Source organism: Streptomyces sp. 7R007 (genome assembly GCF_054850255.1).
In genome coordinates, this window is sequence record NZ_JBTWMV010000002.1 from 113,266 (window position 1) to 170,936 (window position 57,671).

The 57,671-nt window shown below is 73.8% G+C and carries 38 protein-coding genes and 1 riboswitch (2 of these 39 only partly in view); of the genes, 21 read left to right on the forward strand and 17 right to left on the reverse strand.

The genetic code is table 11. From position 1 onward, the window contains the following. The 5 genes from fxsT to ACYF6T_RS03880 all read left to right on the forward strand — a co-directional run. On the forward strand, positions 1–133 hold the 3' portion of the coding sequence (gene fxsT, locus ACYF6T_RS03860; RefSeq protein WP_461693385.1) for an FxSxx-COOH system tetratricopeptide repeat protein. Its footprint begins 2,606 nt before the window's first position; 133 of the gene's 2,739 nt are visible here — the last part of the coding sequence; its start codon lies beyond the left edge, outside the window; its stop codon occupies positions 131–133. Then, positions 133–3,573 carry a P-loop NTPase fold protein gene (locus ACYF6T_RS03865; protein WP_461693387.1) on the forward strand — a complete coding sequence of 1,147 codons (3,441 nt, stop codon included), beginning with the start codon at positions 133–135 and terminating at the stop codon, positions 3,571–3,573. Before fxsT ends, ACYF6T_RS03865 begins: the two co-directional genes overlap by 1 nt. Positions 3,574–3,657: 84 nt before the next feature. Then, positions 3,658–5,208 carry an MFS transporter gene (locus ACYF6T_RS03870; protein ID WP_461693389.1) on the forward strand — a complete coding sequence of 517 codons (1,551 nt, stop codon included), beginning with the start codon at positions 3,658–3,660 and terminating at the stop codon, positions 5,206–5,208. Between the two features lie 65 nt (positions 5,209–5,273). Then, positions 5,274–5,858 (forward strand): TetR/AcrR family transcriptional regulator, encoded by a 585-nt coding sequence (locus ACYF6T_RS03875; protein WP_461693390.1) that lies wholly within the window; start codon positions 5,274–5,276, stop codon positions 5,856–5,858. 4 nt (positions 5,859–5,862) lie between these two features. Next, positions 5,863–7,038, forward strand: a complete 1,176-nt coding sequence (locus ACYF6T_RS03880; protein ID WP_461693391.1) for a GDSL-type esterase/lipase family protein — start codon at positions 5,863–5,865, stop codon at positions 7,036–7,038. On the opposite strand, the gene ACYF6T_RS03885 is transcribed toward ACYF6T_RS03880, so the two are convergent. From ACYF6T_RS03885 to ACYF6T_RS03895, 3 genes are all read right to left on the reverse strand, one after another. Then, the gene (locus ACYF6T_RS03885; RefSeq protein ID WP_461693393.1) at positions 7,029–7,853 is read right to left on the reverse strand and encodes a helix-turn-helix transcriptional regulator; all 825 of its coding nucleotides are present in this window, start codon (positions 7,851–7,853) and stop codon (positions 7,029–7,031) included. The two genes, ACYF6T_RS03880 and ACYF6T_RS03885, sit on opposite strands and share 10 nt — an antisense overlap. A 155-nt stretch (positions 7,854–8,008) precedes the next feature. Further along, positions 8,009–10,069, reverse strand: coding sequence for an NlpC/P60 family protein (locus tag ACYF6T_RS03890; protein WP_461693394.1), 2,061 nt, complete (start codon positions 10,067–10,069; stop codon positions 8,009–8,011). A gap of 8 nt (positions 10,070–10,077) precedes the next feature. Then, a riboswitch (cyclic di-AMP (ydaO/yuaA leader) is annotated at positions 10,078–10,251 on the reverse strand. Positions 10,252–10,419: 168 nt separating this feature from the next. After that, positions 10,420–10,809 (reverse strand): DUF5997 family protein, encoded by a 390-nt coding sequence (locus tag ACYF6T_RS03895; protein ID WP_461693395.1) that lies wholly within the window; start codon positions 10,807–10,809, stop codon positions 10,420–10,422. A 59-nt stretch (positions 10,810–10,868) separates the two neighbouring features. Here ACYF6T_RS03895 and ACYF6T_RS03900 point away from each other — a divergent pair, with 59 nt between their 5' ends. Further along, entirely contained in the window at positions 10,869–11,630 is a 762-nt protein-coding gene (locus ACYF6T_RS03900; RefSeq protein ID WP_461693396.1) for a LysR family substrate-binding domain-containing protein, read from the forward strand. A gap of 122 nt (positions 11,631–11,752) precedes the next feature. Here the strand turns inward: ACYF6T_RS03900 and ACYF6T_RS03905 are convergent, their stop codons facing one another. Beyond that, the gene (locus ACYF6T_RS03905) at positions 11,753–12,823 is read right to left on the reverse strand and encodes a PucR family transcriptional regulator (protein ID WP_461693397.1); all 1,071 of its coding nucleotides are present in this window, start codon (positions 12,821–12,823) and stop codon (positions 11,753–11,755) included. A 249-nt stretch (positions 12,824–13,072) separates the two neighbouring features. On the opposite strand from ACYF6T_RS03905, the gene ACYF6T_RS03910 reads away from it, so the two are divergent. From ACYF6T_RS03910 to ACYF6T_RS03930, 5 genes are all read left to right on the forward strand, one after another. Then, positions 13,073–13,687 carry a hypothetical protein gene (locus tag ACYF6T_RS03910; RefSeq protein WP_461693398.1) on the forward strand — a complete coding sequence of 205 codons (615 nt, stop codon included), beginning with the start codon at positions 13,073–13,075 and terminating at the stop codon, positions 13,685–13,687. Between the two features lie 63 nt (positions 13,688–13,750). Next, the gene (locus ACYF6T_RS03915; protein ID WP_461693400.1) at positions 13,751–15,862 is read left to right on the forward strand and encodes a flotillin family protein; all 2,112 of its coding nucleotides are present in this window, start codon (positions 13,751–13,753) and stop codon (positions 15,860–15,862) included. Between the two features lie 77 nt (positions 15,863–15,939). Next, positions 15,940–20,739 carry a DNA repair ATPase gene (locus ACYF6T_RS03920; RefSeq protein ID WP_461693401.1) on the forward strand — a complete coding sequence of 1,600 codons (4,800 nt, stop codon included), beginning with the start codon at positions 15,940–15,942 and terminating at the stop codon, positions 20,737–20,739. A 69-nt stretch (positions 20,740–20,808) separates the two neighbouring features. Further along, positions 20,809–21,273, forward strand: coding sequence for a CBS domain-containing protein (locus tag ACYF6T_RS03925; RefSeq protein WP_461693402.1), 465 nt, complete (start codon positions 20,809–20,811; stop codon positions 21,271–21,273). Positions 21,274–21,441: 168 nt separating this feature from the next. Further along, entirely contained in the window at positions 21,442–22,740 is a 1,299-nt protein-coding gene (locus tag ACYF6T_RS03930; RefSeq protein WP_461693403.1) for an ArsB/NhaD family transporter, read from the forward strand. A gap of 16 nt (positions 22,741–22,756) precedes the next feature. On the opposite strand, the gene glnA is transcribed toward ACYF6T_RS03930, so the two are convergent. Then, positions 22,757–24,166 (reverse strand): type I glutamate--ammonia ligase, encoded by a 1,410-nt coding sequence (gene glnA / locus ACYF6T_RS03935; RefSeq protein WP_461693405.1) that lies wholly within the window; start codon positions 24,164–24,166, stop codon positions 22,757–22,759. A gap of 142 nt (positions 24,167–24,308) precedes the next feature. Here glnA and ACYF6T_RS03940 point away from each other — a divergent pair, with 142 nt between their 5' ends. Together ACYF6T_RS03940 and ACYF6T_RS03945 are read left to right on the forward strand one after the other, a co-directional pair. Next, complete coding sequence (locus ACYF6T_RS03940) at positions 24,309–26,909, forward strand: ATP-binding protein (protein ID WP_461693406.1); 2,601 nt, start codon at positions 24,309–24,311, stop codon at positions 26,907–26,909. Positions 26,910–27,014: 105 nt separating this feature from the next. Beyond that, entirely contained in the window at positions 27,015–28,406 is a 1,392-nt protein-coding gene (locus tag ACYF6T_RS03945) for an FAD-binding oxidoreductase (protein WP_461693407.1), read from the forward strand. Positions 28,407–28,416: 10 nt separating this feature from the next. Here ACYF6T_RS03945 and ACYF6T_RS03950 read toward each other — a convergent pair whose 3' ends face one another. Beyond that, entirely contained in the window at positions 28,417–31,512 is a 3,096-nt protein-coding gene (locus ACYF6T_RS03950) for an acetyl-CoA carboxylase family protein (RefSeq protein ID WP_461693409.1), read from the reverse strand. 73 nt (positions 31,513–31,585) lie between these two features. Continuing rightward, the gene (locus tag ACYF6T_RS03955) at positions 31,586–32,062 is read right to left on the reverse strand and encodes an Lrp/AsnC family transcriptional regulator (protein ID WP_461693410.1); all 477 of its coding nucleotides are present in this window, start codon (positions 32,060–32,062) and stop codon (positions 31,586–31,588) included. A 225-nt stretch (positions 32,063–32,287) separates the two neighbouring features. Here ACYF6T_RS03955 and ACYF6T_RS03960 point away from each other — a divergent pair, with 225 nt between their 5' ends. Together ACYF6T_RS03960 and ACYF6T_RS03965 are read left to right on the forward strand one after the other, a co-directional pair. Then, positions 32,288–33,778, forward strand: a complete 1,491-nt coding sequence (locus ACYF6T_RS03960; protein ID WP_461693412.1) for an FUSC family protein — start codon at positions 32,288–32,290, stop codon at positions 33,776–33,778. A 91-nt stretch (positions 33,779–33,869) separates the two neighbouring features. Further along, complete coding sequence (locus ACYF6T_RS03965; protein WP_461693413.1) at positions 33,870–34,904, forward strand: lactonase family protein; 1,035 nt, start codon at positions 33,870–33,872, stop codon at positions 34,902–34,904. 175 nt (positions 34,905–35,079) lie between these two features. Here the strand turns inward: ACYF6T_RS03965 and ACYF6T_RS03970 are convergent, their stop codons facing one another. The 4 genes from ACYF6T_RS03970 to ACYF6T_RS03985 all read right to left on the reverse strand — a co-directional run bounded on the left by ACYF6T_RS03970 (position 35,080) and on the right by ACYF6T_RS03985 (position 38,984). Beyond that, positions 35,080–36,003, reverse strand: coding sequence for a sirohydrochlorin chelatase (locus ACYF6T_RS03970; RefSeq protein ID WP_461693414.1), 924 nt, complete (start codon positions 36,001–36,003; stop codon positions 35,080–35,082). Positions 36,004–36,146: 143 nt separating this feature from the next. Beyond that, positions 36,147–37,151: an N-acetylglucosamine kinase gene (locus ACYF6T_RS03975; protein ID WP_461693416.1), complete on the reverse strand. Its 1,005-nt coding sequence runs from the start codon at positions 37,149–37,151 to the stop codon at positions 36,147–36,149. Beyond that, positions 37,148–37,825, reverse strand: coding sequence for a uracil-DNA glycosylase (locus ACYF6T_RS03980; RefSeq protein WP_461693418.1), 678 nt, complete (start codon positions 37,823–37,825; stop codon positions 37,148–37,150). The genes ACYF6T_RS03975 and ACYF6T_RS03980 overlap by 4 nt, the downstream gene beginning before the upstream one ends. A gap of 73 nt (positions 37,826–37,898) precedes the next feature. Continuing rightward, positions 37,899–38,984 carry a WD40/YVTN/BNR-like repeat-containing protein gene (locus tag ACYF6T_RS03985; protein ID WP_461693420.1) on the reverse strand — a complete coding sequence of 362 codons (1,086 nt, stop codon included), beginning with the start codon at positions 38,982–38,984 and terminating at the stop codon, positions 37,899–37,901. 290 nt (positions 38,985–39,274) lie between these two features. Here ACYF6T_RS03985 and ACYF6T_RS03990 point away from each other — a divergent pair, with 290 nt between their 5' ends. After that, a complete protein-coding gene (locus ACYF6T_RS03990) occupies positions 39,275–39,859 on the forward strand; it encodes an Rv1733c family protein (protein WP_461693422.1) in 585 nt (194 codons plus the stop codon). A gap of 110 nt (positions 39,860–39,969) precedes the next feature. On the opposite strand, the gene ACYF6T_RS03995 is transcribed toward ACYF6T_RS03990, so the two are convergent. Together ACYF6T_RS03995 and ACYF6T_RS04000 are read right to left on the reverse strand one after the other, a co-directional pair. Beyond that, a complete protein-coding gene (locus tag ACYF6T_RS03995) occupies positions 39,970–41,985 on the reverse strand; it encodes a HEAT repeat domain-containing protein (RefSeq protein ID WP_461693424.1) in 2,016 nt (671 codons plus the stop codon). 106 nt (positions 41,986–42,091) lie between these two features. Next, a complete protein-coding gene (locus ACYF6T_RS04000; RefSeq protein ID WP_461693426.1) occupies positions 42,092–43,753 on the reverse strand; it encodes an acyl-CoA dehydrogenase family protein in 1,662 nt (553 codons plus the stop codon). Positions 43,754–43,824: 71 nt separating this feature from the next. Between ACYF6T_RS04000 and ACYF6T_RS04005 the strand changes: the two genes are divergently transcribed. Further along, positions 43,825–44,568 (forward strand): PaaX family transcriptional regulator C-terminal domain-containing protein, encoded by a 744-nt coding sequence (locus ACYF6T_RS04005; protein ID WP_461693712.1) that lies wholly within the window; start codon positions 43,825–43,827, stop codon positions 44,566–44,568. Between the two features lie 64 nt (positions 44,569–44,632). On the opposite strand, the gene ACYF6T_RS04010 is transcribed toward ACYF6T_RS04005, so the two are convergent. Together ACYF6T_RS04010 and ACYF6T_RS04015 are read right to left on the reverse strand one after the other, a co-directional pair. Further along, positions 44,633–45,436, reverse strand: a complete 804-nt coding sequence (locus ACYF6T_RS04010; RefSeq protein WP_461693427.1) for a pectate lyase — start codon at positions 45,434–45,436, stop codon at positions 44,633–44,635. A 32-nt stretch (positions 45,437–45,468) separates the two neighbouring features. Beyond that, entirely contained in the window at positions 45,469–46,449 is a 981-nt protein-coding gene (locus tag ACYF6T_RS04015; protein ID WP_461693428.1) for a pectate lyase family protein, read from the reverse strand. Positions 46,450–46,768: 319 nt separating this feature from the next. On the opposite strand from ACYF6T_RS04015, the gene ACYF6T_RS04020 reads away from it, so the two are divergent. From ACYF6T_RS04020 to ACYF6T_RS04035, 4 genes are all read left to right on the forward strand, one after another. Beyond that, positions 46,769–48,082 carry an extracellular catalytic domain type 1 short-chain-length polyhydroxyalkanoate depolymerase gene (locus ACYF6T_RS04020; RefSeq protein WP_461693430.1) on the forward strand — a complete coding sequence of 438 codons (1,314 nt, stop codon included), beginning with the start codon at positions 46,769–46,771 and terminating at the stop codon, positions 48,080–48,082. 63 nt (positions 48,083–48,145) lie between these two features. Beyond that, a complete protein-coding gene (locus tag ACYF6T_RS04025; RefSeq protein WP_461693431.1) occupies positions 48,146–49,327 on the forward strand; it encodes a hypothetical protein in 1,182 nt (393 codons plus the stop codon). A gap of 8 nt (positions 49,328–49,335) precedes the next feature. After that, the gene (locus ACYF6T_RS04030; RefSeq protein ID WP_461693433.1) at positions 49,336–53,655 is read left to right on the forward strand and encodes an HAD-IC family P-type ATPase; all 4,320 of its coding nucleotides are present in this window, start codon (positions 49,336–49,338) and stop codon (positions 53,653–53,655) included. Positions 53,656–53,945: 290 nt separating this feature from the next. Further along, positions 53,946–55,391: a peptidoglycan-binding protein gene (locus ACYF6T_RS04035; protein WP_461693435.1), complete on the forward strand. Its 1,446-nt coding sequence runs from the start codon at positions 53,946–53,948 to the stop codon at positions 55,389–55,391. On the opposite strand, the gene ACYF6T_RS04040 is transcribed toward ACYF6T_RS04035, so the two are convergent. Both ACYF6T_RS04040 and ACYF6T_RS04045 read right to left on the reverse strand, forming a co-directional pair. After that, positions 55,361–56,740 (reverse strand): nucleobase:cation symporter-2 family protein, encoded by a 1,380-nt coding sequence (locus ACYF6T_RS04040; protein WP_461693436.1) that lies wholly within the window; start codon positions 56,738–56,740, stop codon positions 55,361–55,363. The genes ACYF6T_RS04035 and ACYF6T_RS04040 overlap by 31 nt on opposite strands. Positions 56,741–56,866: 126 nt before the next feature. Further along, a protein-coding gene (locus ACYF6T_RS04045; protein ID WP_461693438.1) for an FAD-dependent oxidoreductase crosses the window boundary here: on the reverse strand, positions 56,867–57,671 show its 3' portion. The gene runs 536 nt beyond the window's last position; only the last 805 of its 1,341 coding nucleotides appear in the window; the start codon falls outside the window, past its right edge — the gene reads right to left on this strand; its stop codon occupies positions 56,867–56,869.

Below are 57,671 nucleotides of genomic sequence, written 5' to 3' on the forward strand. Positions count from 1 at the left end.
CGCGAGCGGAGACCGACTGGGCGCGCAGGAACTCCGTGAGGCAGCGCTGCGGAAGTGGCGGACGCTGCAGGGGCCCGACAGCCCCGACGTGCGCGCACTCGAACGGATACGACTCGGCGGGGAGACGGCCTGATGGCGGAGAACCGGGGCGCCACCCGTGCCGCCCGGATCGTGGCCTTCGCCGGGCAACTGGACAAGGCCTACGAGAGCGTCGGGCGCCCGGACCTGGAGGTGCTGGCGTCGATCGCCGAGGAGCAGGGCAGCGTCCCGCTGGTGCCGGCCACGGTGCAGGAGATGCTGCGGGGAGCGTCGGCACCCTCCTGGGAGTTCGTCGTCACCTTCGTCAGCGCCTGCGAGAGCTACGCCGTCGGCCAGGGCATCGACCCGTCGACACGGCCGTTGTCGTTGGTCTGGTGGCGGGAACAGTGGGACGACCTGCTCACGGCGCTGTCGTCCACGGCGCCCGCTGCGGGAACGGCGCGGGAGGGGTCCGAGCCGTCTCGCCCCGTGTCGACGCTGCCGCCGTTGCCTCCGCACTTCTCCGGCCGACGCGAGGAACTGGCCCGGCTCGACTCCCTGATCGCGGACGCCGGATCCCCTCCGTGGCTGATCGAGATCACCGGCGAGGCCGCAACGGGCAAGTCGACGCTGGCCGCCGCGTGGGCACACCGGATCGCCTCGCGGTTCCCGGACGGACAGCACTATGTCTCCATCCGGTCGACGGGCGACGAGGAAGCGCTCGGTCAGCGGTTCGACACCCTCCTGCGGCACCTCGGCGTGCCGGTGGCAGACCTGCCCGCGACGACCGCCGACCGGCTCGCGCTGCTGCGCTCCCGGCTGGCACGGCAGCGGCTCCTGCTCGTCCTCGACGACGTGCCGGACGCAGCCGTGATCGAGGCGCTGCGGCCCGAGTCGGTGCCGTCACGCTCGCTGCTCGTCGTGACCTCGCGCGGCGGTCTCCTCGGTGCATCCGACCGTGGCCACACGGAGTCCGTCCGCCTCGGGCCCCTGACGGAGTCCGACGCGTGGCAACTGCTCAGGGCGCTGGCTCCTGCGGACAGACTCGGCGCCGCTGCCGCGCTCCGCGACACGCCTGGCGGCTTGTTCGGCAATCCGCTGACGCTGCGACTCCTGGCGGGCTTGCTCGAACGTGTTCCCGCCTCCGTATTGGCGGAGGCGTTCGACCGTCTTGGCTCCGACCAGAGTCTGAGCATCCACGCGTTCGTCCGCCTCACCTACGAAGCTCTCAGCAATCCGGCGGCCGCTGTACTGCGCCGGCTGTCACTGGTGGACGAGTACGAGGAGATCCCGCCCCAACTCGTCGGCTTCCTCGCGGGAGACATGGCGCCCGACGCGGTCTCGGCGGCTCTGGACGAGTTGACGTCGGCCGGCCTGATCGTCGTGTCGCCGGAGGGCGAGGCCATTCGGCTCATCCATGCGGCAGTGCGCGAGTTCGCCCAGGAACGGATCGGGGAGCAGGACTCGCGGGAGGAGGCGATCGCCGTACGTGATCGCGCCCGCCGCTTCTTCCTGCTGTCCCGTGGCTACCGGCCTCAGCCTGAACATTCCATCGCCCGCGACGCGTACACGCTGGAAGACCGCCTCTCGTACTCCCACTACGCCGCCGCCATCGCCGAGTTCATCCGGCACCGGCAGACGCTGCCACCGCTGACCATCGGGCTGAAGGCCCCTTGGGGAGCCGGGAAGACCTCCCTGATGCGAATGATCCAGAACATCCTCGACCCCCGCAGCGACGAGGAACCGTGCGGCATCAGACTTGACCGGGGATCGTCCGACCGCCGGGTGACCAACCGTGAGATCCTGCGCGAGGCCGGCGCCGCCACGGTGGACGAACCCGTCCGGCTGCGGGCGCACCTTGACGAGGGGGCGCCCCTGCACGAGGCGGAGTGGCGGCCCACCGTGTGGTTCAACCCGTGGATGTACCAGAACGGCGAGCAGATCTGGGCGGGACTGGCCCACGAGATCATCACGCAGGTGACCGAACGGCTGCCCCTCGCGGACCGGGAGCGGTTCTGGCTGAAGCTCAACCTCGCCCGCGTCGACCACAGCGTCATCCGCCGGCGCTGGTACCGCCTGCTCGCCGAACGGGTACTGCCCTTCGTCCTGTTCTGGTTGCTGACCATCGTCGTGACCCTGGTCGGGCTGGTTTTCGCACAACTGGTGGGCCCCGGGCGGCAGGCCATCCGCGACATCTCGGCGGCAGCCCTCGGGGGCGGCACCGTGACGCTGCTCGCGGCGGGTGTCCGGCAGGGGTTCGTCTTTCTCGGCAAGACGGCCACGGGTCCGCTCTCCGCGTTGGTCAACCGGTCGGACGTGCTCGGGTCGGGGCAGCGGTTCCTCGGCGCCGAGCTCAAGAAGGGCTTCGACCAGCTCGTACCCGATCCCGGCTATGCCGGTCGCCTCGGATTTCTGCACCTCGTGCAGACCGACATGAAACGGGTGCTCGATCTCATCGCCACCCCTCGGCGCCCCCTGGTCGTCTTCGTCGACGACCTCGACCGCTGCTCGCCGAGCGCGGTCACCCAGGTCATCGAGGCCATCAACCTCTTCCTCGCCGGAGAGTTCCCGCACTGCGTCTTCGTGCTCGGCATGGAGCCGGGCACCGTGGCGGCCCATGTCGAAGTCGCCTACCAGGACCTGGTCAAGGCCCAGCGTGACGGCCGGCTGGCGGGCGACTGGTCCACCCTGGGCTGGCGCTTCCTTGAGAAGATCGTCCAGTTGCCGCTGAGCATCCCGCCGCCCAGGGACGCCGGTGAACTCGCCGGGTACCTGCGCTCCCTGGTCGCACCGGACTCCCCACCGGCCCCCGGCGTGCCACACACCGGTGCCGGCCCGCGGGCGCGGGACGTACGAGACACCACGGACAGGGCAGGATCGCCCGCGCCGGCGGTGTCCCGCACCGCCCCGTCCGCCGGTCGCGGGGTCCCGCGCTGGACGCTGGACAGGCCCGATCCGGCCGACGTCGACGCCGTCGAGCGCAGTCTTCGCGCGCGCCGTCCGACGCCGGACACTCTGCGGACGATGGCGCTCGCGGCACAGTCCGAGGTGCTGGGAGTCCCGGAGCCACTGGGACCCGCGGCCCTCGCCGCCGCCGACCGCGTGATCGCCGATCTCTACAGCGACGTCGACGCCCACGCCGCGCTCGCCGACCTGCTGCCCGTCCTCGACTCCCGCAACCCGCGTGAGATCAAGCGTTTCGTCAACCTCTACCGCTTCTACAGCTTCATAGCCGAACGTCAGCGGCTGCTCGGCGCGCCCATGCCGGAGCAGGAGCAGATCGCCAAGCTGGCGGCGTTCGCGATCCGCTGGCCGCACGTCATCAGCATGCTCGGTGCCGCGGACACGGACGAGGTGCTCGGCGGCCTGGAACGGGCGGCACGCGACACGGCTCCCGAGCGGTGGACCACCGAACTGCACCGGACGTTCCCGGTGTTCCTCCCCGGCCCGGACGGCGCGCCGACCGGGACACCGGCGCCCGGCTGGGGAGACGATCTGCGCGCCTTCCTCCGTGAAGGCGTCGAGATGGCAGCGGTGGCCTCGCGGTTCCTGTAGTGCCCCGGGCCGAGTGGTGAGGGCTTCCGGGCGGGCGTAGCGTCGGACACTGGACGCCGACGTCCACCGAGAGTGCGACACGCCATGAGCAGCCCGCAGCCGACCCCCTCAGCACCGAGCGCCACCCGGGAGACCGGCGGTGGCGGCAGCGGTCTGGCGCTCGTCGTCATCGCCTCCTGCCAGCTGATGGTGGTCCTGGACATCACCATCGTGAACATCGCGCTGCCGCACATCCAGCAGGCCCTGGACTTCTCCACCACCAGCCTGTCCTGGGTGGTCAACGCCTACACGCTCACCTTCGGCGGGCTGCTGCTGCTCGGCGGGCGGACCGGGGACATCCTCGGCAGGCGCCGGATGTTCGTCCTCGGGGTGCTGCTGTTCGCCCTCGCCTCACTGCTGGGCGGGCTCGCCCAGAACTCCGGGCAGCTGCTCGCCGCGCGGGCCCTCCAAGGCGTGGGCGGCGCCATCGCCTCGCCCACCGCGCTGTCCCTGATCAGCACCACCTTCCGCGAGGGCCCGGAACGCAACCGGGCCTTCGGCGTGTTCGCCGCCGTCTCCTCCGGCGGCGGCGCCATCGGCCTGCTCGCCGGCGGAATGATCGTCGAGTGGCTGAACTGGCGCTGGGTCCTCTTCGTCAACGTGCCGATCGGCCTGCTCATCGCCCTCGCCGCGCCCCGCGTCATCAGGGAGTCCGAGCGCCACCCGGGCAGCTTCGACCTCGCCGGCGCGCTCACCTCCACCGTCGGCATGGTGCTGCTGGTGTACGGCTTCATCAGAGCCGCGCAGGAGGGCTGGCGGGACCCGCTGACGCTGGCCGCGTTCGCCGGCGCCGTCGTCGTGCTCGCGGTGTTCGTCCTGGTCGAGCGGGGCTCCCGACAGCCGATCACGCCGCTGCACATGTTCGCCGACCGCAACCGCGCCGGCACCTACGGCATCATGCTGAGCCTCGCCGCAGCCATCTTCGGCATGTTCTTCTTCCTCACGCTCTTCGTGCAGGACGTGCTGGACTTCAGCCCGCTGCGCGCCGGGCTCGCCTTCCTTCCGGTCAGCGCGGTCATCGCCGTCGGCGCGGGGCTGGCCTCGCGGTTCCTGCCCCGGTTCGGGCCCAAACCGTTCATGGTGGTGGGCGCCGTCCTCGCGGCGGGCGGCCTCGCCTGGCTGACCCTGATCGACGTCGACTCCACCTACGCGGGCGGCATCCTCGGCCCGATGCTCGTCTTCAGCCTGGGCATGGGCATGGAGTTCGTGTCGCTGACCCTGATGGCGCTCTCCGACGTCTCCGCCGAGGAGACCGGCGCCGCATCCGGACTGCTCAACGCCACGCAGCAGGTCGGCGGTTCGCTCGGGCTGTCCATCCTGGTCACGATGTTCGGCACGGCCAGCGGCAACGAGGCCCGCAAGCAGGTGCGGCGCTTCCTCGCGCAGGCCACCCCGGCCGAGCGGCTGCGCTTCCGGCACACCGGGCAACTGCCGCGGCCCTGGTCCGACGAGGTCCTCACCGCCGGGATCCAGGCCGCGTTCGTCATGGCGGCCGTCTTCACCGTGGTCGCCGCGCTGATCGCCGTCATCGCCATCCAGGTCCGCCCGTCCGACCTGGAGCGGCTTCAGGGAGGGATGGGGCCCGGTTCCACATGACTCCGCGGACGACCTAAAGGACGTGGTATCTTGCCTAAAGGTTTTAGGCAAGGTGGAGGGTCTTCATGGTGCGGGCGGGGTTGAGCGCGGAGCGGCTGACGCTGGCCGGAGCCGAGCTCGCGGACGAGGTCGGCTTCGACCAGGTGACCGTGTCAGCGCTGGCCCGGCGGTTCGACGTCAAGGTGGCGAGCCTGTACTCGCACGTCAGGAACTCCCACGACCTCCGGACCCGGATTGCCCTGCTCGCCCTGGAGGAGATGGCCGACCGCGCCGCCGACGCCCTCGCCGGGCGCTCCGGCAAGGACGCCCTCACCGCCCTCGCCGACGTCTACCGCGACTACGCCCGGCAGCACCCCGGCCGCTATGCCGCCGCCCAGCTCCGGCTGGACCCGGAGACGGCCGCCGCGAGCGCCGGCGTACGGCACGCCCGGATGACCCGCGCCCTGCTGCGCGGCTACGACCTCACCGAGCCCGACCAGACCCACGCCGTCCGCCTCCTGGGCAGCGTCTTCCACGGCTACGTCAGCCTCGAACTCGGCGGCGCCTTCAGCCACAGCGCCCCCGACACCCAGGAGACCTGGACCCGCGTCCTGGACGCCCTCGACGCGCTGCTGCGCAACTGGCCCCCGGCCACCACGACCACGGACTGAGAGCATGCACACCGACCACGACTGGATCACCACCCCCCTCACGGCCGACCTCCTGCGCGGCGCCCTCGACCTGGAGCGCACCGAGCTCGGCGTGCTCCCGCACCGGCTGCCGGCCCGGGCCCGCGCCCAGAACACCGACCCGCAGCTGGCCATGGCCGAGTCCCAGCCTTCCGGCGTACGCCTGCTCTTCCGCACCCGTGCCACCGCCGTCGAACTCGACACCCTGCCCACCAAGCGCGTCTACGTCGGCGCCCCGCCGCGCCCCGACGGCGTCTACGAACTCCTCGTCGACGGCCGCCCGGCGGGCAGCGCCACCGCGACCGGCGGCCGCACCCTGACCATCGACATGACCGCCGGCACCTTCGAGCAGGAGACCGGCCGGCCGGACACCCTCTCCTTCACCGGCCTGCCGGACCGCGACAAGGACGTCGAGATCTGGCTGCCGCACAACGAGACCGCCGAACTCGTCGCCCTGCGCAGCAACGCGCCCCTGGCGCCCGTGCCGGACCGGGGCCGCCGGGTGTGGCTGCACCACGGCAGCTCCATCAGCCACGGCTCCGACGCGGCGAGCCCCACCACCACCTGGCCCGCCCTCGCCGCCTCCCTGGGCGACGTGGACCTGGTCAACCTCGGCCTGGGCGGCGGCGCCCTGCTCGATCCGTTCACCGCACGCGCCCTGCGGGACACCCCGGCCGACCTGATCAGCGTCAAGCTCGGCATCAACCTGGTCAACGCCGACCTGATGCGCCTGCGCGCCTTCACCCCCGCCGTCCACGGCTTCCTCGACACCATCCGCGAGGGCCATCCCACGGCGCCGCTGCTCGTCGTCTCGCCCATCCTGTGCCCCATCCACGAGGACACGCCCGGCCCCAGCGCCCCGGACTTCGCCAACCTGTCCGACGGGCAGCTGCGGTTTGTGGCCATGGGCGATCCGGCGGAGACCGCGAGCGGGAAGCTGACGCTGCGCGTCATCCGGGACGAGCTGGCCCGGATCGTACGGCAGCGCGCGGAGGAGGACCCGAACCTGCACTACCTCGACGGCCGTGAGCTCTACGGCGAGTCCGACGCCGCCGGCCACCCGCTGCCCGACCAGCTCCACCCCGACGCGGCCACCCACCGCCTGATGGGCGAACGCTTCGCCGACCTGGCCTTCAAGACGGGCGCGTTCGCTCAACCGTGAAGTGAAGGCGTCGGAACCAGGCCCAGTTGCTGGGCGCGCAGCACCGTGCTGATGCGGTCGCGTGTGCCGAGCTTGCGGTAGATGTTCTCGACGTGCTTGTGCACCGTACGGTCGGAGATGCCCAGACGGCGGCCGATCGCGCCCGCGGTCAGCGCGTCCGCCAGCAGGAGCAGCACCGTCGTCTCGCGCGGGGTGAGCGGACAGGAGGCGGCGGCGTCCGGGTCGGCGGACCGCTGCAGGCGGAGCAGGAGCCGGCGTTGCTGCTCGACGGCGGCGAGCAGGGACTGCGCCCGCTCGGCCGCGCGGACGTGGTCGTCGGTGAAGTCCGCACCGGCCCGGTAGACCATGCACCCGAGGACCGGAGCCGTCGGCTCGGGCAGCGGGACCGCGAGGACGTGGTCCAGGTCCATGGCGTCGCCGATCAGCCGGGCCGTCGGACTGCCCCGCCAGGAGCGCCCCGCCACCCGTCCGGCCGTGACCGGGGACCGGTCGGAGCCGCTCGCGTAGTGACCGGCGAACGGGTATCCCGACCGCAGCAGACCCAGCTCCTGCGCACCGAGCCGCTCGAACGCGCCGGCGACCCCGGGCGAGGCGCCCACCGTGCCGGTGCGCTCGCTCCAGTCGTCCAGCTTGTAGACCAGGCTCTCCCCGCCGCACGCCTCGGGCAGCACGGCCGCCACCAGCGGCCACAGCCGTTCGGGGTCCCGCTCGTGCAGAGCGGCGACGGCCACCGACAGCAGGCGTTCGTAGGCCCGGCCCAGACCCTGTACCACGTGTGCGCTCCACTCGTCCGCCGCGTACGCAGTTGTACCCATACCGGCGTCTCCCAGCAAAGCACAGACTTCAACGCGGGCCGCCAGCGCGGGGGACCGGCGGCCCGGACGCTGTGCGGGCCCGGCGTCACCAGCACAGAACCCGGTCCCTTGGCGGGACCGGGTTCCTTGGTTTCTCGGGGTGCGTGTGGTCCGTGTTACGCGGGGCGCACCGCCATGCGGATCGCCGACTCTCCCGCGTAGAGGATGGAGACCTCGCGGACGGACATCCCCGGGCCCGGCGCGTGGATCATCCTGCCGTCGCCGGTGTGGATGCCCACGTGGGTGAAGTTGTCGTTGAAGAAGATCAGGTCGCCCGGCCGGCTCGCGGAGAGCGGCACCACCGTGCCGGCGCTCGCCTGCTCCGGCGCGGTGCGGGGCAGGTCGACCCCGGCGGCCTTCCACGCGGCCTGCGTCAGACCGGCGTTGTCGTACGACTCCGGACCGGCCGTCCCCCACAGGCAGGGTCTGCCGATCTGCGCGCGTGCGAAGGCGACCGCGCGCTCGGCCTTCGTGGCGTGCGCGACGTCCGGCACGGCCGCGACCTCGGGCACCGCACGGGTCTCGGCGGCGGCCGGCACGGCGGCGTCCCACAGCCTGGACGCGCCCGTGTCGAGGACGGAGGGAGCGGAGGGGGCGGGGGTGCGCCACGAGTCCGACGTACCGGTGTCGAGGACGGAGGGCGCGGCGGTGGACCACGCGGGCGTCGCGCCCGTGTCCAGGACGGACGGCGTGGCGGTGGCCCAGGACCCCGACGCGCCGGTGTCGAGGACCGAAGGGGCCGCGGAGGCCCAGGAGGGCGTCACACCGGTGTCGAGCACGGACGGCGTGGCCGTGTTCCACGAACCGGTCGCGCCCGTGTCCAGGGCGGACGGCGTGGCGGTGGCCCACGACCCCGTCGCGCCGGCATCGAGCACGGACGGCACGGGGGCCAGCCACGACTCCGACGCGCCCGTGTCCGGGGCCGGCGGCGTGACGGTGGCCCACGAGCCGGTGGAGCCGGTGTCGGGCGTGGACGGTGTGGCGGTGCGCCACGAGCCGGTCGTGCTCGTGTCCGGGGGCGGCGGTGTGACCGTGGTCCATGAGCCCGTCGTGCTCGTGTCCGGGGTCGGCGGTGTGACGGTGGCCCAGGACCCGGTGGAGCCGGTGTCGGGCGTGGACGGTGTGGCGGTGCGCCACGAGCCGGTCGTGCCCGTGTCCGGAGTCGACGGCGTGACCGTGGCCCATGAGCCCGACGTGCTCGTGTCCGGGGTCGGCGGTGTGACGGCGGCCCAGGACCCGGTGGAGCCGGTGACGGGCGTGGACGGTGTGGCGGTGCGCCACGAGCCGGTCGCGCTCGTGTCCGGAGCTGACGGCGTGACCGTGGCCCACGAGCCCGTCGTGCTCGTGTCCAGGGCCGACGGTGTGGCGGTCGGCCACGACCCCGTCGTGCCGCCCATGTCGGCCATGGCCTGCTGCTGCGGCTGCCACGCCGGTTCGGCCGAACCCCACGTCTGCGCGGTCGGCTGGGCCGGTATGGCCGGGGCGGGGTGCTGGGGCGCGTACGCCGTCGCCATCTCGGGCTGCGGGGTCTCCTGGCGCGGGGCCGGCACGGCCGACAGCGCGTCCGCCGGGCCGGCGGCGGGGCGGCGCGGTACACGAGCTCCGGGCGCGGACGGCTCCGGCGCCGCGGCGGGGAGCGCGGGCATCACGGCGGTGAGCTCGGGCGTCGCGGCCGCGGGCAGCTCGCCTGCCACGCGTCCAGGAAGCTCGCCTACCGCGCGCCCGGTTAGCTCGCCTACCGCGCGTCCGGGAAGCTCACCCGCCGCGCGTCCGGGCAGTTCCGCGACCGCGCGGGTGGTGACGCCCAGCTCGCGCATGGTGCGTTCGAGGAGGTCGTCCGACGGCGGTGCCGGCCGGCGTGCGGAACGGGACGGCCCCGGCCGGGCCGGCTGCCGGTCTGCGGGCAGGATCGCCGGGATCGTCGGCCCCAGCGAGTAACGGGCGGCGTCGAACCACTGCCGGGCGACGTCGTCGAGGGCGGGTTCCGAGCGCCGGCGCCGGTCGCCGCCCGCCGGGGCGCCCCGCCCCCGCCCGCGGGCCTTGGCCGACTGCGCGCGGGTGGCGTTGAAGGTGCCGCTGTCGTTCTCGGCCCGGTCGTAGAGCGAGCTGATCCGCTGCTGGATCTCGTCGCGGCTGGGCGCGTCGCCATCAGCGCGCAAGGTGCGTTCCGGCGCCATGCGGGCCGTACTCCTTCCGTGCTCCGCCTACCGGGTTAGCTGTCGGGTTCGGGCGGTCGATCCGGAAGGTGTGCCCTACGGCCGGCGCCCTGACGGGCGGTCGGCCGATTCACCCCAGTGTTTCGGTCGGGTCCCCGGCTCCGGCTGCCACGGGGGCGCACCGGACTCGGCGGAGGCCGTACGCCCCGACGGGGTTCGCCGGAGGAAGTCGTACAGCCTGGGCGTCAACTTAGCCAACTTGTGCGGCTGGTGTGAAGGTTGAAGCGCAGTATGTCCGATACGCTTTTGTGACCTTAACCTTGACGGCTCGTCAGATGAGCACACTGTGCCGGAAAAGCGACGGAGCGTGGTCAGGAACGGGCGGCGCGCTCGGCGTCCCGCTTCTTGATGCGCGCCGCCTCCTTGCGCACCTCCGCCTGGGTGGCGCGCTCCTTGACCAGCCACTCCGGACCCTCCTGCTTGAGGGCCTCGATCTGCTCGGTGGTCAGCGGCTCTGTGATCCCGCCGCGGGCGAGGCCGGAGATGGAGACACCCAGCTTGGCCGCGACCACCGGGCGCGGGTGCGGGCCCTTGGCGCGCAGCTCGCGCAGCCACTCGGGCGGGTTCGCCTGCAGCTCGGCGAGCTCGGCACGCGAGACCACACCCTCACGGAACTCGGCGGGCGTGGCCTCTAGGTACACACCCAGCTTCTTCGCCGCGGTGGCGGGCTTCATCGTCTGGGTGGTCTGCTGCGACTTCATGACGTCCAGGGTATCGATCGTGTACGACCCCGCCGACCACGGCCGGTAACCTGGCGGGCGTGACAGGCTCGGAAGCAGCATCGACGTTCCGGCTCGCGTACGTCCCGGGAGTGATGCCCGCCAAGTGGGTGCGGATCTGGAACGAGCGCCTGCCCGACATCCCGCTCACCCTCCTCTCCGTACCGGCCGGGGAGGCGGCGGACCTGCTGCGCGCGGGCGAGGCGGACGCGGGGCTGGTGCGGCTGCCGGTCGACCGTACGTACTTCAGTGCCATCCGGCTCTACACCGAGACGACGGTGGTCGTCGTCCCCAAGGACCACCTGATCACGGCGGCCGACGAGGTGACCGTGGCGGACCTCGCCGAGGAGGTCGTCCTGCACCCCCTCGACGACGTCTTCGACTGGGACAGCCCTCCGGGGGAGCCCGCCTTCGAGCGCCCGGCCACCACCGCCGACGCGATCGAGCTGGTCGCCGCCGGGATCGGGCTGCTCGTGGTCCCGCAGTCCCTGGCGCGGCTGCACCACCGTCGCGACCTCACCTACCGCCCGGTCGTGGACGCGCCCCAGTCGGGCGTCGCCCTGTCGTGGCCGGAGGAGGCGACGACCGACCTGGTCGAGGACTTCATCGGCATCGTCCGCGGCCGCACGGTCAACAGCACCCGGGGCCGCCGGGCCTCCGAGCCCCAGCCGAAGGAGAAGCCCGCGTCCACGGCCGCGCCCCGCCGCAAGCCACCGGCGGCCCGGACGGCGAACCGGACCTCCAAGGGCGGCTCGGCGGGAACCAGGTCCGGCAAGCGCGGAAAGCCCCGCCGCCGCTCCTAGCGCGCATCGCCGCCAGGAGAGCGTTCCGCCGCTTCTGACGCGTGCTGTCGCCGGGAGCGCGTTCCGCCGCTCCTGGCGTGCGCCGTCGCCGGGCCGGCGTTCCGCCGCGCGTAGTGGCCGCGTCAACCGGCACGTCCCAGCCCCTTCGTCGGCCAGTCCAGCAGTCGCGCCCCGATCACCGCCGTCTGGAGCATGTAGCGGTGGGCCGGGTCGGCCGGGTTCGCGCCGGTGAGGGTGTGGATGCGTTCCAGGCGGTACGTCAGCGCGCGCACGCTCAGCGACAGCCGGCGGGCCGCCTCCGCGGCCACGCAGCCCGCGTCGAAGTACGCGGTGAGGGTGTCCAGCAGCGGCTCCGCACCGCCCCGGGCCCCGGTCAGCGGGCCGAGCGTGTCCAGGACGAGGTCGGCCATGGCCTGCCGGTCACGCGTCAGGACGGGGTAGACCAGCAGGTCGGCCGCGCGCAGCACCGGATCGTCCCAGTGCAGCCGCTCGGCCAGTTCGAGGGCGTTGAGGGCCTCCTCGTACGACTGCACCACCCCGCCCGGGCCCGGCTGCGGCCGGCCGATGGCGACCTGTCCGCCGTCCGTGGCCGCGTGCGCCTGCTTGGCGAAGTGGACGAGGACGTCGTCCTGGTCGCCGGGCGCGATGCACAGCAGGCGGCCGTCCTTGGTGGTGACCAGCACGTTGCGGTCGCCGAAGCGGGCGTTGAGGGATCGTTCCACCTCACGCACGACCTGGGCGCCCTCGGCGTACGCCCGCGGGCCCCGGGCGACCGCCACGCCGTGGGCGTGCGACAGCCGCAGGCCGAAGCGTTCGGCGCGTTCGGCGAGCCGGCCGAGGTCGCTGCGGCCGTAGAGCAGGTCGTCGATGAACTCGCGGCGCGCCGCCTCCTCCTGTCGTACGGCGTGCAGTTGGGCGCGTTCGTAGCCGTCGGCGAACGCGTCGATCACCTGCTGTACGGCGGCCAGCGTGCTGTCGGCCGAGCCTTGGGTCGCGGGCCAGGCGGACCGGGTGGCGACCAGGTGGGCGTTGACCAGGGCGCGCAGCCCGTAGCCGGCTTCGGCGGCCTGCTCGCCCAGGGCGCGGCGCGCCCCGATCTCGGCGCGGGTCAGACGCCGGCCGGTGGCGGAGACGTCCGCCAGCAACTGGGCGTACCCGGCCAGATAGTGCTCGGGTATGTCGTGGGCCGTCACGCCGTCCCCCCGGATCTTGACGCGCCGGTGACGCCTTCTTGACGGCGTCCGGCACGCAGACCCTAGTGAACACTGCCGGAATCCGGCAATGCGCGGGCGAACGCGGGGCGGGCACCATGGCCCGCGGGGAGCACCACGGATGGTTCCGATGCCGGGCTCCGGCAGCAGCCGGCCGCCGCCCGGCACCGGAGCCCGCTTCCCCGGCGAGCACAGGTGCGGCATGGCACGGACGGGGCGGGGGTAGGGATCATGGGGGCGTTTCTCGCGGCGGTCGCGGGCTTTCCCACCATCCTGTTCACCTCCGCCCTCGTCGTGGTGGTCGCCTTCTGGCTGATGGTCGCCGTCGGCGCGGCCGAGTCGCACGGCTTCGACGCCCACGCGCACGTCGACGCCTGGGGCCTGGGCGGGGTGCCGGTGACGGTCGCGTTCTCGCTGCTGACGGCGATCGGCTGGTTCCTCAGCCTCAGCGCCACCGTGCTGCTCGGCCCGCTCACCCGCTCCGGACTCGTGCGCGCACCGGTGCGGGTGGCCGTGCTGTTCGGCGCGCTGTTCGTCGCCTGGCGGCTGACCCGCGTACTGGTGCGGCCGCTGCGCCATGTCTTCGCCGTCGTCGCCGGTCCGTCGCGGCAGGACTTCGTCGGCCGGACCTGCACCATCCGCACCGGGCGGGTGGACGGCGGGTTCGGGCAGGCCGAGGTCGCGGCGGTGGACGGTTCCACGGCCGTGGTCCAGGTGCGCCAGAGCGGCGACGATCCCCTCACCAGCGGCAGCACCGGCCTGCTCTACGCCTACGACGAGGCCGGGGAGTTCTTCTGGGTCGCGCCCTACCACACGGCGCTCGATCCCGGCCCTGGTCCCCGCTGATCGCGGCCCTCCCGCCTTCTTCTTCCTTCCTCCTTCCTCCTTCATCCTTCGAGGACTCATGTCATGAACGCCATTACCGTGGGCATCGGCGTGCTCGTCGCCGTCGTGCTGCTCATCGCGCTCACCCTGCTGCTGGTGGTCGGCCGCCTGTTCAGGAAGGTGGAGCAGGGACGGGCGCTGATCATCTCCAAGACCAAGAAGGTCGACGTCACCTTCACCGGAGCCGTCGTCCTGCCGGTGCTGCACAAGGCCGAGTACATGGACATCTCGGTGAAGACCATCGAGATCCGCCGCACCGGCCGCGAGGGCCTGATCTGCCGCGACAACATCCGCGCCGACATCCACATCAGCTTCTTCGTGCGGGTCAACAAGACGGTCGAGGACGTCATCAAGGTCGCCCAGGCCATCGGCACGGCCACCGCGAGCGATCCGGCGGCGATCCAGGACTTCTTCGCCGCGAAGTTCTCCGAGGCCCTCAAGACGGTGGGCAAGCAGCTCGACTTCGTCGACCTCTACACCAAGCGGGAGGAGTTCCGGGACCGGATCATCCAGGTCATCGGCACCGACCTCAACGGCTACCACCTCGACGACGCGGCCATCGACTTCCTCGAACAGACCCCGATGGCCCAGCTCGACGCGGCCAACATCCTCGACGCCCAGGGCATCCGGAAGATCACCGAGCTGACCACCGTCGAGCACGTGCGCACCAACGAGTTCCAGCGCACCGAGCAGAAGGAGATCACCCGGCAGAACGTGGAGGCCCGGGAGACCATCCTGGAGCTGGAGCGCCGCCAGGCCGAGGCCGAGATCAAGCAGCGGCGCGAGGTGGAGACGCTGCGGGCCCGCGAGGAGGCGGTGACCGCGCGGGTGCAGGAGGAGGAACGCCTGGGCGCGCAGACCGCGTTCATCCGCACCGAGGAACAACTCGGCGTCCAGCGCGAGAACCAGGCCCGCGAGATCGCCGTCGCGCAGAAGAACCGCGAACGGGTCATCGCCATCGAGAACGAGCGCATCGAGAAGGACCGCCTGCTGGAGGTCATCGGCCGCGAACGGCAGACCCAGCTCACCCGGATCGCCGCCGAGAAGGAGGTCGAGGCGGAGAAGCGGGACATCGCCGAGGTCATCCGGGAGCGGGTGGCGGTGGACCGGACGGTCGCCGAGCAGGAGGAGTCCATCAAGAAGCTGCGCACCGTCGAGCAGGCCGAGCGCGACCGGCAGGCCGTCGTCATCGCCGCCGAGGCCGAGGCGCAGGAGAAGCTCGTCAAGGACATCAAGGCCGCCGAGGCGGCCGAGGCCGCGGCCAAGCACCGGGCGGCCGAGCAACTCACCCTGGCCGAGGCCCGGTTGAAGTCCGCCGACCTCGACGCCCGGGCCAAGCTGCGGCTCGCCGAGGGTGTCCAGGCCGAGGCCGCCGCCGAGGGGCTCGCCGCCGTGCAGGTGCGGGACAAGGAGGCCGAGGTCACCGAGAAGGCCGGGCGGGCCGAGGCCGTGGCCACCGAGGCGCGGCTGCGGGCGGAGGCCGAGGGCCGGCGGGCGACGACGCTCGCGGAGGCCGAGGGCACCGAGGCGCGGCTGCGGGCCGAGGCGGAGGGCGCGCGGGCCAAGGCCCTCGCGGAGGCCACCGGCATCGGCGAGAAGCTCAAGGCCGAGGCGGAGGGCCTGAACCAGAAGGCGGTCGCGATGGCCGCCCTGGACGACGCCTCCCGCGGGCACGAGGAGTACCGGCTGCGGCTGCAGGCGGAGAAGGAGGTCCGGCTGGCCGGTCTCGACGTGCAGCGGCAGGTCGCCGAGGCGCAGGCCACGGTCCTGGCGACCGGTCTGGAGAACGCCGACATCGACATCGTCGGCGGCGAGTCCGTCTTCTTCGACCGGCTCGTCTCCTCGATCGCGCTCGGCAAGGGCGTCGACGGCTTCGTGCACCACTCGCAGACCGCGCAGGCGCTCGCGAAGCCGTGGCTGGACGGCTCGGCCCGCTTCACCGACGACCTGACCGCCGTCCTCGGCGCCGTCTCCACGGCCGACCTGCAGCACCTGACCGTCTCGGCGCTGCTGCTGAAGCTCATCAAGACGGGCGGGGCGGACTCCGGCGCACTGCGCCAACTGCTCGACAGGGCAGGTGAGCTGGGGCTGGCAGACACCCCGCTCACCGCCCTGAACGGCAGCGCGAGGAGCTGACCCGCCCGGAGCCGGAGCCGCCGCACAGGGGACGGCGGCTCCGGCTCCTCACACCGACGACCTCCTGCGAGGACCCCATGACCGCCGGCCTGGACACCGGTACGTACGAGGTGCTGCGCGACCGGCTCGCCGCCCAGGCCGCCGAACTCGCCCGCCGCACCGACGCCCTCAACACCCGCCGCGCCGAGGAGTTCGGCGCCTCCCGCCTCGAACTCGCCGGCACCCGCCACGTCCGCACCGGACAGCCCCGCGTCCCCCGGGACGTCGTCGCCGTCGGCGAGGCGCTGCTCTTCGGCTTCACCGGCCCCACCCCGGCCGCCCGCGTCGGCGACGTCCTCGCCCTGTACGGCCGGGACCTCGTCCCGCTGACCGCCGACGCCGTCCCCGGCCTGCTCGACGACCCGTCCTTCGTACGGGAGTTCACCGAGCTGCACCGCTACTACCGCGACGCCCGCCTCCTGCGGCTGCGCCGCACCGGGGACAGACTGCTCGCCGTGTTCCAGACCGGCGAGGCCGCCGACGACCTCCGCGTCCTGCGCTGGACGGTCACGGCCGACGGCCGGGCCGCTTTCGTCGACGCGCACGGCGAACGCGACCACGTGCTGCCGCCGGCCCACGACTTCACCTGGACCGAGGCCACCCGCGAGGACCACGTCCTCGGCCGCCACCCCCATGTCCGCGTGCAGGACGAGGTGTTCGTCTCGACCGTCGGCGGCGCCCTCACCGTCAAGGTCGCCGACGACACCGAGACGGACCACGGCATCCACCGCGAGCCGGTGGACGAGCCGCTGCAGTCCCTGGCCGACGCCCACCTCGCGCACGCGCGGGTCGGCGCGCTGATCCTCATCGACGTCCTGCCCTACAAGGAGCAGGCCCACCGCTACTTCGCCTTCAACACCCTGACCCGGGCCGTCGTCCGGCTCGACGGCATCGGGCAGTCCTGCCGCAGGCTCCCCGACGACCAGGGCATCGTCTTCCCCGGCGGCTACTGCCTGGCCGGCGGCGCCCACAAGACGTTCGACGGCCTCGACACCACCGGGCTGGAGTTCGAGCGCGCGCTGCGCTCGCCCAACGGCGAGGACGTCCTGTTCGCCTACCACGCCCGCCCGACCGGCCGCGCCCTCCTGCTGTCGTACAACATGGTCCGCAAGCAGGTCGCGACCCCGCTGACCTGCCACGGCTGGGCGCAGTTCGACGACGGCACGCTGACCGTGCTGCGCGCGGACGGCGGGGAACCCGCCCGGGTCCACCCCGTCCAGCTGTGGACCTCGCCCTACGTCTCCGACACCCACGCCGCCGCCCGCCCCGCCGGAACCGGCCCGCTCGCCCGCGTCGGCAACGCCGACCTGGTGCGCGGCATCTCGGACTGCCTCTCCCTGACCGCGGCGGTCGCCGAGACGACGCCGACGGCCGAGGTGTACGAGGCCCTGGTCGCCGCCTGCGTCCGCGCGGCCGACACCCACCACTGGCTCGCCGACCCCGAACTCGGCGACCTGCGCGGCCCGTTGGAGGAGATGCGGGCCACGGCCGGGCAGGTCCTGGCGGAGTTCGAGACCGTGCGGGCCCTCACCCGCCAGGCCGCCGACGCCCTCGACGAGGCGGACGGCCGCCTCGCCTCCCTGGTGCGCCGGCTGCGCGGCGAGGCACCCCGCGACGCCGCCGCCTGGATCGGCGGCCTCACCGGACTCCGGCGGGAGCAGGGGCACCTGCTCACGCTGAAGGACCTGCGCCACGTCGACACCGAGCGCGTGGACCGGCTCGCCGCGGACGCCGAGGCGGAGCTCGCCGCGTTCGGGCAGCGGGCCGTGGCGGCGCTGGCCCGCGAGGACGCCTTCACCGGCCACCACCGGGACGTGGAGGCCCTGACCGCCGAGGCGGGTGCGCTCGCCACGGTCGCCGAGACCACGCCCCTCGGCGCCCGCCTCGACGACCTGACCGAACAGCTGCGCACGGTCACCGAGGTGGTCGCCGCCCTCGACGTCGCCGACGCCACGGTCCGTACGTCCGTCCTGCGCCGGGTCGCCGAGGTACTGGCCGGCGTCAACCGCGCCCGCGCCGAACTCGACGCCCGGCGCAGGGAGTTGCTCGACCGTGAGGGGCGGGCCGGGTTCGCCGCCGAGCTGGCGCTGCTCGGCCAGTCGGTCACCGGCGCCCTCGCCGCCGCGACCGACCCCACGGCCTGCGACACCGAACTCGCCCGCCTGCTCGTCCAACTGGAGGGCCTGGAGGCCCGGTTCGGGGACTTCGACGACTTCCTCGCCGAACTGGCCGACCGGCGCACCGAGATCTACGAGACCTTCTCCGCCCGCAGGCAGACCCTGGCCGACCAGCGCGCCCGCCGCGCCGAGCAACTCGCCGTCTCCGCCCGGCGCGTCCTGGACACCGTGACCCGCCGGGCCGCCGCCCTGCCCGACGCCGACGCCATCAGCGCCTACTTCGCCTCCGACCCGATGGTCGCGAAGGTCCGCCGCACCGCCGACGAACTGCGCGACCTCGGCGACCCGGTACGCGCCGGGGAACTCACCGGCCACCTGCACGCCGCCCGCCAGGAAGCCGCCCGCGCCCTGCGCGACCGCACCGACCTGTACGCCGACGACGGCCGCACCCTGCGCCTGGGCCGCCACCGCCTCGCCGTCACCACCGAACCACTCGACCTCACCCTCGTCCCGCACGGCACCGACGGCCTCGCCCTGGCCCTCACCGGCACCGACTACCGCGCCCCGGTGACCGACCCCGACTTCGCCGCCACCCGCCCCTACTGGGACCGCCCCCTGCCCTCCGAGTCCCCCGAGGTCTACCGCGCCGAGCACCTCGCCGCCCGCCTGCTGCACGACCACGGCCCGGCCGCCCTGGCCGGCGCCGACCTCGCCGACCTGGTCCGCCGCGCCGCGCAGGAGTCGTACGACGAAGGCTACGAACCCGGCGTCCACGACCACGACGCCACCCTGATCCTCACCGCGCTGCTGCGCCTGCGCGAACAGGCCGGACCGCTGCGCCACCCGCCCGCCGCCCGCGCCGCCGCCCAGTTCTTCTGGGCGCACGACGCCACCACCGGGGAGCGGCAGAGCTGGACGCGCCGCGCCCGGTCGCTGGCCCGGGCCCGGGACACCTTCGGCCCCGCCCCCGCCCTCGCCGACCTCCGCGCCGAACTCGCCGCGCGGGCAGGGGGCGAGGCCGCCGCGGCCTACCTCATCGAGGAGCTCACCACCGGCCCCGACGGCTTCGTCCTGAGCGCCTCCACCCGCACCTTCCTCGACACGTTCCGCCACACGACCGGCACGCCGGCCTACGACGACGACCTGGCCGCCCTGGACGAGCCGGCCGACCGCCGCCAGCTCGTCGAGGCGTGGCTGTCGGCGTACGCCTCGTCCGGCGGCCACGCGGAGCTCACCCCGGGCGACCTGGCCGAGGCGGCGGCCGCCGAACTCTGTCCCGGCCTCACCCGCTACGAGTCCGACGCCCCGCTGACCGCCACGGTCGACGGCCTGCTGGGCACCCACCCCCGGATCACCGGCCGCTCCCTCACCCTGCGCATCGACGAGTTCCTCGCCCGCACCGACGCGTTCCGCACCCGGGACGTTCCCGGCCACCGCGCCTACCAGAAGCGGCGCACCGCCCTGGTCGCGGCCGAGCGGGCCCGTCTGCGGCTGGAGGAGTACCGCCCGCGGGTGATGACGACGTTCGTGCGCGGCCGCCTCGTCGACGAGGTCTACCTGCCCCTGATCGGTGACAGCCTCGCCCAGCAGATCGGCCCGGCGGCCACCGGCGGCCTGCTGCTGCTCCTCTCGCCGCCCGGCTACGGCAAGACGACCCTCATGGAGTACGTCGCCGACCGGCTCGGCCTGCTCCTGGTCAAGGTGAACGGACCGGCCCTCGGCCACGCGGTCACCTCGCTCGACCCGGCCCGGGCGCCGGGCGCCACCGCCCGCCAGGAGGTCGAGAAGCTCAACTTCGCGTTCGCGGCCGGCAACAACACCCTGCTGTACCTGGACGACATCCAGCACACCAGCCCCGAACTGCTGCAGAAACTCCTGCCGTTGTGCGACGCCACCCGCCGCGTCGAGGGCGTGTGGCAGGGCGAGCCGCGCACCTACGACCTGCGCGGCAAGCGCTTCGCCGTCTGTCTGGCCGGCAACCCCCACACCGAGTCCGGCACCCGCTTCCAGGTCCCCGACATGCTCGCCAACCGCGCCCACGTGTGGGACCTCGGCGACGTGCTGACCGGCAAGGCGGACCTGTTCGCGCTCAGCTTCCTGGAGAACGCGCTGACCTCCCACCCGGTCCTCGCCCCGCTCGCCGGCCACGACCGCGCCGACCTCGACCTGCTGGTCCGGCTCGCCGAGGGTGACCCCACCGCCCGTGCCGACCGCCTCACCCACCCGTACGCCCCGGCCGAACGGGAGCGGATCCTCGCGGTCCTGCGCCACCTGCTCACCGCCCGGCGCACGGTCCTCGCCGTGAACGCCGCCTACATCGCCTCCGCCGCCCGGCCGGACGCCGCCCGCACCGAGCCGCCCTTCCGGCTCCAGGGCTCCTACCGCACCATGAACAGGATCGTCCAGCGCATCCAGCCCGTCATGAACGACGCGGAACTCGCCGCCGTCCTCGACGACCACTACACCGCCGAGGCCCGCACCCTGGCCACCGGTGCCGAGGCGAACCTGCTGAAACTGGCCGAGCTGCGCGGCACGCTGACCCCCGAACAGGCCGGCCGCTGGGCCGAGGTGAAGGCCGCGTACGTGCGCCGGCAAGCCCTCGGAGACGCGGCTGGCGACCCCGCCGCCCGCGCCGTCGCCGCCCTCGGGCTGCTCGCCGACCGGATCGCCGCCGTCGAAGCGGCGATCACCCGCGCCGACCGCGGACACGGCCGCCCGTGAGCCGCCCCACCCGCCCCGACCGGCTGTATCGTGCGGTGAGCTGTCGCTACGAACGAGACGGGAGCCGGCGTGCGGGCGCGGGACTTGGCGGTGGAGTACGAGACGGTCGGCCTGGACAGCGCCGCCGTGGACGCCGCCCGGCTGATGGCGGAACACCGGCTGCCCGCCCTGCTCGTGGTGGACGAGCAGGGCGCACCGGAGGCGATCCTGCCCGCCTCCCAGATGATCAAGATCCTGGTGCCGGTGTACGTGGTGGAGGACCCCACCCTCGCGGCCGTCGTCGACGAGCGGCACGCGGACCGCCTGTGCGAGGCGCTCGCCGGCCGCAAGGTGCGCGACTGCCTGTCCGACACCGCGCCGCCGCCCGCGATCGCCGCCCCGGACGACACCGCGCTGGAGGTCGCCGCGCGGATGGCGCGGGTGCGCAGCCCGCTGGTGGCCGTGGTGGACCGGGACAAGGCGGGCACCCGGCTGCTCGGGGTGATCACGGCATCCCATCTGCTGGAGCGGCTGCTCGCTGCGGCGTCCCCCTGAGCGGTCCGCCGGATCACGCGCCCGCGCCGGGGAGATGTCAACGAAGCGTCAAACGGCGTGTAGGGTGCCCAGCGGTGTGCCGGGAAGTCTGGTCGGCGAGCAGGAGATCGAGGCAGGGGATCGACGCGAGGGATCGGTCTCCGTTCCGACCGGCAGAAGCGGAGTCCCGTGAACGACTGGCACAGCTGGGCCGCGACCGTCGTCTTCGTCGGCGCCTACGCCCTGATCATCAGCGAGAAGATCCACCGGGTCGCGGTGGCCCTCGGCGGCGCCGGCCTGATGCTGGCGATCGGTGCCACCGACGACGTGTCGGCGTTCTACTCCGAGGACTCCGGCATCGACTGGAACGTCATCTTCCTGCTCATGGGCATGATGATGATCGTCGGCGTGCTGAAGAAGACCGGCATGTTCGAGTACCTGGCGATCTGGTCGGTGAAGCGGGCCCGCGCGCGGCCGTACCGGGTCATGGTCATGCTCGTCGTGATCACCGCCTGCGCCTCCGCCCTGCTCGACAACGTGACCACCGTGCTGCTGATCGCGCCGGTGACGCTGCTGGTGTGCGAGCGGCTGACGCTGCCCGCGGCGCCCTTCCTGACCGCGGAGGTCTTCGCCTCGAACATCGGCGGCACGGCCACCCTGGTCGGCGACCCGCCCAACATCATCATCGCCAGCCGGGCCGGCCTGACCTTCAACGACTTCCTGGTCCACCTCGCGCCCCTGGCGGCGCTCCTGGTCGTGGTGCTGTCTCTGCTGTGCCGGGTGATGTTCCGCAGGGTGTTCGTGTACGACGACGACCGCGCCGCCGAGATCATGGCCCTGGAGGAACGGGAGGCCATCACGGACCCGCGGCTGCTGGTGCAGGGCCTGGTCGTGCTCGCCCTCGTCGTGGCCGGGTTCGTGCTGCACCCGGTGCTGCACTACGAGCCCAGCATCGTCGCCCTGCTCGGCGCCGGTCTGCTCGTCGCCGTGTCCTCCGTGGACACCGGCGAGGTGCTCGGCGAGGTGGAGTGGCCGACGCTGGCGTTCTTCGCCGGGCTGTTCGTGATGATCGGCGGCCTCATCGACACCGGTGTCATCGACGAGATCTCCCAGGCCCTCGCGGACCTGATCGGCACCAACGAACTCGCCGGATCCATGACCATGCTGGGCGCCTCGGCGGTGCTGTCCGGCATCGTCGACAACATCCCCTACGTGGCCACGATGGCGCCCATCACCGCGGACCTGGTGCGGACCATGGGCGGCGCCTCCGACCACGTCATGTGGTGGGCGCTGGCCCTGGGCGCCGACCTCGGGGGCAACGCCACCGCGATCGGCGCCAGCGCCAACGTGGTCGTCCTCGGCATCGCCGAACGCAACCGGCAGCCCATCTCCTTCTGGCAGTTCACCCGCTACGGCCTGATCGTCACCGCCGCGACGGTGACGATCTCCCTGGCCTACGTCCGGCTGCGCTACTTCGCCTTCGGGTAGGCCGGCCCGCCCGGCCTCACACGTCGAAATACAGCTCGAACTCGTGCGGATGCGGCCGCAGTTGCAGCGGTGCGATCTCATTGCCGCGCTTGAGGTCGATCCACGTCCCGATCAGGTCCGGGGTGAACACGTCCCCCTGGAGCAGGTACTCGTGGTCGGCTTCGAGGGCGTCGAGGACCGCGGGCAGGTCGGTCGGGACCTGCGGCACGCTCGCGTGCTCCTCGGGGGCGAGCTCGTAGAGGTCCTTGTCGACCGGCTCGGGCGGCTCGGTCTTGTTGCGGATGCCGTCGAGGCCCGCGAGCAGCATCGCCGAGAAGGCCAGGTACGGGTTGCAGGAGGGGTCGGGCGCGCGGAACTCCAGGCGTTTGGCCCGCGGGTCGGCGCCGGTGATGGGGATGCGGACGCAGGCGGAGCGGTTGCGCTGCGAGTAGACCAGGTTGACCGGGGCCTCGAAACCGGGAACCAGGCGGTGGTAGGAGTTCACCGTCGGGTTGGTGAACGCCAGCAGCGACGGCGCGTGCCGCAGCAGGCCGCCGATGTAGTGGCGGGCGGCCTCGGACAGGCCCGCGTAGCCCTCCTCGTCGTAGAAGACCGGGCTGCCGCCCTGCCACAGCGACTGGTGGGTGTGCATGCCGGAGCCGTTGTCGCCGAAGATCGGCTTGGGCATGAACGTCGCGGTCTTGCCGTTGCGCCAGGCCACGTTCTTGACGATGTACTTGTACAGCTGGAGGTCGTCCGCGGCGTGCAGCAGCGTGTTGAACCGGTAGTTGATCTCCGCCTGCCCGGCCGTGCCGACCTCGTGGTGCTGCTTCTCGACGAGGATGCCGCACTTGATCAGTTCGAGGGCCATCTCCGCGCGCAGGTCGGCGAAGTGGTCGACCGGCGGGGCCGGGAAGTAGCCGCCCTTGTAGCGGACCTTGTAGCCGCGGTTGTCCTGCAGAGCGCCGGTGTTCCAGGCGCCCGCCTCGGAGTCGACGTGGTAGTACGCCTCGTTCTCGGAGGTCGTGAACCGTGCGCTGTCGAAGACGTAGAACTCCGCCTCCGGGCCGAAGTAGGCGGCGTCCGCGATCCCCGTCGAGGAAAGGTACGTCTCCGCCTTCCTCGCCACGTTGCGCGGGTCGCGGCTGTACTGCTCGCCGGTCACCGGGTCGTGGATGAAGAAGTTCACGATCAGCGTGGTGTCCTTGCGGAACGGGTCCAGATGGGCCGTGCCCAGGTCCGCGCGCAGCGCCATGTCGGACTCGTGGATCGCCTGGAAACCCCGGATCGAGGAGCCGTCGAAGGCCAGCTCGCCCTCCGGGTCGAAGATCTCCGCCGGTACCGTGAAGTGCTGCATGGTGCCGGGCACGTCACAGAAGCGCACATCGACGAAGGCGACGTCCGCGTCCGAGACGAACTTCCTGGCTTCCTCGGCGTCCTGGAACATCCGACTCACCCTTCGCGGCGGATTCGGCGGGGTGCCCTGCTGATTCGGCGGGGTGCCCTGCTGCGCACTGTAGGCACCGGGCGGGGAGCCGGGAAGCGTGCGGTCACGGACAGAACGGGCGCCCGGTGGCAGAATCGGCCGCGTGGACCGGGGGATCCTCGAACGCGGGCCCGAGCTGGCCTGCCTGGCCGCGGCCGCGCGGGCGGCGGCGGACGGGTCGGGCTCGGTGGTGCTCGTCTTCGGCGAGGCCGGCATTGGCAAGTCCAGCCTGGTCAGAGCCCTGCCGGAGCGGTTGCCGGAGCACGCCCGCATCCTCGTCGGCCAGTGCGACGACCTCGCCACCCGGCGCCCCCTCGGCCCCTTCCGTGACCTCGTCGGCAGCGTCGGCGCCGACCTCGCGCGCGCCGTCACCGACGGCGGCGACCGGCACCGCGTCCACGACGCCCTGCACGCCGAGCTGGCCCTCGCCCCGCACCCGGCGGTACTGGTCGTGGAGGACGTCCACTGGGCCGACGAGGCGTCCCTGGACGCCCTGCGCTTCCTGGTACGCCGGATGGAGCGGCTGCCCGCCCTGCTCGTCCTGACCTACCGCGACGACGAACTGGACCGCGGCCACCCCCTGCGCCAGCTCCTGGGCCAGGTCTCCCGCGCACCCCGCGTGCACCGGCTGTCCCTCGCCCGCCTCTCCCTGGACGCGGTGCGCACCCTCAGCGCGGCCGGCCGGCTCGACCCGGCACAGGTGTACGAGGTGACCTCGGGCAACCCCTTCTTCGTCGCCGAGGTCCTCGCGGCGGGCGGCACCGGGGGAGTGCCGCCGACGGTCGTGGACGCCGTCCTGGCGCGCCTGCGCGGCCTCGACGCAGTCACCGTCGACGCCCTGGAACAGCTCGCCGTCGTGCCCTCGGCGGTCGAACGGCCCCTCGTGGACGCCCTGATCACCGACGGCGTGGCCGCGCTGGCACCGGCCGAACAGCGCGGCCTGCTCACCGTCACCCCCGAACGCGTCACGTTCCGGCACGAGTTGATCAGGCGCGCGGTCGCCGACTCCGTGCCGGCCGCCCGCCGCATCGACCTCAACCGGCACGTCCTCACCGCCCTCGTCGCCCGCCCCGGCTCCGACGCCGCCCGCATCGTCCACCACGCCGACCGGGCCGGCGACCAGGACGCCATCGCCCGCTGGGGCCCCGACGCGGCCCGCGACGCGGCGGCCACCGGCGCCCACCGCGAGGCCGCCGCCCAGCTGCGGCTGGTCCTGCGCGGCCGGCACCGCTACGGCCCCGCCGACCTCGCTGGCCTGCTGGAACGCTACGCCGTCGAGAGCTACACCATCGCCGACTCCACCGCCGCCGTCACCGCCCAGCGCGAGGCGGTCGCCCTGCGCCGCTCCCTCGGCGACATCCTCGCCCTCGGCGCCGACCTGCGCTGGCTGTCCCGCATCCACTGGTGGGCCGGCAACCCCGACCAGGCCCAGGAGGCCGCCCGCGAGGCCGTCACCGTCCTGGAACACGCCGGCGACGACCGGCTGCTGGCCCTCGCCGTCAGCAACATCGCCCAGCTGCGCATGCTCTCCGACCGCTACCCGGAGGCCGTCGAACACGCCGAGCGCGCCATCCAGTTGGCCCGCAAGACCGACGACGCGGCGATCCTCGCGCACGCCCTCAACAACCAGGGGACGGCCCGCTGGCGGGGCGGCGACCCCGACGGGCGGCGCCAGTTGGAGGAGAGTCTCGACGTGGCCCTGGCCGCCGGGGAGGTGGAGCACGCCTGCCGCTCCTACGCCAACCTCATCTGGAACCTGCTCGACCACCTCCAGTACACCGAGGCCGACCGGTTCCTGCCGCCGGCCATGGACCTCGCCGACCGCGCCGAACACCTCGGCTTCCTCACCTACCTGCACGTCGAACTGGCCCTGCGGCGCCTGGCCGCCGCCGACTGGGCGGGGGCGGAGCGGCACGCCGAGTTCGGCATGCACGATTTCCTGCCCGCCCGCTGCCCGGCGCTCACCGTCCTGGCCCGCGTGCGGGTGCGCCGCGGCCGGGCGGGCGCCGGTGAACTCCTCGCCGAGGCGCGGGAGATCGCCGTACGCACGAGGGAACTCCAGCGCACCGGGCCGGTGGCGGCCGCGCTGGCCGAGGAGGCGTGGCTGCGCGGTGATCCCGGCGCCGTGGTGGAGGCCGTCGCGCCCGTCCACGCGCAGGCCCGCCGGCTGCCCGGCGTGCCCTACGGCGCCGAGCTCGGCTACTGGCTCACCAAGGCCGGTCACCCCGTACCCGCGACCGACTCGGCCCACCCGTACGCCCTGCAGTCGCGCGGGCGCTGGCGGGAGGCGGCGGCGCTGTGGCAGGCCGCGGGGTGCCCGTACGAGCACGCCGCCGCGCTCGCGGAGAGCCCGCACCCCGCCGACAAACTGGACGCCCTCGCCGCACTCGACGCCCTCGGCGCCGAACCCCTCGCCCGGCTGGTCCGCGCCGAACTGCGCCGCCTCGGCGTGCCCCGCGTCCCCCGCGGCCCCCTCGCCGCGACCCGCGGCAATCCGGGCCGTCTCACCGAACGCCAGCTCCAGGTGATCCGGCTGCTCGCCGAGGGGATGACCAACGCCGAGATCGCCGCCCGGCTCGTCGTGTCCGTCCGCACCGTCGACAACCACGTCCGGGCGGTCCTGGAGAAGCTGGACGCGCCGACCCGGCACCACGCCGCCGTCCGGGCCGCCGAACTCGGTCTGCTGCCCGGGCCCGAAACGTAGGTATGCCCAGCGCCCGAGCTGGGTGACGGTCACCGATGCCCACCCGCGCGCAACACGAGTAGAACGTGCGTATCGACCCGCTTCCCAACAAACGGGGGATACCGCATGTCCAGCACACTCGCGCAAGCGGCACGACGGGAACTGGCCGGCCTCTGCGGTGAGGTGATCAGCGCCGAGGACTCCGGGTACGAGCAGGCCCGCGCCGTCTACAACGCGATGATCGACCGGCGTCCGGCACTCGTCGTCCGCTGCGCCGACGCGGACGCCGTCGCCCGCACCATCGCCTTCACCCGCGCCCACGACCTGCCCCTGGCCGTCCGCGGCGGCGGGCACCACGGCGCCGGCCTCGGCACCGTCGACGGGGGAGTGGTGGCCGACCTCTCCCCGCTCAAGGACATCCACGTCGACCCGGCGGCCCGCACGGTCCGCGTCGGCGGCGGCTGCGTCTGGGGCGAGGTGGACCGCGCCACCCACGCCTACGGCCTCGCCACCCCCAGCGGCATCGTCTCCACCACGGGCGTCGGCGGCCTCGCCCTCGGCGGCGGACTCGGCCACCTGACCCGCAAGTGCGGGCTGACCATCGACAACATCCTGGAGGCGGAGGTCGTCCTCGCCGACGGGCGGCAGGTACGGGCGAGCGCCGACGACAACCCCGACCTGTTCTGGGCGATCCGGGGCGGCGGCGGCAACTTCGGTGTCGTCACCTCCTTCCTGTTCCGGCTGCACGAGATCGGCACGGTCGTCGCCGGACCGACCTTCTGGCCCGTCGAGGCGAGCGCCGACGTCCTCGGCGCCTACCGGGACTTCCTCCCGAACGCGCCCCGCGAACTCAACGCCTTCTTCCTGCACGGCACCGTCCCGCCCGCCCCGCCGTTCCCGGAGGAGATCCAGCTGCGCAAGACCGCGGGCGTCGTGTGGTGCTACGCGGGCGCCGACACCGAGGCTGCCGCCCGCGGGATGGCCCCGCTGCTGGACGCCCTGCCCGAGCCGATGCTGCACTTCACGGCACCGATGCCGCACCCCGACCTGCAGTCCATGTTCGACGGGCTCTACCCGCCGGGCCACCAGTGGTACTGGCGTGCCGACTTCGTCGACGAGATCCCCGACGAGGCCGTCGACCTGCACGCCAAGTTCGGCGCCGAGGTGCCGACCGTCCAGTCGACCATGCACCTGTACCCGATCGACGGCGCCGCCCACGACGTCGGCCCGCACGACACCCCGTGGGCCTACCGCGGCGCCCGCTGGTCCACCGTCTACGCCGGCGTAGACCCCGATCCCGCCAACGCCGACCTGATCCGTCGCTGGACCGTCGACTACTTCGACGCCCTGCACCCGTACTCCGCGGGCGGCGCCTACGTGAACATGATGATGGACGAGGGCCGGGAACGCGTCCGCGCCAGCTACGGGGGCAACTACGACCGGCTCGCCCGCATCAAGGCCGAGTTCGACCCGCACAACGTCTTCCGCCGCAACCAGAACATCCAGCCCTCGGCCTGACGGCCGGCGCTCACCAGGTGTCCACGAAGGAGCGGTGCCCCGGGCGGGGTACGGGGCACCCCTCCAGCGCCGCCAGGATCCACTCCCGCGACCCGGCCGGGTCGATCACCGCGTCGATCTCCAGCGCGGCCGCCGCGTTGACCGCCTTCCCGTGCTCGTACAACTCGGCGACCCGCGCCTGGAAGACGCGCTCGCGCTCGGCCGGGTCCTCGATCGCCGCCAGCTCCCTGCGGTAACCGAGGCGCACCGCGCCCTCCAGGCCCATCCCGCCGAACTCCCCGCTCGGCCAGGCGGCGGTGGCCAGGGGGGCGCGGGTGGAGCCGCCCATCATCGCCATCGCCCCGACGCCGTACGCCTTGCGCAGCACCAGACTCACCAGCGGCACCCGCAGGTTGGCGCCCGCGACGAACAGCCGCGCGAAGTGCCGTACGGTCGCGGTCCGTTCGGCCTGGGGGCCGACCATGAAGCCCGGGGTGTCGCACAGCGAGACGACCGGCAGCCCGAACGCGTCGCACAACTGCAGGAACCGGGCCGCCTTGTCGGCCGCGTCCCGGTCGATCGCGCCGCCCAGATGCGCCGGATTGTTCGCGAGCAGCCCCAGCGGCCGCCCCTCGATCCGCGCCAGGCAGGTCAGCACCCCGACGCCGAACTCCGGCCGCAGCTCCAGCACCGAGTCCACGTCCGCGAGCCCGGTGACCGCCGCCCGCACGTCGTAGGCCCGCCGCCGGTTCTCCGGCACCACCCGCCGCAGCAGCCGCTGGTCGGGTGCCTCCCAACTCGCCTCAGTTCCCTGGAAGTACGACAGGTACCGGCGCGCCACCCGCACGGCCTCCGCCTCGTCGGCGACGGCGATGTCCACGACCCCGTTGGGCACCTGCACCGACAGCGGCCCGACCTCCTCCGGCCGGTACACCCCGAGCCCGCCGCCCTCGATCATCGCCGGGCCGCCCATCCCGATGGTCGCCTCGGGGGTGGCGATCACCACGTCGCAGCAGCCCAGCAGCACCGCGTTGCCCGCGAAGCACCGCCCCGAGACGACGCCGACCAGCGGCACGAGCCCGCTCAGCCGGGCCATCCGCTGGAAGGTGGTCAGATCGAGCCCGGCGACGGCCGTGGTGTCCGTGTCGCCGGGCCGGCCCCCGCCGCCCTCCGCGAACAGCACCACGGGCAGCCGACGCTGCTCGGCGAGCTCCAGCATCCGGTCGGTCTTGCGATGGTTCTGCAGCCCCTGGGTGCCGGCCAGGACCGTGTAGTCGTACGACATCACCACGCACCGCTCGCCGCCCACGCGCCCGGTGCCGGTGACCATGCCGTCGGCGGGGGTCGAGCGGATCAGGTCGTCCAGGGAGCGGCGCCGGCGCTGGGCGGCGATCGCGAGCGCGCCGTACTCGGTGAACGTGCCCGCGTCGCACAGGTCGTCGATGTTCTCCCGAGCCGTGCGCCGCCCCTGGGCGTGCCGTTTCGCGACCGCCTCCGGCCGGTTCTCGTCCCGTCCGACGGCGTGCCGGGCGACGACCTCGGCGAGGTCCGCGCGCACCGCGTCGGGATCCGGCGGCTCCTCGGCCGGACCGTCGCCGTCCGTGGCGGTCACCTCGTCCAGGGCGGCCAGCAGGGTGCCCTCGCCGACGGTCTGGCCCACGCGGGCGAGCAGGCGCCGTACCACTCCTGCCCCGGGCGCCCGCACCACGTGCTCCATCTTCATCGCTTCCAAAACCAGCAACTGCTGCCCGGCACGCACCCGTTCACCGGAGGAGACGTCCACCGAGACGACGGTGCCGCCGAGCGGAGCGGTCACCGAACCGTCGACCGACCGCACGCCGGAGGCGGCTCGGGCCAGCTCGGTGACCACCCCCGTGTGCGCCCAGAAGCGCGGCCGGTCGAGCACCTTCCGCAGCAGCGGAATCCCGGTCCGCACCCCGTCCACGGCGAACTCGTCCAACGCCCTCCGCGCCCGCGCGCAGGCCGCCTCCACCCCGCCGTACGGGACGTGCGCGATCACCTTGGCCAGCAACGGGTCGTAGCGGACGCCGACTTCGGTTCCCGTCCGCAGCGCGGTGTCGACGCGGACACCCGGCCCGGTGGGCACGTCGAACCGGGTGATCCGCCCGGCCTCCTCGGCGCTCACCCGCGCCTGCACGGCGAACCCGCGTGGTGCGGGCGGCGGTCCGGACAGCCCCAGCGCCTCCAGGGAGTCCCCGGCCGCCAGCCGCAGCTGTACGGCGACCAGGTCGACGCCGGTGACCTCCTCGGTGACCGTGTGCTCCACCTGAAGACGCGGATTGGCCTCGATGAAGTGGAACGCGTCGCCGCGCACGAGGAACTCGAAGGTGACCAGGCTCGTGCAGCGGGCGGCACGGGCCAGCCGCAGGGCGCCGTCCAGAATCTCCTGCCGTACCGCGTCCGGGAGTTCGGGGGCGGGGGCGATCTCGACCAGCTTCTGGTGGCGGCGCTGGGCGCTGCAGTCCCGGTCCCACAGATGGGTGAGCGTGCCGGTCGTGTCGCCGAGAACCTGCACCTCGATGTGCCGGGCCCCCTCCAGCAGCCGCTCCGCGTACAACTCGCCCCGCCCGAAGCCCTGTTGCGCCTCCGAACGGCACCGCTCCCACGCCTCGTCCAGCTCCGCCGCCGACCGCACGACCCGCAGGCCGCGCCCGCCGCCCCCGCCGACGGCCTTGACCATCACCGGGCCGTCGGCCAACAACTGCCGTGCGCCGTCGGTGCTGCCGGCCGCCTCCAGCACCGGCACCCCGGCCGCGACGGCGAGTTCGCGGGCCCGCACCTTGTCGCCGAAGACCTCCAGCACCTCGGGGGTGGGGCCCACGAAGGTGATCCCGGCCTCGGCGCACCGCCGGGCGAAGCCCGCGTCCTCGCTCAGGAAGCCGTAGCCCGGGTGCAGTTGATCGCAGCCCGACCCGCGCGCGGCGGCGAGCAGCGCGTCCGCGTCCAGATACCCGCCCACCTCCACGGCCTCGTCGGCGAACCGCGTGTGGGCGTCGTCCCCGGCCGCGTACACCGCGACCGTGCGCAGTCCGGTCTGGGCCGCGGCCCGCAGCACACGCACCGCGACCTCCCCGCGGTTGGCGACGAGCAAGGCGGCAGAACCCATGGGCACGCTCCAGGACACGGACGGCGGCGACCGGCCCGGCCATGGTCAGCGACGCCGCAGCCGTCGTCAACGGTCACTTCCGGGCCGCGCGCCCGATCGACTCCACCAGCGGCAGCAGCCGGTACGGGACGCGTTCGCGCAGGGCCACCTCGGTGCGGGTGCGCACCACGCCCGGCAGGCTGATCAGCTTCTGGATCACGTCCTCCAGGTGGGCGTTGTCCCGCGCCACCACCCGGGTCAGCAGGTCCCCGCCGCCGGTGATGGAGAACGCCTCGACGATCTCCGGCACGGCGGCCAGTTCCTCGCCCACGTCGTCGAGGTGGCCCTGGGTGACCTCGATGTGCACGAAGGCGAGCACCGGGTGGCCGAGGGCGGGTGCGGAGAGCGCGGGGGCGGTGCCGGTGATCACGCCGTCGCGTTCCAGGCGGTCCAGGCGGGCCTGGAGGGTGCCGCGGGCGACGCCCAGGATGCGCGCGTACTCGCGCACGCTCGTGCGCGGCTGCTCCAGCAACAGCCGCAGGATGCGGGTGTCGAGCTCGTCCACGGCCATGGGGCGCGGCCTCCTCGTCGTCTGGTCCGTTGGCTCCCTCGTGGGTGCCCCGGGACCGATATGTCTGTGCCAATGGCCCATCATGCCTCTCACCACTTGAGCCATGTTCATCCTTGATGCTGCAATACGGGAGTCGATGGCGCTGCGGACCCCCGCGGCGCCTTTCCTGTGCGGGCGCCCCGGTGCATTCGGGCGTCCGCGTGGATCCCGAGGGGGGCGGTAGTGGTGCTGAAGAGGGTGTTCGTGGCTGCGGACCCGGGGCGGACGCGGCTGCGCTTCGCCGCGCGGGCCGTCCTCGGCATCGGCCTCGCGGTCGCCGTGTGCGCCCTGGCCGGACACTCCCTCGCCGGTGCCGTCACCGGCGGGCTCGCCGCGCTGCTCGCCCTGTTCACCGTCACGGACGCCACCGTGCGCGGGCAGGCCGTCACGACCGCGCTGCTGCCCGCCGCCGGCCTGCCGGTGCTCACCGCGGCGGCCCTGCTGCACGACCACCCCGCCGTCCGGGACCTGGCCTTCCTCGCCGTCGTCGGCGCGGGCGTGTACGCCCGCCGCTGGGGCCCGCGCGGGCACAGCCTCGGCGTGTTCGCGTTCATGACCTTCTTCATCGCGCAGTTCCTGCACGCGCGGGCCGGGCAGCTGCCCGAGCTGTACGCCGCCGTCCTGCTGTCCCTGCTCACCGCGGCGGCCGTGCGCTTCGGGCTGTGGTGCTACGAGCGCCGTCTGCCGCCCGCCCCGGCGCCCGCCGCGCCCACGGGGAAGGGTCTCGCCCGGGTGACCACCCGGCAGGCCGTGCAGGCGACCGCCGGCGCGGGCTTCGCGCTCGTGGCGGGCCAGCTGGTGTCCGGACAGCGCTGGTACTGGGCCGTCGGTGCCACCTGGTGGATCTTCGTGAACACCGCCTCGCGCGGCGAGACCCTGGTCCGCGGCTTCCGCCGGGTCCTCGGCACGGTCCTCGGCATCGGTCTCGGGCTGCTGGTCGTCGTCCCGCTGCACGGCGCGGCCGTCCCCACCGCCGTCCTCCTCGCCGGCTGCGTCTTCGGCATCTTCTACACGGCCGCCGTCTCGTACACCTGGATGATGCTCTGGGTGACCCTGCTCGCCGAGCTGCTCTACGGCCTGCTCGGCGTGCTGGACCCCGGGCTGCTGGCCCTGCGGTTCGCGGAGACCGGCGTGGGCGCGCTCGGCGCCGTCCTCGCCGTGCTGTTCGTCCTGCCGGTCACCACCCACACCACCACCGACGCCTGGATCCAGCGCGCCCTGCGCTGTGTCCACGCCTGCACCGCGGAGGCCGCCGACCGGCTCGCCGGCTCCCCGACCGCCGACCCGGCGCCGCGCGTGGCCGAGCTGGAACAGCTCCTGGGCCGGGTCCGGCTCTCGGTCGCGCCCCTCGTCCACCCGCTCAACCCGATGCTCGGCCGCAAGCGCCGCGCCCGCCGGGTGCTGGCCCTGCTCGACGACTGCGCCCGCGAGATCCGCGGCCTGGTCGCCGTCGCCGCCGACCCGGAGGCGTCCCACGACGCGCGGCTGGCCGCGGCGTGCTGGCGCGTGGAGACGGCCGTCGAGGCCCTCACGGGCGGCGGCGCCGTGACCGCCCAGCCGGTACCGCCAGTCGTCACGGAGCCCGCCCTGGCCCATCTGCACGGCCTGGAACGCGCCCTCGCCGAACTCGCCGCGCCGCTGCGCACCCCGTCGGGCTCGCCGCTGGTCGGGGCCTGAGCGTTCACCTGATCGCCGCCGTGGTCTAGACCGCAGGTGATCGTCTCCTGCTACCGTCACCCCGGACGCACAGGACCGAGAGGGGACAGCGGTGGCAGACGGCGACGTACGGCGACGGCGGGCCTACATCGGATCGTTCACGGCGGCCGGGGGCCCGGGGATCGTGACGGCGCTCGTCTCCGCGCGCAGCGGCGCGCTGACCCTCCTGAACAGCGTGGACGGCGTGCCCGACCCGTCGTACCTGGCCCTCGCTGCCGACCGGCGGACGCTGTACGCGGTCAGCGAGACGGCCGAGGGGGCGGTCGCCGCCTACCGCGTGACGGGGGAGCGCCCCGAACAGGCCGGGGCGCCCGTCGCCGTCGACGGGAGCGGCCCGACCCACCTCAGCCTGTTCGCCGGTCACGTCCTGACCGCCAACTACGGCTCCGGCAGCGTCACCGCCGTGCCCGTGCGCGCCGACGGCACCCTCGCCCCGGCGCCCTCCGCAGTGTTCCGGCACACCGGCTCCGGCCCGCACACCCGCCGCCAGCAGGGGCCGCACGCCCACCAGGTGCAGCCCGACCCGAGCGGACGCTGGGCCGTCAGCGTCGACCTCGGCACCGACTCGGTCCGCGTGTGCGCCCTCGTCGAGGGCCGCCTCGAACTGCACCGCGAGATCGCCCTGCGCCCCGGCTCCGGCCCACGCCACCTGGCCTTCCACCCGGACGGCGAGCGCGCCTACGTGGCCAACGAGCTCACCCCGACCGTCACCGTCTGCCGCTGGGACGCCGGGCAGGGCTGCCTCAGGCCGCTCACCGAGACGCAGGTGCTGCCCGGCGCCCCGGACGGCGACGCCTACCCGTCGGGCGTCGTGGTGGCGCCCGACGGCCGCTTCGTGTGGACGGCCACGCGCGGCGAGGACGTCCTGTCGACGTTCGCCGTCGAGGGGGACGGGCTGCGGCTGCTCGGCACGGTCCCCTGCGGCGGTCACTGGCCCCGTGCCCTCGCCGAGTCGGCCGGGTTCCTGTACGCGGCCAACGAGCGGTCCGGCGAGGTGACCTGGTTCGCCGTCGACCAGGAGACTGGGCTGCCGCGCTACGAGGGTGTGGTCGAGGTCCCGGCCGCGTCCTGCGTGGTCTTCGAGTGAGCCGCTGACCGGCCCCGGGGCTCGCCGGGATGTCGCTGGGGGTGACCTTGTGGGCGGGGCTCGCGGAGCGGACCGTGGCGCTGGCCGCACCGCCCTGCCGCCCGCGTGCCGAAGGGCCCGCCCCTGCCGGGGAGCGGGCCCTTTCGCGTTCCTGCGTCCGTGCGTGCCGTGCGGGTCAGCGGACGGGGGCGCCCTGCGGCTGCTGCGGGGCGATGCCCAGTGCCGACGTGTACTTCGACAGGGCGAGCTTGCCGATCGCCGGGTAGGGGCCGAGCGGCTCCGCCGACGCGCAGCCCGCCTCCTTGGCCGCCTCCTCGATCAGACCCGGGTCGATCTCGGGCCCTATCAGGTACGGCGCCAGCGCCAGCTGCTGCGAGCCGGAGGAGCGCAGCTGCTCGGCCACGGAGGCGATCGAGCCCTCCTGGTCCAGGGCCGCCGCCATCACCGGCACCGCCAGGCGCGCGGCGAGCAGCATGCCGGTGATCCCGGCCGCCTGCACCGCCTCGTCACCGCCCACGGAGGCCAGGATGATGCCGTCCGCCGCGGTCGCCACGGTGAACAGACGGGCGCGGTCGGCGCGGGCCAGACCGGCCTCCGACAGGCGCACGTGCAGTCCCTCGGCGAGCAGCGGGTGCGGGCCCAGCACATCGGTGAGGTCGGCCGCGATCCGGCTGTCCATCACCGCCTGCCGGACCCGGCGCAGCAGCGCGCTGTCCGGACCGGCCAGCAACGGCACGACGACCGCGACCGGGCCCTCGGGCTCCTTGACGTCGAGCCCCGCGGCCGTGGCCTGCTCGTAGCGGGCCGTGCGCTCCTCGGCGGCGTGCGTGAGCACCGACTGGAGCGTGGGGAACTCCGTGTCGTCCCCGTCCAGGTAGCCGATGCGGGCGTCGAGACCGGGGAGCTCGGAGCGGGCGATGCTCACGACCTCCTCGGCGAGGCTGCGCGTGGCGGTACCCGGGGTGCCCGGAACCGCGAGGACGAGCGCGGGCGCGCCCTCGGGAGCCGCCAGGGGTTCGGGGCGGCGGTGCCGCCCGGGCTGGCGGGGGCGCGGCATTCGTACTGGCAGGCCGGACGCGGGCCCAGTGGGGGAGCTCATGGCGCCGCATGTTACTGGCTTCCAGGGCTTCCCTGTTCGGGGAGGGTGCAGGTGAGCGGTATCCGTCCGGTTTTGTCTGATGAGTTACGTACGGATCGGAAGTGATCCACGGGCGAACCGGGTGTTTTGCGGGGGACGGGCGGTCAGTCCCCCTTTGTGGTCACCACCGTCTTTGTGGCCACCACCGTCAGCATGCCCTCGCCACCCGGCAGGGTGAGCGTCCCGGCTGCCAGGTCGGCCGCGACGCGCAGCGCGCCCTGGAGCGGATCGCCCTCGGCGGGCACCCGCCGCGCGTGCGACAGCGCCTTCGACAGCTCCTCCTCCAGCGGTACGAGGAGCGGCTCGCCCATTTTCAACAGGCCACCGGTGACGGCTACTCGGGGCTCACCGTCGGCCGGGCAGACGGCGGCGGCGGACTCGGCCATGTGCCGGGCGGCCGCGCGCAGGATGCCGGCGGCCACCGGGTCGGTCGCGGCGCAGTCGGCGACCCGGGGTGCGAAGGAGGCGAGGACGGCGGCCCGGTCGGTGCGCGGGTAGAGCAGGCCGGGCAGTCCCGGCAGCGGCCCGAACAGCTCCTCGGCGCGGGCCCGCAGCGCGGCGGAGCCGCCGGGCCGGCCGTCGTGGGCGCGCAGCGCGGCCTCCAGCCCGGCCCGTCCGATCCAGGCGCCGCCGCCGCAGTCGCCCAGCAGATGCCCCCAGCCGTCCGCGCGCCGCCAGGCCGTCAGATCCGTGCCGACGGCGATCAGTCCGGTGCCGGCGGCGACCACGGCGCCCGGCCGCGACCCGAGCGCGCCCGCGTAGGCGGTGACGGCGTCGGCGGCGAGCGCGACCGCGGGCACGGCGAACTCCCGCCGGAGCGCGCCCGGCAGTTCGGCGCGCAGACCGTCCCCGAGGGTCGTCATCCCGGCGGCCCCGACGGCGGCGGCGACCAGCTTCGTGACCCCCGTCTCGGCGAGCAACAGGCGCACCAGCGGCACCAGTTGCTCCATCAGGTGGCCCGGGTCGATGCCCCGCTCCGCCGTCCGCACCGGCTCCCGGGTCTCCCGCTGCGCCCGCGGGCCCCGGCCCGCGGCCGCGAGCACGACCCGCAGGCCCGAGCCGCCCGAGTCCACGGCGAGGACGCCCGGCACGTCCGCCGCGTGGTTCACGGCAGGCGCCAGTCCACCGGCTGCCCGCCCATCCCGATCAGCAGGTCGTTGGCCCGGCTGAAGGGGCGTGAGCCGAAGAACCCGCGGTCGGCCGACATGGGGGAGGGGTGCGCCGACTCCACCGACGGGAGGTTGCCGAGGAGCGGACGCAGGTTGCGGGCGTCGCGGCCCCACAGGATCGACACCAGCGGCTTGCCGCGGGCCGCCAGGGCGCGTATCGCCTGCTCGGTGACCTCCTCCCAGCCCTTGCCGCGGTGCGCTCCGGGCTTGCGCGGGGCGGTGGTCAGCGCCCTGTTGAGCAGCAGCACCCCCTGCCGGGTCCACGGGGTGAGATCGCCGTTCGAGGGCTGGGGCAGACCCAGGTCGGTGTGGAGCTCGCGGAAGATGTTGACGAGGCTGCCGGGCAGCGGACGCACCTCCGGCGACACCGAGAACGACAGCCCCACCGCGTGCCCCGGCGTCGGATACGGGTCCTGACCGACGATCAGCACCCGTACGTCGTCGAAGGGTTGCTGGAAGGCCCGCAGAACGTTCGGCCCGGCCGGGAGATAGGTGCGTCCCGCGGCGATCTCCGCCCGCAGGAAGTCACCCATCTCGGCGATCCGCCCGGCCACGGGCTCCAGGGCCTTCGCCCAGCCCTCTTCGACGATTTCATGCAACGGTCGTGGTGCCACGGGCGTCACCCTACTGCCGTACGGGTGGCGCCCATCAACCGGTGGCCAGGACCGCTCGGTCCCCCCGCCCGGTTCATCCCACCACCGCGGCCCGCACGCACAGCACGTCCGGCAGGTGGGAGGCCAGCTGCCGCCAACTGTCGCCGTCGTCGGCCGAGGCGAACACCTCGCCGTTGCGGTTGCCGAAGTACACGCCCGCCGGGTCGGCGTCGTCGGTGCACATCGCGTCCCGCAGCACCGTGCCGTAGTGGTCCTCCTGCGGCAGGCCCGCCGACAGCGGCTCCCAGCTCTTGCCGGCGTCCGCCGTGCGGAAGACCCGGCAGCGGTGGTCGGCGGGCACCCGGTCGGAGTCGGCGTTGATCGGATACACGTACGCCGTGTCCCCGCGGTGCGGGTGGGCGGCCGCCGCGAAACCGAACGTGGACGGAAGGCCCTCGCCGATGTCCGTCCAGTGCCCGCCCGCGTCGTCGCTTCTGTACACGCCCCAGTGGTTCTGCAGGTACAGGCGGTCCGGGTTGGCCGCGTCCCGGGTGACCTTGTGCACGCACTGCCCGAACTCCGGGTTCGGGTCCGGCAGGAACACCGCCGAGACACCGGAGTTGGCGGGCGTCCAGCTCTCGCCGCCGTCCGTGGTCTTGAACACCCCGGCCGTGGAGACCGCGACCGTCACCGCCCGGGGGTCGCGCCGGTCGGTGAGCACGGTGTGCAGGCCCTCACCGCCGCCGCCCGGCACCCACTTGGAGCGGGTGGGGTGTTCCCACAGCGGCCTGACCAGCTCGAAGCTCTCCCCGCGGTCCTCCGAGCGGTACAGGGCGGCCGGTTCCGTGCCCGCGTACACCACGTCCGGCTCCGCCGCCGCCGGGTGCAGCTGCCACACCCGCTCCAGGGAGGCGCCCGTGTCCTTGGGGAACTTCACGGCCGGACGCGATGGCTCGGTCCAGGTGCGGCCCAGGTCGTCGGAGTGGAACACCGACGGCCCCCAGTGCGAGCTGTCACCGCCGGCCAGCAGCCGCGGACGCTCGCCGCGGGTGTCGATCGCGACCGAGTACACGGCCTGCGCGTTGAAGTACGGGCTGTCGTCGAACTCCCAGGAGCCACCTCGCCGCCGCCCGATGAACAGGCCTTTTCGGGTGCCCACGGCCAGCAGTACCTCGGTCATGCCGATCACCTCCGTGACGTCTTCGTCCCAGACACCGGCCAGTCTGCACCCCACCACTGACAGTCACCTCCGTACACGCCGTCATCGCAGGTCAGGGCGGTTAAGGCGGTTTGACGTGACACGGTGCACAGCCGCGTTCGGGCGGAGACCTGCGCGGGCGGGGGTACGCGTGCGACCGTCGAGACCGGGGGATTCCGCCCGCGGGCGATTGGACCTGAGCATCCGGGGGACTTCGCCCGTATGGGAGGACGATCGGGGATGGTCGTGCGCTCATGAGGAGGATGCCTTCGATGGCGTTCCGTGGTCCGAAGGTGTGGCTGTGGCGCTGGCGGCGCAACCCGCTCAGGCGTCGCGCCGACGCGGTGGAGGCCTGGGTCGTGCTCGGTGCCTGGGTGGTCACCGTCCTGGCCGGAGTGCTCGCCGGGGTGGCGGCGACCCGGTCCGTCGAGCACGGACTGGCCAGGGAACGCGTCGAGTGGCGCCAGGTGGCGGCCCGGCTGGTCGAGAAGGCGCCCGGCACCGCCTCCGCGCACTCCGGGAACGCGAGCGGCGACCGGGTGTGGGGCAGGGTGCGCTGGACCGCCCCGGACGGCTCCGCGCACACCGGCCAGGTCCGGGTGCGGCCCGGCAGCGCCGCCGGGACGACGGTCGGCGTGTGGACGGACCCGCAGGGCCGCCTGGTCACCAAGCCCGCCAGCGCCTCCCAGGCCCGCCTGCGCGCCTCGCTGATCGGCGGCCTGGTGGGCGTGACCGCCGCCGCGGTCCCCTTCGTCGGCGGACGCGTCCTGTGCGGTCGCCTGGAACGCCGCCGGATGGCCCAGTGGGACGCCGAGTGGGCCCGCTTCGGGCCGCTGTGGGGGCGCAAGACGAGCTGACGGGGCTGAGGGGGCCGGTTGGCAGGCTGACGTGACGGCCATGTCGTGACGGCCGTGCCGGCGACCGTCGAAGCGGCGGCCAGGCGCGTGTCCGCCCGTCCGGCGGGGGCCTACCCGCCCGCCACCGCCTCCCCGCACGCTCGCAGCAGCTCCTCGTCGTGCAGCACGTCATGGCTGCCGTGCCCACCGGTGGCGGCCAGATGACGGCGTGGTGCGGTGAGCTCCGCGCGCAGCAGATCGTGTACGGGGGTTCCCGCCGGGCCCAGGGCGGCGGCGCACGCGGCGATGGGGTGGCGCGTGTGCGGGTTGGCCGCCCAGGCCGCCCGCAGCAGCCGTACCGCGGGATCGGGCTCCCCGCCGATCCGCCACAGGGCGCACGCGGCCGACGTCCGCTCCCACAGGTCCTCCGACTCGGCCATGCGGCGCAGCCCGGGCAGGGCGGAGGCGGCGGCCGGGCCGAGCGGCGCCAGTGTGTCGGCGGCCGATCGCCGGGCCTGTGCGCCGCCGTGCGCCAACTGCCGTGTCAGGGTGGGCAGTACGGCAGCAGCGTCCCCCTCCACCGCCCACAGGGCCCCCGCCGCCGCGACCCCGCACTCGCCGTCCAGCAGTCCCCGCAGCGCCGGTACCGCCTCCCTCGCCGCCGACCCGAGCGCACCCAGCGTCCGCACCGCCGCCTCCACGACCGACTCCCGCAGCCGAAGGCCGTCCGGCACCCCCCGCACCAGCCGCAGCACCTCCGGCACCGCCTCGGCGTCGCCCAGTGCCGCCAGTGCGGACAGCAGCGGCACGCACCGCTCGAACAGCTCGGGCGCGTCGAGGGGCACGGCACCGAGCCGGCGGCGCAGGGCGGGCGCCAGCGGGGCCGCAGACCGGCCCAGATGGGCGACCACCCGGGCGAGGTCGTCCGGGACCACCGCACCGGCCAGGACCTGTGCCAGCACCGGCGTCGCCCGCGCGTCCCCGCACCGGGCCAGCGCCCTGAGCGGCCCGCCCAGCGTCGGCGCCCCGCGCTCCCACTGCCGTACCCACAGATCCGGGCGTGCCGAGACCAAGGCGGCGAGGTGGTCGGCGGCCGGAGCGGCCAGGCCGAACAGGTCGCCCAGCACCGACACCGCCGCGTCCCGCAACCGGTCCTGGTCCTCGGCCAGTTGCGCGCCGATCAGCGCCACGGGCTCGCGGTAGTCGGCCCGCCACTCGCGAAACAGTCCCGCCGACATCCACACCGCGTTGCACCGGTCCGTCGGGTCCGGGCTCGTCAACTGCCCGACCAGCAGGGCGATCCGGTCGGTCACCCGGCCGCCGAGCCCGCCGTGCAGGGTGCGCAGCAGCTGCGAGCCCTCCTCGTCCGAGGGCCGCAGGCGGCGCAGCCGTCCGACCAGCGTGTCCGTGCCGGGGCGGCCGGGACGTCCCGGCCCGCAGGAGCGGCGCCGCTCGGACCGGTCCCGCAGCAGCTCCACCACGGTGGGCACCAGGCCGGCCGGGAGGCGGTCGGGCGCACACTGTGCGAGCTGGCCGAGCGCGGCCAGCCGCAGCCCCGGCTCGTACGGCCGCGCGCTCAGCGCCGCCAGGAGGTCCACCGCCCGCGACGCCTGCGCGGGGTGACGCCGTACGAACAGGCCCAGGCTCTCGGTCAGCGCGAGCAGGACCCGGTCGTCCCGCTCGACGGTGATCCGCTCCTGTAACAGCACCAGCACGCGCGCGGGTTCGTCCACGAACCGCACCAGCGCGCCCGCGGACGCCCGCCGCACCCCGTGGTCCGCGTCGCCCGTCAGCCGTACGAACACCTCGCCGCCCGCCCGCACCGCCGCGTGGGCCCGGGCGCCCGCCCCGTCCGCGTCCCGTCTACGCTCGCCCTCGCTGCCGATGCTGACCAGCAGTTCCACGATGCAGCCCCGGTCCGGCACCTCCTCGTGCTCCACCAGCGCGAACAGGAACGGAAGACAGGCGAGCGTCGAGTCGTACACGTCGCCCTGGTGGTGCACCGCGCCGTACATACCGTCGAGCGCGACCTCCCGCTCGGCGGGGTCCGCGGAGGCCAGTCCGCGCAGCAGGCCGGGCACGTCCTCCGCGCTGCCGTACGCGTGCCGCAGCGAGGCCCAGTCGACCGCGTCGATCCCCGTGAACACGTTGTCCTCCCCCAGACGAAGTGCCTACTGCTGGTGAGTCTGCACCACGCCACTGACAACGATGCGGAACCGGGGCGTTACTGTGCGGAGTCTGTGCGCGTGCGATTCACCCGGCGCCGGGCAGCGCGCGCTCCAGGATCGCCTCCAGGCCGGCGCCGTCCGGCAGCGTGCCGAAGGCGTGCCCCCAGTCGCCGCCCAGCCGGGTGGCGCAGAAGGCGTCGGCGACGGCGGGCGGGGCGTGCCGGACCAGCAGGGAGCCCTGCAGGGCCAGCGCCATCAGCTCCACCAGACGGCGGGCACCGGCCTCGGACCCGGCGGCCAGCAGGTTCTCCAGGCGGGCCACGGCGGCGTCCAGGCGGGCGTCCGCGCCGCGGGCGAGGGCGAGTTCGTCGAACAGGGCGTGCGCGGTGGCCGGTTCGCGCCGCAGCGCCCGCAGCACGTCGAGGGCGTTGACGTTGCCCGAGCCCTCCCAGATCGACAGCAGGGGAGCCTCGCGGTAGTGCCGGGGCATGCCCGACTCCTCCACGTAGCCGTTGCCGCCGAGGCACTCCAGGGCCTCCGCGGTGAAGGCCGGGCCGCGCTTGGTGACCCAGTACTTGCCGACGGCCGTCGCGATCCGCCGGAAGGCCGCCTCCCCGGTGTCCCCGCGCACCGCCCGGTCGGCCGCCCCCGCCAGCCGCAGCGTGAGCGTCGTCGCGGCCTCGGACTCCAGCGCCAGGTCGGCCAGGACGTTGCGCATCAGCGGCTGGTCGATCAGGCGTGCCCCGAACGCGCTGCGGTGACGCACGTGATGGCCCGCCTCGACGAGCGTCTTGCGCATCAGCGCCGCCGACATCATCACGCAGTCCAGCCGGGTGCAGTTGACCATCTCGATGATCGTCTTGACGCCCCGGCCCTCGGGCCCGACGAGCCAGGCCACCGTGCCGTCGAACTCCGGCTCGGAGGAGGCGTTGGAGCGGTTGCCCAGCTTGTCCTTCAGGCGCTGGATGCGGAAGGTGTTGCGGGTGCCGTCCGGCAGGATCCGCGGCACCAGGAAGCAGGACAGCCCGCCCGGAGCCTGCGCCAGCACCAGGAACACGTCGCACATCGGCGCCGACGTGAACCACTTGTGCCCCCGCAGCGTGTACACGCCGGGCTCGGCGGTCGGGGTCGCGGCGGTGGTGTTGGCGCGGACGTCGGAGCCGCCCTGCTTCTCCGTCATCCCCATGCCGGCGAGCAGCCCGGGCTTCTCGGTCGGCACGCGCAGGCCCGGCTCGTACTCCCGGCTGGTCAGCAGCGGTTCGTAGACCTTCGCCAACTCCGGCTGGGCGCGCAGCGCGGGGACGGCCGCGTACGTCATCGACGTCGGACAGCCGTGCCCGGCCTCCGTGTGCCCCCACACCAACCCGCCGGCGGTGCGGGCCACATGGGCGCCCGGCCGGTCCTCGGCCCACGGCGTGCCGGCCAGTCCCTCGGCGACCGCGGCCCGCATCAGGTGATGCCAGCTGGGGTGGAAGTCCACCTCGTCCACGCGGTGGCCGTAGCGGTCGTGCGTGCGCAGCACCGGCTCGTGCGCGTTGGCCAGTTCGGCCCACTCCTGCGCCTCCGCGCTGCCGGCCCGCAGGCCGAGCCGCCTGAGCCCCTCCTCTGCCCAGCCCGCGCCCTCCCGGCGCACGCCCTCCAGCAGGGCGGTGTCCTCGGCGGCGTCGTACGGCGCCAGGGGAGGGGGCTGGTTGGTGACGTCGTGCGTGGCGTACGGCGGCTGCGGCGGCGCGGGTGTCGGGACCATGCCGCCATGTTGCACCTTTTCTGCGGTCGCAGCAATGATGCAATACCGTGGCGCACGTACAGTACGTGCCCATGCGGATGAACGTGTCAGTGCAGCCCGGCGAGGTGGACCTGCGCCCGCTGTCCGCGCGGTCGGTCGTGCTGAGCCTGCTGCTGGGCGTGCACCCGCCGGAGCTCCCGGTCAGGGAGCTGGTCCGCGCGGTGGAGCCCTTCGGGGTCGGCGGCTCCACCCTCAGGGCCGCGCTCAGTCGGATGGTCGCCGCCGGCGACCTGCGCCGCACGGACACCGTCTACGGGCTCAGCGACCGCCTGCTGGCCCGTCAGCGCCGTCAGGACGACGCGGTGGAGCCCGCCACGCGCGCGTGGGAGGGCGACTGGGAGATGGTGGTCGTCACGGCCACCGGCCGCGGCCCCGCCGAACGGGCGGACCTGCGCGCCCGGTTGACCGCCCTGCGGCTGGCCGAACTCCGCGAGGGCGTCTGGCTGCGCCCCGCCAACCTCAGCCGGCCCGTCCCGGACGACCTGGAGGCGGTCGCCCAGACCTACAGCGCCCGCCCCGGGCGTCCCGCCCGTGACCTCGCGGCGCACCTGTGGCCGCTCGACGCCTGGGCCGCCACCGCCCGCGCCCTGCTGGCCCACCTGGCCCGGGCGGACCGCCCGGCCGACCGCTTCACCGCCTTCGCGGCGGTCGTGCGCCATCTGCTCGCCGATCCCGTCCTGCCGGCGGAACTGCTGCCCGCCGACTGGCCGGGCGAGGCCCTGCGCGCCGCCTACACCGGGTACCAGCGGGAGATCGCCGGATCGCTCGCCCCGTGAACACGGCGGCCGTACGAAGCGCCGTGCGGGTGCGCTTCGTACGGCCGGATCCTCCGTGGGGGGCCTACTTGTAGGTGATGTCCGAGGAGGAGTACTTGCAGTACGTCCCGTCCGGGCCGCTGCCGTTCGTCGTCGGCTCCGCGCCCGTGTTGTTGCCGATGTACTTCTGGCACGGGACGATCTTCTTGCTGCTGTCCCCGACGATCGTGATGTTCTTCAGGGTCGCGCTGTCACCGTAGTTGGTGTTGATCCCGACCAGCGCGGTGCCCTTGTAGGTCGCCTCGATGGTGTTGAGGTTGATGGTGCGCTTGTACTGCGTCGAGCAGTTGCCGCAACTGCGCACCAGCTTGCCGAAGTTCTGCACCGCGAAGTTGGAGACGTTGAGCGTCCCGGCGCCGTTGAACTGGAACACCTTGTCGCTGGCTTCCTTCGCCCCGCCGCCGGAGACGGTGTAGACGTTCGACGACGAGGAGCCGCGGAAGGTGGCCGCGTCCTCGCCGACGTCCTCCCACCACACGTTCTGCAGGGTGCAGCTGCCCTCGCAGTGGATGCCGTCCGCCGCCGGGGCGCCGATGATGACGTTCTTCAGGACGGTGCCGGCCGCGAGGTCGAGGATCGGGTCCTGGTCCTCGCTCTGGCCGCCGGTGCCGAGGTCGCCACTGCCGTACAGGCGCAGCATTCCGTAGTCCTTGGTGCCCGACAGCTTGATGGTCGCCGTCACGGCCTGGCTGCCGCTCGCCGTCGGCCAGGTCGCGGCGCCGGCCGGCGGGGCCCCGAGCGTCATGATCATGACAGAGCTGAGGCCGAGTGCGGCCAGGCTGCCGGTCAGTGCGCGCCCGCGGGCGCGCGGAAGTGCTGGTGAAGTCATGTCCCGATGCCTTCTTCCAGTTGGGGGACTGGTCAGATCTTTCCGGCGCCCGCGCCGGACGTCACCGAGGCGACGACGGACGAGGCGGGCTCGGCGGTGTAGCCGTAGGGCGGCTTGGTGAACGTCCCGACCTGCGAGATCTCGGTGGCGGCTCCGCCGAGGTCGTTGCCGGTCAGGTTGGCGTAGCCGTCCTCGTCGCTGTCCCGGTTGGTGGTGACGGCGACCTTCGTCGAGCGGAACACGTTGTTCTCGACGAGCATCTGGGCGCCCATGCGCGAGTGCACGGCGGTCTCGGCGCCGACGACGTAGTTGTCGTAGAAGTGCCCGGTGCCGAAGCGCAGGCTGGGGATGCGCGAGTAGACGTTGTCGAACCAGTTGTGGTGGTACGTCACCCGCAGATGGCCCGTGTCCTGCGCGGCGTTGTTGTCGCTGTGGCCGACGAGCGAGCCCTTGTAGTGGTCCTTGAAGGTGTTCCAGGACACCGTGACGTGGTCCGACCCGTGGTTGATGTCGAGCAGACCGTCGTAGTAGTCCTTGTCGTGGTCCCGGTCGGCCGAGAAGGAGTTGTGGTCGATCCACACCTTCGTGGCGGCCTGCACCTCGATGCCGTCGGCCGGTGCGACCGGCTTGCTGATGTTCAGGTTGCGGACGACGACGTTCGTGACCTTCTTCAGCCGCAGGCCGCCACCGGTGAACCCGGACGACGGACCGACGCCCAGGACGGTGGTGTTGGACCCGACGTCGACCTGACCGCTCAGCGGGATCAGGCCGTTGACCTTGACCACCTTCGCCGTGTCTCCCGTCACGGCCGCCTTGAAGGCGTCCAGCGTCGAGACGGTGACGGCGGTGGCGCTGCCGCCGCCGATCGTCCCGGCGCCGAACCCGACCGGCGAGGACTCGGCGGCGCCGGCCTGGTGGGGGAGGGCGAGGAGGGCCGCCGCGGTGAGCGCGGCGGTGGCGACCGCCGCCAGTGTGGATCTTTGCGCGTGTGTACGTGGGGGGTGCAGGCGCATGTGGGGTGCGTCCCTTCGGAGGGCTGTCCGATCAGGTACGTGAACGTTGTGCGTGATGCTGTACGTCGTGCCGATGCCGAAGCGGCGGATTGGGGGATCTGGGGGATCTCCGAGTTCTGTCGGTCACTCCGCTGAACGGAAGGTAGGGGGCAAGCGCTTTCTAGTCAACGCTTTGCGCAAAACACATTCGTCTGTCCTGCTCAACGGCAAGGGCTTTCTCGAACGAGTCGTGGGAGCGCTTCCATGGGCGTCGTGTCCATGCCACGATGCGGTCAGCTCGGCCCGTTGACCCGCTCAACTCCGAGAAGGGAGCACACACGTGTCCACCCCCACCCGCACCACCTCGCGGAGACCGCTGCGCTCGGTCCTCGTGGCGCTCCTCGCGGCCCTGGTGCCGTTGCTCGCGGCCACCGTCCTCACCGCACCGGCCGCCGCCGCCCGCGCCGAGGTGCCCACCGCCACGCTCACCGAGGTCACCGGCTTCGGCACCAACCCCAGCAACCTGCAGATGTACCTGTACGTGCCGGACAGCGTCGTCGCCCACCCGCCGGTCGTGGTCGCCGTGCACTACTGCACCGGCTCAGGGCCGGCCATGTACTCGGGCACCGAGTGGGCCTCGCTCGCCGACCAGTACGGGTTCGTCGTGGTCTACCCGTCCGTCACCCGCGCCAGCAAGTGCTTCGACGTCTCCTCGCCGCAGGCCCTCAAACGGGACGGCGGCAGCGACCCGGTCGGCATCAAGTCGATGGTCGACTGGGTGGTGCGCACCTACGACGCCGACACCACGAAGATCTTCGCCACCGGCATCTCCTCCGGCGCGATGATGACGAACGTCCTGCTCGGCGACTACCCCGACGTGTTCGCCGCGGGCGCCGCCTTCTCCGGCGTGCCGTTCGGCTGCTTCGCCACCGCCGACGGCTCCGAGTGGAACACCGCCTGCGCGACCGGCACCGTCACCCACACGCCGCAGCAATGGGGTGACCTGGTCCGCGCCGCCTACCCCGGCTACACCGGGCACCGGCCGCGCATGCAGCTGTGGCACGGCACCGCGGACACCACGCTGAGCTACGTGAACTTCGGCGAGGAGATCAAACAGTGGACGAACGTCCTGGGGGTCGGCCAGACCCCGGCCGCCACGGACTCGCCCGCCTCCGGCTGGACCCGCACCCGCTACGGCTCCACCGGTGACCAGGCCCCCGTCGAGGCGATCAGCCTCCAGGGCGTCGGCCACAACCTGTACAGCTGGGGCATGGCCTCCCGCGCCCTCACCTTCTTCGGCCTGGACGCGGGCGGCACCGCGCCCCCGCCGCCGGCCGGCGCCTGCAGGGTGACGGCCACCACCAACGCCTGGAACACCGGACTGACCGCCACCCTCACGATCACCAACACCGGAACGGCACAGGTCAACGGCTGGCAGCTCGCCTTCACCCTGCCCGCCGGGCAGACCCTCACCAACGGCTGGAACGCCGCGTACACCCCGTCCTCCGGCACGGTGACGGCCACCAACGCCTCGTACAACGCCACGCTGGCACCGAACGCGAGCGTCAGCATCGGCTACCAGGCCACCCACACGGGCGACAGCGGACCCCCGTCCGGCTTCACCCTCAACGGAACCGCCTGTTCGACCGGTTGACACCCCGCTTCCCGGGAACCCGGCTGACCCGGAATCCGGATCAGCTCGGGAGGCGAGCACGTCATGGCAGGGCAGAAGTCCACATCCGACCTGCCGGAGCCGCTGCGCAGCACCGTGTCGGTCCTGCGCAGGGTGCCCGGCGCGGGACTCGTCGGCAGGGCGGCCGGGAGCACGCTCGACAAGGTCGGAGCGCTGTCGCCGCGCGGCCGGCGGCTGGCCGTGTACACCGGGGCGGGCGTCCTCGGTGTCGCGGGCGTCGTGGAGTGGCCGGTCGCGATCACGGGGGCGGCCGTGGCGTGGCTGACCCAGCCGAAGCCCGGTGAGCGAACGGACGGCCCGGACGACGCGGCCGAGGCGAAGAGGGCCACGGCGAAGACCAGGACCGTCACGACCCGCGCGGGCCAGAGCAAGCCGACGGAGTCGGCGACGTCACCGACCAAGACCACGGGGTCCCGGACGAGGACCGGCGGGACGGGGACGCGCGCGAGGGCCACCGACAAGGGGCCCGGCGCGAAGGCCCAGGACGTGGGGTCGCAGACCGAGGGGATGGACACGGCATCCGGCGCGAAGACCACGCACCCGGGTGCACAGACCAAGGCGGCGGACACGGAATCGGGTGCGCAGGCTGTTACGGACGCGGGGTCCGGCACGAAGGCCGGCGGCACAGGGGCCCGCGCGAAGGCGGCCGACACGGCGTCACAGGCCAAGGCGACCGAGGCCGGACCCGGCGCGAAGGCCGCGGAGACCGGGCCCGGTGCCAAGGCCGGCGGCGCAGAGTCCGGCGCGAAGGCGGCAGACACGGCGTCGCAGGCCGAGGCGACGGACGCGGGGTCCGGCACGAGGGCGACCGGCACGGCGTCCGGCGCGAAGGCCGCTGGCTCGTCCCACAGCAGGGTGACCGACGCGGGACCCGGTGCGAAGATCGCTGGCTCGTCCCACGGCAAGGCGACCGATGCGGAACCCGGTGCGAAGGCTGCTGAGTCGGCGGCCCACGGCAAGGCGACCGGTGCTGGATCCGGCGTGAAGGCCGCTGACTCGGCGGCCCACGGCAAGGCGGCCGGCGCCGGATCCGGTGCCGAGGCTGCTGGCGCGGCGTCCCGGGGCACGGCGGGTGGTGGCAGCGCGGCGCACGAGCATGTGCAGGCCAAGCCCACGGACATGCCCTCGCGGAGTGAGGCGTCGGTGGTGGCGTCGCCGGGTGGCGCGACCGGTTCGAGCTCGCGGCGTGGCCGCGGGACCCTCTGAGGTCGGCCATGGCACTGGGACTGCTGAAGGTACCCGCGGCCGCGGCCGGTCTCGCGCTGGCCGGGCCCCGGTTGCTGGCGCGCGGCGCCGCGCCCGCCGTGGGGATGGCCGCCGGTGCGGCGGTCGGCACCGCGAGGGCCGGTGTACGCGGAGCGGACGCCGCGGTCAGGGTCGCGCGGGTCGCCCGGCACGCGCTGCCGGGCGGCCCCCGCGACTGGCGTTCCGGCCGGCGGGCGCATCTCGCGCTGCGGCCCGCCGAGACGGACCGCGTACGGCGGGCGGGTGGGCTGGAGCAGGTGGCACGGCGGGTGGCGAAGGCCCTGGCCGAACGCCCGGACGTCGCCTACGCCTACTGGGACGGCGGACTGGCCCGGCTGGTGGTCGCCGCGACCGAGGACGCCGTCACCGACCGCGTCTACGAGCGCGCGACCACCCTCGCGCAGGAGCACGGTCTGGGCGCCGCCGACCAGGCGATCGAGGAGTTCCCGCACCCGGCCGACCCGGCCGGCGTCCGCACGGCCACGGCGGCCCTGCTCGCCGACGCCTTCGGCGTCACGGCCGCGCTGGCGGGATACGCCCTGCGCATCCCGCCCTCACCGCGCCTGGTGACGGCACTGGTGACCTTGCTGCGCGAGAACCCGCGTTTCCGCCGCCTGCTGACCGAGCGCTACGGCCGCTCCCGTACGGACCTGCTGCTCGCCGCCGCGAACGCGGTCGCCCACGGCTCGGGACAGACCCCCACCGCCCTGCTGCTGGACGGCGCCCTGCGCGCCGGCCAGCTGGCGGAGACCGTGGCACGCGCCGCGGCCTTCGACGCCGTGCACGATCGGCTGTGCGTCCCCGGCCGCCCCGACGCCCCGGCCCACACCGGCGAGCGACCCCCGCTGCGCAGCTCCCCGGCCCAGGAGTACGCCACCTCCGCGGGCACCGGCAGCGTCCTGGGCGCCGCCGCCGCGCTGCTGGTCAAGCACAACGTGGCCGAAGCGGCCGAGGCCGTCCTCGCCGGCTCGCCCAAGGCCGCGCGCTACGGCCCCGCCACCTACAACGCCGTCCTGGCCTGCGCCCTGTCCCGCACCGGCATCCTCGTACGCGACACCGAGCGGCTGCGGCAGCTGGAGACGGTCGAGTCGGTGCTGCTGCACCCCAGCGCCCTGCGCTGTCCGGGCGACGGCGCCGATCCGTGGGCCGAGCCGCTGCTGGACGCGGCCCGCAGCGCCGGACTGCGCGTCGTGCTGGTCGACGACCCGGCCCTGGCGGACTTCACCAGCCTCGCCGACCACGTGATCGCAGCCGACCGGCCGCTGCGCGAGGCCGTGGACGCCCTGCGCGAGCGCGGCGGTGTCCTGACGGTCGCCCGCCCCGACGCGGCCGACTCCGGCGAGGTGCTGTCCGGGCTGCTGGCCGGCGATGTGGCCGTGGCCCTCGCGGACGGCGACGCCCCGGTGGTGTGGAGCGCGGACGTGCTCGCTCCGGGCGGGCTGGAGGACGTGTGGCGGCTGCTGACCGCCGTCCCGGCCGCCCGCGACGTCAGCCGCAGGTCGCAGACGCTCGCCAAGTCCGGCGCCGCCCTGTCCGGACTGCTGGTCGCGGTCGGCGAGGCCCGCGGCGGCCGGCGCGCCCCGATTCCCGGGCGACGGCACGCGCCCGTCGACGTCAGCGCCGCCGTCGCCCTGTTCGGCGGTGCCCGTACGGCCCTCGCCGTGGCGGCGGCCCGGCCTCCGCACCCCCGGCCCCGCGTGGCCTGGCACGCCCTCCACCCGCGTGAGGCGCGCACACGGCTGGCGGACCGGCCGCAGGAACGTCCCGGCGCCCTCGACCAGGCGCTCACCCGGGTGCGCCGCGCCGCCGACTCCGCAAGTCGCGTCCCCGCCCTGGCGCCGGTGCGCTGGGCGGTCCAGCTCGCCCTCGCCGTACGCCACGAACTCGACGACCCGCTCACGCCCGTCCTCGCCGTCGGCTCGGCCGCCGAGGCCATCCTCGGCTCCGCGGCGGACGCCCTGCTGGTCGTCGGCGCGCTCGATCTCAACGCCCTGGTCGGGGGCATCCAGCGGCTGCGGGCCGAGCGCGCGCTGGCCGGACTGCTCGCCGAACAGAAGCAGAAGGCCCGTAGGGTGCCCGAGGACGAGGGCCGGGAGCCGCGCACGGTGGACGCCGCCAAGCTGCACCCGGGGGACGTGATCGAGCTCAAGGCCGACGACGTCGTACCGGCCGACGCACGGCTGCTGTGGGCCGACGGCCTGGAGGTCGACGAGTCCGCGCTGACCGGCGAGTCGTTGCCCGTCGACAAGCAGACCGAGCCGACCCCGCGCGCCCCCGTCGCCGAGCGGCGCTGCATGGTCTTCGAGGGCACGACCGTGGTCGCCGGGAACGCCCGCGCGGTCGTGGTGGAGACCGGCGAGCGCACGGAGGCGGCCCGGGCCGTCCATCTCGCCGCCCGCCGCCCGCCGGCCGCGGGAGTCCAAGCGCGGCTGCAGGAGATCACCCGCAAGGCCCTGCCGCTGACCCTGGCCGGCGGCGCCGCGGTGACCGGTCTGTCGCTGCTGCGCGGCACGCCCATCCGGGAGGCCGTCAGCGGCGGCGTCGCCCTGGCCGTGGCCGCCGTACCCGAAGGGCTGCCCCTGGTGGCCACCGTGGCGCAGCTGGCGGCCGCCCGCCGGCTCAGCCACCGTGGCGTCCTGGTCCGCGCCCCGCGCACGCTGGAGGCGCTGGGCCGCATGGACACGGTCTGCTTCGACAAGACGGGCACCCTCACGGAGAACCGGCTGCGCCTGGTCCGCGTCACCGACGCCGACGGCACCGCCCGGTCCCGGGAGGAGGCCGCCGACACGACGACGCTGCGGATCGCGGCGCGGGCCTGCCCGCAGCTGAACGGGGACTCCGACAAGCCCGTGCACGCCACCGACGAGGCCGTGCTGGCCGCCGCCGGCGAGGACCCGGAGTGGGAGCAGACCGAGGCGCGGCCCTTCGAGGCCGCCCGCGGTTACGCCGCCGCGGTGGGCCAGGAGGCCGACGGCACACGGCGGTTCGTGGCCAAGGGCGCGCCGGAGACCATCCTGCCCGCCTGCGCCGACCTGCCCGAGGCGGCCTCCGCCGCCGCCCATGAACTGGCCCGCGACGGACTGCGCGTGCTGGCGGTCGCCGAACGCGTCCTGGACGACGGCGAGAAGGGTGCCGACGTCCTCGAACGGCCCCTGGAGGGACTGCGGTTCACCGGCCTGGTCGCGCTCGCCGACGCGCCGCGCGAGACGGCCACCGACCTCGTGCACGGGCTGCGCGAGGCGGGTGTGCGTCCGGTGATGCTGACCGGCGACCACCCGCAGACCGCGCGGGCGATCGCCCTCGAACTGGGCTGGCCCGAGGACACCGAGGTGGTCACCGGCGACGAACTGGCCGCCGCCGACCGGTCCGAGCGGGTGCGCATCCTGCGGGACGCGGACGTGGTGGCCCGGGTCGCGCCGGAGCAGAAGCTCCAGGTGGTGGAGGCCCTGCGGGAGGCGGGCCGGGTGGTCGGCATGGTCGGCGACGGCGCCAACGACGCCGCCGCCATCCGTACCGCGGACGTCGGCGTCGGCATCAGCGCCCGCGGCTCGGCCGCCGCCCGCAACGCCGCCGACATCGTCCTGACCGACGACGACCTCACCGTGCTCGTCGAGGCGGTGCACGAGGGGCGTGCCCTGTGGCACAGCGTCGCCGACGCGATCGCGATCCTGATCGGCGGCAACGCGGGCGAGGTCGGCTTCGGCATCCTGGGCACGCTGCTGGGCGGACGCGCGCCGCTGTCCACCCGGCAGATGCTGCTGGTGAACCTGTTCACCGACCTGTTCCCGGCCATGGCCGTGGCCGTCACCCCGAAGAAGGACGCCGAGGGCGAGGAGCACGAGGACGGGCCGCTGGGCACGTCCCTGCTGGGCACCCCGCTGCTGGAACAGATCCGCCACCGCGCCCTGACCACCTGCCTGGGCGCGACGGCGGCCTGGCTCTTCGGCCGCTTCACCCCCGGCACCGCGCGCCGCTCCACCACCATGGCCCTGTGCGCGGTCGTCGGCACCCAGCTCGCCCAGACCCTGGCGGACCGGCGCGACAGCCCGCTGGTCCGCGCCACCGCCCTCGGCTCCGCGGCGGCCCTCGTCCTGCTGATCCAACTGCCCGGTCCCAGCCACCTGTTCGGCTGCACTCCGCTGGGCCCGTTCGCCTGGGCGGGCGTGGCCGGCGCGATCACCCTCGCGCTCACCGGTCAACGGGCCCTGCCCCGGCTGGAGGAGACGGTGGTCCGGGTGGCCCGCACGATACGGCCGGACGCCCGCCCGTCCCCGTCCGCGTCCTCCTAGGGGAAATCAAGCCAGTCGCGCGGTCCGCATTGTGCGCCCGAGCGGGAACTGTCACCGTCGTGCGCGGAACACCAGTGCGATCACGAGGTACGACATCAACTCCGTTACGGGGGGACCGGATTATGAAGACGAGTTCGACGCGTGCGCACCGTGAAAGACCGGGCTGGAGAGCCAGAGCCGGCGTTCTCGCCGCCACGGCAGGGCTTCTGGCCGCGGGCGTGCTGGTCGGTGCGGGGCCGGCGTCGGCCGCGCCCGCGCCGATCAGACTGACCTCCTCGTCCTGCCCCGGCGTGATCGAGCAGGGTCAGACGAGCGGCTGCGTCACGGAGTTGCAGAACCTGCTCAACGCCCACGGCGCCGGCCTGGTGGTGGACGGCGAGTTCGGGGCCAGGACGCTCTACGCGGTGCGCGAGTACCAGTCCTCCGTCGCGATCGCGGTGGACGGACAGGTCGGCCCCCAGACCAAGGCCAAGCTGTACGCGACCGGCGGTTCGGCCCCCGCGCCGGTCAACCTCACCTCCTCCTCGTGCCCGGCGAACATCGTCCAGGGCGACAAGGGCGGCTGCGTCAGCGAACTGCAGCGGCTGCTGCGTCACTTCGGTTACTCGATCGTCGTGGACGGCGATTTCGGGCCCGCGACGGACAGCGCGGTCCGCGGCTTCCAGTCCGCGCACGGCCTCACGGTCGACGGCCAGGTCGGCACCAACACCAAGCGGACGCTCTACGACACCGACGAGTCGGCCTCCACCGCACTGGACCTGCGCTCGGCGTCCTGCCCGTCGAACATCGTGGAGGGACAGAGCGGCGGCTGCGTCGCGACGCTGCAGGCCCTGCTCAACGGCAAGGGACAACACCTCAGCGTGGACGGCGACTTCGGCCCGCTGACCCTGGCGGCCGTGAAGTCCTTCCAGTCCTCGGCGGGCCTGTCGGTCGACGGCCAGGTCGGCCCGAACACCAAGGCCGCGCTGTACTCGAACATCAGCACCGGCGGCGGCAGCGGCGCACCGGCGCCCGTCAACCTGAACTCCTCCTCGTGTCCGGCCAACATCGTGCAGGGCCAGCGCGGCGGCTGTGTCACCGAGCTGCAGAGCCTGCTCAACCACCACGGAGCCGACCTCGCCGTCGACGGCGACTTCGGACCGCTGACCTACAGCGCGGTGCGGGACTTCCAGGCCGAGAAGGGCCTGTCGGTCGACGGCCAGGTCGGGCCGAACACCAAGGCCGCCCTGTACGGTGCGGTCACCCCGCCGACCTCGCCCCCGCCCGGCGGGGGATACGGCAAGATCGTCGACGTGGCCTCCGCCGAGGCGGGCACGCTGGAGGGCAGCGCCCGGGCGAACAGCTACGGGGCGGCCGTGGGCGTGTCCCTGTCCACCCGCAACTACGCCTGGTGCGCGACCTTCGTGAGCTGGGTGGCCCAGCAGACCGGGGCCACCTCCTACCGCAGCACGTGGGTCTCGCACTGGGTCAACCAGGCCCGGGCCGGCAACTACCACCTCTCGGTGACGACGAACCCGCAGCCGGGCGACATCGTGGCCTTCGACTGGGACGGCGGCAACGACTACACCGGCGGCAACGAGCACATCGGCATCGTCAGAACGGTGAGCGGCGGCTCCAGCTTCACCACCGTCGAGGGCAACACCTCCGATCCCAACGGCGGGTCGTCCGACGGGGTGTTCGTCAAGACCCGGACCACGGCGAGCAGTTACGACGTGCTGTTCATCCGGGTGCGCTGACCGACGTCCGCGACGCCGCCGTCCGCGTGGGCGGCGGCGTCCGAACCCGCCCTGGACGGCAGGTGGTTGAAGAGCAGGTTCAGCACGATCGCCGTCAGGCAGCCCGCGCTGATGCCGCTGTTCATGACCGTCTGGAACCAGTCCGGGAACTTCGCGTAGACCGTCGGCACCCCCACCGGCAGCAGCCCCATGGCCACCGACACCGCCACCACCGTCAGGTTGTCGTTGCCCCGGAAGTCCACCTCGGCCAGGGTCCGCAGGCCGCTGGCGGCCACGGTCCCGAACATCACCAGCCCGGCGCCGCCCAGCACCGGCGCCGGTATCGCCGCGACCACCGCGCCCAGCTTGGGCAGCAGGCCGAGCAGCACGAGGATGCCGCCCGCCGCGGCGACGACCCAGCGGCTGCGCACCCGGGTCATGCCGACGAGGCCCACGTTCTGCGCGTACGCCGTGTAGGGGAAGGTGTTGAAGACGCCGCCCAGGACGGTGGACAGACCGTCCGCGCGCAGGCCGTCGGAGAGGGACCGCGGCCGCACCCTGCGGCCGGTCATCTCGCCGACCGCGATCAGGTCGCCGGTCGTCTCGGTCATCGTCACCAGCGCCACCACCAGCATCGAGATGATCGCCGACGCCTCGAAGGTGGGCGCCCCGAAGTGGAACGGCGTGCTGATGCCGACCCAGTCGGCGTCCCCGACGCCGCCGAAGTCCGTGAAGCCGAACGGCACGGCCACGGCGAGGCCCACCGCGATGCCCACCAGCACCGCGATCCGGCTCAGGAACGGCGGCGCGAACCGCTGCACGCCGAGCACCACCAGCAGCACGAAGAGGGCCAGCGCCAGGTTCCTCGGCTCCCCGAAGTCCTTCGCACCGGCGCCGCCGGCGGCCCAGTTGCCGGCGACCGGCAGCAGCGAGACGCCGATGACGAGGATGACGGTCCCGGTCACCAGCGGCGGGAAGAACCGCAGCAGCTTCCCGAACACCGGTGCCAGCAGCATGATCGCCAGCCCGGCGACGATCACCGAGCCGTAGATAGCGGGCAGTCCGCCGCCCGTCGTCCCGATCAGCACCATCGGCGACACGGCCGCGAACGTACAGCCCTGCATGATCGGCAGCCGTACGCCGAACCGCCAGAAGCCCACGCACTGGATGAGCGTGGCGATGCCGCACACCAGCAGGTCGGCGGTGATCAGATACGCCAGGTCCGCGGGGGACAGCTTCATCGCGCCGCCGACGATGAGCGGAACCGCGACCGCGCCCGCGTACATCGCGAGCACGTGCTGCAGACCGAAGGCGGCCAGGTGTCGGACGGGCGGGACCTCGTCGACGGGATGGACGGGCGCGGTCGTCATGGGCACTCCAGAGCGGGGACGGGGGTGACATCCGAACAGCACGAGACCGTAAGGGTCTTGAACAGTTTGTTGATGTCCGCGGTGTTTCCGCTGGGTGTCCTGCCCACCCGGACGCGCCCGACTCCGCTACGAGGCCATCCGCGCCGCCGTCATCAGCGAGTCCCAGTCGGCCAGCTTGACCACGTTCCGCCCGAGCGAGGCCCCGAGAGCCGCCTCCGCCTGCTCGATCGCCAGCCATCCGGCCCACGGCACCGGCTCGATGCCCGCCGCCCGCAGCACCGGCACCACGTCCTCCGGCACGCTCCGCCGGGCCAGTTCGGGGGCGTCCTCCAGCAGCGAGGTGGCCGTCTCCTTGCCGTCGGGCCGGTTGGTGCCGATCACCCCGTTCGGGCCCCGCTTGATCCAGCCGGCCACGTACTCGCCGGTCCCGGCGCCGTCTTCGCGCACCACGCGCCCGGCCGTGTTCGGCACCGTCCCGCTCGCCGGATCGAACGGCAGCCCCTCCAGCGGCACTCCGCGGTAGCCGACCGACCGCAGCACCAACTGCGCCTCGATCTCCTCGTACCGGCCCGTGCCCGTCACTCCGCCCCGCTCGTCCGGCACCGTCCGCTCGAAGCGGACCGCGCCCACGCGCCCGCCCTCGGCGAGCAGTTCGACGGGCCGCAGGAAGAACCGCGGGTGGATCCGGCGCCCGGCTCCCCGCGAGGGCGTCTCGGCCCAGGTGTGCAGCACCTCCACGTTGCGGCGCTGGGTGCCGGGCAGCTCCGACGGGTCCAGGTAGCCCGGGTCCAGCTCCAACTCCCGCGGGTCGACGACCACTTCGGTGTCCGGCAGCGTGCCCAGCTCGCGCAGCTCCTTGGTGGTGAAGCGGGCCTGCGACGGGCCGCGCCGGCCGACCATGTGGATGTCGGCCACCTTGCTGGCGGCGAGC

What these genes read in the sequence shown, in the direction of transcription:
- ACYF6T_RS03865 (WP_461693387.1), top strand. Translation starts at nt 133, where the DNA reads ATGGCGGAGAACCGGGGCGCCACCCGTGCCGCCCGGATCGTGGCCTTC.
- ACYF6T_RS03870 (WP_461693389.1), top strand. Translation starts at nt 3,658, where the DNA reads ATGAGCAGCCCGCAGCCGACCCCCTCAGCACCGAGCGCCACCCGGGAG.
- ACYF6T_RS03875 (WP_461693390.1), top strand. Translation starts at nt 5,274, where the DNA reads ATGGTGCGGGCGGGGTTGAGCGCGGAGCGGCTGACGCTGGCCGGAGCC.
- ACYF6T_RS03880 (WP_461693391.1), top strand. Translation starts at nt 5,863, where the DNA reads ATGCACACCGACCACGACTGGATCACCACCCCCCTCACGGCCGACCTC.
- ACYF6T_RS03885 (WP_461693393.1), bottom strand. Translation starts at nt 7,853, where the DNA reads ATGGGTACAACTGCGTACGCGGCGGACGAGTGGAGCGCACACGTGGTA.
- ACYF6T_RS03890 (WP_461693394.1), bottom strand. Translation starts at nt 10,069, where the DNA reads ATGGCGCCGGAACGCACCTTGCGCGCTGATGGCGACGCGCCCAGCCGC.
- ACYF6T_RS03895 (WP_461693395.1), bottom strand. Translation starts at nt 10,809, where the DNA reads ATGAAGTCGCAGCAGACCACCCAGACGATGAAGCCCGCCACCGCGGCG.
- ACYF6T_RS03910 (WP_461693398.1), top strand. Translation starts at nt 13,073, where the DNA reads ATGGGGGCGTTTCTCGCGGCGGTCGCGGGCTTTCCCACCATCCTGTTC.
- ACYF6T_RS03915 (WP_461693400.1), top strand. Translation starts at nt 13,751, where the DNA reads ATGAACGCCATTACCGTGGGCATCGGCGTGCTCGTCGCCGTCGTGCTG.
- ACYF6T_RS03920 (WP_461693401.1), top strand. Translation starts at nt 15,940, where the DNA reads ATGACCGCCGGCCTGGACACCGGTACGTACGAGGTGCTGCGCGACCGG.
- glnA (WP_461693405.1), bottom strand. Translation starts at nt 24,166, where the DNA reads ATGTTCCAGGACGCCGAGGAAGCCAGGAAGTTCGTCTCGGACGCGGAC.
- ACYF6T_RS03945 (WP_461693407.1), top strand. Translation starts at nt 27,015, where the DNA reads ATGTCCAGCACACTCGCGCAAGCGGCACGACGGGAACTGGCCGGCCTC.
- ACYF6T_RS03950 (WP_461693409.1), bottom strand. Translation starts at nt 31,512, where the DNA reads ATGGGTTCTGCCGCCTTGCTCGTCGCCAACCGCGGGGAGGTCGCGGTG.
- ACYF6T_RS03955 (WP_461693410.1), bottom strand. Translation starts at nt 32,062, where the DNA reads ATGGCCGTGGACGAGCTCGACACCCGCATCCTGCGGCTGTTGCTGGAG.
- ACYF6T_RS03970 (WP_461693414.1), bottom strand. Translation starts at nt 36,003, where the DNA reads ATGAGCTCCCCCACTGGGCCCGCGTCCGGCCTGCCAGTACGAATGCCG.
- ACYF6T_RS03985 (WP_461693420.1), bottom strand. Translation starts at nt 38,984, where the DNA reads ATGACCGAGGTACTGCTGGCCGTGGGCACCCGAAAAGGCCTGTTCATC.
- ACYF6T_RS03990 (WP_461693422.1), top strand. Translation starts at nt 39,275, where the DNA reads ATGGCGTTCCGTGGTCCGAAGGTGTGGCTGTGGCGCTGGCGGCGCAAC.
- ACYF6T_RS04000 (WP_461693426.1), bottom strand. Translation starts at nt 43,753, where the DNA reads ATGGTCCCGACACCCGCGCCGCCGCAGCCGCCGTACGCCACGCACGAC.
- ACYF6T_RS04005 (WP_461693712.1), top strand. Translation starts at nt 43,825, where the DNA reads ATGCGGATGAACGTGTCAGTGCAGCCCGGCGAGGTGGACCTGCGCCCG.
- ACYF6T_RS04010 (WP_461693427.1), bottom strand. Translation starts at nt 45,436, where the DNA reads ATGACTTCACCAGCACTTCCGCGCGCCCGCGGGCGCGCACTGACCGGC.
- ACYF6T_RS04015 (WP_461693428.1), bottom strand. Translation starts at nt 46,449, where the DNA reads ATGCGCCTGCACCCCCCACGTACACACGCGCAAAGATCCACACTGGCG.
- ACYF6T_RS04025 (WP_461693431.1), top strand. Translation starts at nt 48,146, where the DNA reads ATGGCAGGGCAGAAGTCCACATCCGACCTGCCGGAGCCGCTGCGCAGC.
- ACYF6T_RS04030 (WP_461693433.1), top strand. Translation starts at nt 49,336, where the DNA reads ATGGCACTGGGACTGCTGAAGGTACCCGCGGCCGCGGCCGGTCTCGCG.
- ACYF6T_RS04040 (WP_461693436.1), bottom strand. Translation starts at nt 56,740, where the DNA reads ATGACGACCGCGCCCGTCCATCCCGTCGACGAGGTCCCGCCCGTCCGA.